Raw genomic sequence first — 52,523 nt, forward strand, 5'->3', positions numbered from 1 at the left:
TTAGTACTATTTCTACAGGAACAGTAGAAGATGCTAACAATGCCTTAGAAGCAGCACAAGCAGCACAACCAGCATGGGAGGCTTTACCGGCGATACAAAGAGCGGCATTTTTACATAAAATGGCTGACGTTATTAGAGAAAACCGTGTGTTTTTGGCAGAAACTTTATCTAAAGAACAAGCTAAAGTTATTGGTTTAGCACAAGTTGAAATTGATGTAACTGCAGATTATTTTGATTATAATGCAGGTTGGGCACGAAGAATTGAAGGAGAAATTATTCAAAGTGATCGTGAAAAAGAACATATTTATTTACACAAAGTGCCAATTGGAGTTGCTGTTGGTATTTGCCCTTGGAATTTCCCGTTTTTTGTTATGGCACGTAAAGTTGCAGCATCTTTAATTACTGGAAATACCTGCGTAATAAAGCCAAGTTCTGAAGCGCCAAATACCATTATGGAATTTGCAGATTTTATTCAAAAAATAAATTTACCAAATGGTGTTTTAAACTTTGTTTGCGGTAACGGCAGAACGGTTGGAAATGCACTTTCTAAAAGTCCTATTACTGGTATTATTAGTTTAACTGGTAGTGTTGGTGCGGGACAAAAAGTAATTAGTGCTGCTGCTGAAAATATAACAAAAGTATCTTTAGAATTAGGAGGTAAAGCTCCGGCAATAGTTTGTGCAGATGCTAATTTAGATTTAGCCATTAACTCTATCGTATCTTCAAAGGTTATTTTTAGCGGACAAGTTTGTAATTGTGCAGAACGCGTATATGTTGAGGATAGTATTTACGATGAATTTGTAGATAAGTTAACCAAGAAGATGAGCCAAGTAACTATTGAGGATGCCTTAACAGGAACTAATGCCGATATGAGTAGTTTGGTTTCCAAAGATCAATTAGATAAAATTACCGAAATGGTAGAGTTCGCTAAAAAAGAAGGGGCAGAAGTTTTAGTAGGAGGTAAGCGCCCTGAAAAATTTGATAGCGGTTATTATTACGAACCAACTTTATTAACTAATGTTTCTCAGGAAATGGAAATTATTCAGGAAGAAGTTTTTGGACCAGTACTTCCAGTTATGAAATTTGGTACATTAGATGAAGCCATAGCACTATCTAATGATTGCCAGTTCGGATTAACATCATCAATATTTTCAGAAAACTATAATAACATTATGCGTGCTACAAATGGTTTGCATTTTGGTGAAACTTATGTGAACAGAGAGCATTTTGAAGCTATTCAAGGATTTCATGCCGGATGGAAAAAATCTGGAGTAGGTGGAGCAGATGGTAAACATGGTATGGAAGAGTATTTACATACACGTGTTGTTTACGCCAAATACTATTAAAAAATAATTAGCAGATAGTACAGGATAGAATTGTTCTTATCTGTTTATATTTTTGAGAATAAGATTTTTTAAACTTAAAGCTGATCATTATTTTACCCAATAGTGTTCAACTAAAATATTTATAATACAACAACTAAATGAGCCAAGTAAGTATTGAACAAGAGGTAATTGAAGAAGTTGCAGGCGGAGAGTTCGAAAGAACACCTGTACCAAACTCTAAATTAAAAGGTTGGAAAAGTTTCATAGGAATGTATGCCGGCGAACATGCTGCGGGTACCGAGTTTATGATTGGGCCTCTTTTTTTAACTGCTGGTGTTAGTGCTTTCGATTTAATTATTGGTTTATTAATAGGTAATTTATTAGCGGTTTTAAGCTGGCGTTTTTTAACAGCAGAAATAGCAGTAAAAAATAGATTAACGCTATACTATCAATTAGAAAAAATTTGTGGAAAAAAATTAGTTACTGGCTATAATTTAGCAAACGGTATTTTGTTTTGCTTCTTAGCAGGCTCTATGATAACAGTGTCTGCAACTGCAGTAGGTATTCCATTTGATATGCCTATGCCAAAATTAGACGATACCTTACCAAATGGTATGACTTGGATAATTATTGTAATTGCAATAGGTGCAGTAATCTCATTGATTGCAGCACGTGGTTACGATATGGTTACCAAAGCAGCCAATTGGATGTCGCCTATTATTGTTCTGGCTTTTGTGGTTGCAGGAATTGTAGCATTAAGTCAGCTAGGTGTGGATAGCTTTACAAAGTTTTGGGATATTTGGGGCGAAGGAGGAGAGCCTTTTCCAGGGCAAACAAAATTTACCTTTTGGCATGTCGTTATTTGGTCTTGGTTTGCTAATGGGGCGATGCATATTGGTATGTCTGATTTATCGGTATTCCGATTTGCTAAACAAGCAAAAGCAGGATGGGCTACGGCAGCAGGAATGTATGTTGGTCATTACATGGCGTGGATAGCGGCGGCTTTATTATATGCTGTTTACTTGAAATCTCCAGAAGCACAAGCATTTTTAAGTGTGGGCGATGCACCTCCCGTAGCTCCAGGGCCTATGGCTTATAATGCTATTGGCGTTTTCGGTATTATTGCTGTAGTATTGGCTGGTTGGACAACCGCAAACCCAACAATTTATAGAGCAGGACTAGCTTTTCAGGCTATTTTACCTAAATTATCAACTGCCAAGGTTACTATATTAGCAGGCGCTGTGGCTACAATTGCTGGTTTATTTCCAGCTTTTGCAATGAAATTATTAGGTTTTGTGGCTTTATATGGTTTTATTTTAGCACCATTTGGAGCGGTAATTGTATTTGAGCATTTTTTCTATAAGAAAGCTGGCATCATAAAAAACTATGCAGAAATTGCAAATCTCTCGTTTAACAAATCCGTGTTTTGGGCGTGGGCTATTAGTTTCGGGGTATTTTACTTTATATCGGTTCAATTTGATGTGTTTTTATCCTTTGTAACACTTCCAGCTTGGTTATTATGCGGTATTTTGTTTTTGGTGTTTAGTAGATATTTTCAAAAGATAACTTAGTTTCTTTAAACTGATTCTATAAGTTTTATAAGGTATAATTTGAAGCAATATGTTGATACATATTGCTTTTTATATTTTAACCCTGTTTCCACACATTCGATTTGGAATATTCTATTCAAATTTTAGATGTTATATTTTATTGATCAGTTTTAAAAACTATGGGATATAATTACTTTATAAATAATTAAGGAATAACTTGTAATTTTAAAACAGAATATCTCTATCAATATCGGTACAAAGATAAACTCGCAAAATATTATCATCAAAAGACTACGGCATAAAGCCAACCCTTCGCCCACAACTCATTTATTCCCTTTCCTTTTGAGCAGAAATTTTGTCTTCCGTTTGGGTTCTGCAAAAATATTGTTTAATCTAAAATATAAGTATTATGACAACAAAAGCGAGTACTGGAATCAAAAACGGAGAGGCAACAGCCACCATGAAAAATGAAGTCAAGAAAAAATTGACTCAAAGCGCCATTGGACTTCAAGTTCAAGAACTAAGTATCGGAAGGATTATTCCTGACCCAATGCAACCAAGAAAAACCTTTAACGAGGAAGCACTCAAACAACTGTCTGAAAGCATCGAAGAACACGGTGTACTACAACCAATAACAGTTCGAAAATCTGGAAAAGATTATGTCATCGTAATGGGAGAGCGTAGGTATCGTGCAAGCAAATTGGCGAAAAAGAAAACAATTCCGAGTATCGTAAGAGCATTTGATAATAATGATGTTCTGGAAGTTCAAATTATCGAAAATCTGCAAAGACAAGATGTTGAGCCAACCGAAGAAGCTGAAGCAATTGCGTACCTAAGCGACAAATATGCACCATCAGAGATATCAAAGCGATTGGGAAGAACAGAGAACTTTGTAAGACAACGTTTGAAATTAGCAGGTCTAATAGAAGGATTTAAAGCCTTTGTTCGCAATGGAGAAATGACGATTTCGTTAGGAACAGCTGTTGCACTTTACGAGCCAGAGGAACAGCAAATGATGCTGGAAACAATGGGCGAAGAATTTAATGCCCTTTAAATTAATCAGATGATTAAAAACCAGACCTACGATTTGGCGAAAGCACCTTTTGATGTGGTCGATGAAAAATTGATTACTAAAGTAGGAGCATGTACAACATGTCCATTCAACGCAGCAAATCAAGGTAATTTGTTCGGCGATGGTAAAATGGTTTGAACAAAATCAGCCTGTTATGAAACGAAGAAAAGTAAGTCGTTTTTGAACTTGATTGATAAATCAAAGACAGAGAATGTGTTGTTGATTCCTGAAATTCGAAAGTATTGGGCTGATGATGAAAGTAACCAGCTGATTATATCGCAATTGGAAAAAAAAGGATTGAAAGTTTACCTTCTGGATGATGTTGAAATAATTGAAGAACCAATTAAACCTACAATGGAAATAATTAAGACAGAATATCAACACTACGACTATTCTGAAGATGAGCTAAAAACTGAATTTGAAGAAGCGGTTGATAATTACAAGGAAGAGTTGGAAACATATAATTCCGCAAAAGAAAATGGATTTGTAAATGGCGTTATGTTTCATCCAAAAACGTATGTTCACAAAAAAGTCTTTGTGAAAGTTATTGAAAATTCAAAAACTGAAACAACTTCATATTCTGAACCAATGGCCAATAGAAAAATGGCAGATTGTACACCAGAAGAACAAATCGTTAAAATTAACGAAAGGGAAATCCGTAAGAGACATATTGAGAATAACAAGCAATTTGAGTACATGGTTCAGATGATTCGAGAAACCGATTATATTCACAAAAAGAAAGCACTTTCGGTAGATGAAATGGTGGCTTTCTCATTAACCTTATTTGAAAACAATGTGGACTATGTAGGTCGACAAAAACACTTTTCAAAATTATTGGGCAACACATCTAAGATGACTGATGTAGAAGCTGTCGAGCATTTTAAAAAGAATTTCAAAAAGGAAATCTTCTATAAGTTGATTCGGTATATCCTTACCAAGCAAGTCCATTTTGGCGAAAGTAATCACGTTAATAACTTGACGAATATTTCATTTTACAATGCCATGCAAGGGTATTACAAAACCAAAATTGCCAATATTGAAAAGGAATATACAGAAGAGAGAAGCAAGCGTGAAACACGTTTAAAAGAGGGAATAGCAGTTCTTGAAAAACAAATTCAAGAACTCAACGATTAGCTTTTGTTGTTGGAAGTAAGGGTCAGCATTCGTGCTGGCTCTTATTTTTTTGTTCAAACTACTTTGAAAAATGGTGGTACTATGAGGGATAATATTCAATCAATAGTAGTGCAAAGATAAACTCGCAAAATATTCTCATCAAAAGACTACGACATAAAGCCAACGCTTCGCCAACACCTCATTTATTTCATTTCCTTTTGAGCAGAAATTATTGTCTTACGTTTTGGTACTGCTCAAATATTGTTTAACTAAAAATTTTAGAATCATGAAACAAGTACCTGAAAAACCAAACATTTCATTGCAAGAAGCAAAAGCACATTATCAATTAAGTAGTGAAAATCACAAAATTGAAGGAGGCGAGAGTCATCTGGCTTACTACAGAGATAAGCATCCGCAGAACTATCGGACATTATTAAATTATTATTCAAACTAAAATCTTATATCATGGAAAATTTAAATGTATTACAGCTCGATTTCGGTTTTGAAGTTAAGCCAGTATTAGCAAAAGAAAAAGTGGTAAAGCGAACTAAAAAACACAAGAGCGATTTCGTTTTCGATTTTATGGACTGTTTGGCAAGTCCAATCATCGTTTTTAAATCTGCATGGCAAGATAGCATACCAAAGGATATTCTTGGAAGAATTAAAATATCACGATTAATATGTTCGCTGACAAAAGAAAAAATGGCATCACTTACAGAAACATTAGCCTACATGATGCCAAGAACTTACGAAGCACCAATGCCAACAGAATGGGTAAATATCTACACATGGTTAGGACTTCAATATGCAATGCAGACTAAAAACAATGGACAATTGGAAGCTATGAAAGATATAGCAACAAAAGAACTTTCTGACTATGAAATGGTCTTTTGAAAAACCTACGAATTTGGATTTATGAAAAGCGAAGAAAAGCACTAAAAGATATTCTGAAAAAGAATAAAGTTTCAGAATCTGATGGAATTTTAGATGTTCAAGAGAAACTATTCTAATAATGAGCATTAAACTTACAAGGAAGATTTTTTTTACAAAGCCATTCAGCACATTTCCTTCCATTCCGTATAAACTACATTCCAGAAAAAGAGCTTCATTAACAAAGGTCTTGGACCTAATCCTCACTTTTGACTTTTCATTCCGTTAACCCTTTCCGCTCTGCTGGAAAGGAACACTTCATTCCAAATAAAAAGTGTGAATCAAGTCCGCTGGCCAAATAGGATAAAATGTATTTGTCATTGTGTTCCACTTCCTATGATTTTGTATTTCACAAAGAATTTAGAATCACTTCCGTAATCCAACACCGTCATACCTTTTTTTGACAGCAAAATAACAACATTCAGCTTTGAACGACAGCATAATCAGGCTCGTGCCTCGCACTTTTTATATGTCTAAACAAAGCTGAATATCGAAAGCACTAAGCAACAAAAAGAAGGTAACAGCGTCGGCTCTATGGGAAGTAAATCTAAAATGAATCTTATGAAATCTTACAAAATCAATAAAAAGGAAGCGGAACAAAAGTTAAAAAAACAAAAAAAAGAAAACGCTCTGGATATAATAAGTAAATCAATAACAAAGCCTTTCTGAATAGTTCTAAATGAGCTAATGCTTCAACCTTAAAGTTTTCTTTTTGAACAACCCATTTTAAAGGGATTACAGTACCATCTGTATTTATAGCAAAAGAACTATTAAGGGCTTTTTTATGTGTGTCATAAACTATCCATCCAGAGAACACACTTGAACTTAAGGCACAAATAGTGACTGCAAGCACAATGAATCGGTTAATTCTTAAAATGGTATATATGTTTTTGTACGATGTTTTCATAGTTGTAGAAAGCGTTATGAAGTGAATAATCTTAAAGTAAAGGTGACTGCACGTTTATATAGTTTAAACTTCAGAAATACTATGAAGCCTATAGATCCTAACTGAACTACTGGAGCAAAAAATCTATTCCCAGTATCCGTGCCGAAAAGGTTGGTCCAAAAATTGGTGTTGATCTCCGTATAAATTGCGTTAATAAATACATTTACTAGAAAAAAGGCAGGAACCAGCATGTAAACGGCGGCGTACAATTTGAAAAAAGAATAAGCCATAGATCGAAACTTCTCAAACACGGCGAGGCTTAATATTAAAGGAAAAAAGGCTTGCATAATACCTAATAGAAAATAGCGTTCAGATAAAAATAGCGGGTATATAAAAAGGTCTAAAATCCAAAGGCCTAAGCCGATAATAAATGAAACCATTTTCCAACCAAAAAGTGGAGTTACTAGCGCTTCGAATAATAGTGCCATTGCTTTTTTTGCTGCTTCCAATGCGCCAACGTCTTCTTCTATTGGAATGTCTTGCATTTGGAGGGGGAGAAGCGCAGGAGCAGTGTTTCTATATTGAGACTCTATAGCGACTAGAACTCCATCGAAAAAGCTTAATATTTGGGTTGAAAAAATAACTAAAAGCACTACAGCAAAATTTCTAGCAAGTTCTCCAGGACTTAATCCCCAAGTATAACCATCTTTATTAGCCACACCTTCGTTGTACTTTTTTAGAATGTTAACCAAGAAAAAAAGAACTGCAAGCGTTTTCATTCCAGCAATGGTGTATTGTGAAAAATCACTGCTTTTAATGGTTTGAAAAACAGTATCGATGTATTCTAACCCAATTCCTAAAAAGTACAATGCAGTCATAATTAATAGTTGGTTTCTCTATTGTTTACTTTGTCTTGCATTTTTCTAAATGAAATGATGTCTCGATAGCGTTCTGTTTTTTTTGTTATTTCTGCTACCATTTCGTTCGATTCCATTTCTTTTTGTTTTAAAATACCGGCACGCTCGGCGTCTGTCATTTTCAAGAAATTACTCGATAGTATTTGCTCAATAAAATTCATACTGTCTAGTGAACTTTCAATAATATCATTGAATGAATCTGAAATTCGAGTAACTTCATCAGGTTTGATATATGGTGAATTTAAAATTTCTCTTAAATCGTCTCGAACAACATTAAAAAGGATTTGGTTATTACTAGCCATTTCTTTAATAGCGTTGAGTTGGCGGATCACATTGTTCACTTTTTCAATGTTATCTTTTTGTGTTTTTAGAAACTCAACGGTTTTCAATAATTGAGAAGTTTGTTTAGCCGATTCTACCAGGGATTTAGCCAGACTTATAAAATTGGTATTGTCGTAAACAGGCATGCCTTGTGCTGTACTGCTACTAGGTAATATAAAAGTCAATACCATGGCAAGTACTAGTGTTTTCATTGTTGTTTTCATTTTTTTTGGTTTTAAGATGTATACTCAGTGATTGCTTTTTCCATATTTTGATGTTGCTCATAAAGCCTCATAATAGCTTCGTTTTCTGTGCCATCTGTGAGGTAAGCAGCATAAACCTCTTTAGGGACTTCTAACCGGAAGATGTTACTCTCTTTACCTATTTTGATAAACATTTCGGTATATTTTCGTGGGCCTGTAAGGTTGTTTTTAATGGACTTTAATTGATTAAGGTCATGACTAGAGAGATTTAATCGTTTCTGCAGTTCATCATATCCTTTTTCATTGTTTAAGCTATAGATAACTTGTGTATTCTCTAGAATGCTGGCAGATGTTGAATTATTCGGAAGCTGATTAATGGATTGCAGAATTATCCCAATGGCTCCATTTTGTTTTCTAATGGCTTGGTAATAGAATTCTACGCTTTCCAAAACATTTTCAAACTTGAGTTGTTTGGCAAACTCATCAAATAGGATGATGCCTTTTTCTGCTCTGTTTTTCCAAATGGTTCTTTGTATGGCAGATTTTATAAGCTTAAGCATTACAGACAAGATTTCTTTGTTGTCTTTCACTTCATCTAGTTCAAAAACAATTAGGCGTTTGTCTTCTATTTTGTAGGTTTGATCTTCGTTAATTTCAAATAAGAAACTGTAAATTCCATCGCCAACATATTCGGACATAATGTGCAGGAAATTTGTAATATTGAAATAATCCGTATGTATTTGTAAATGCGTTAAAAGGGTATCTTTTCTAGTTTCAATGAATTTATAAAAACTATGAAGTGAATGATCTTTTGAAACTTCAGAATAGTAAAAACGTAGTATCTTTTTAATAGATACCGATTGAGCTTTATTAACCTTAAAATCTGAGGCGAAGAGTTCAAATAAGAAAACTGATAAATCTTCAAGGCGCTCCGGTGTTAAATCATCTATACTCGTAATGTAAAAGGGATTAATACCAAGGTTTTTTCCGCTTTCATATCTTAATACAGTGTATTGATCTGGGTAGAGTTTAGCAAACTTGGTGTAAGAGCCACCCAAGTCTATTATCACTAACCGGACTCCGCTTTCAAAATATTGGCGTAGTATATTATTGGCTAAAAAGGATTTGCCTTCTCCTGTTGGAGCAAATATGGCAAAGTTTCTAGCTTTAATGCGTTTCTTTTTATCATCCCAAACATCCTTTAAAACGGGAATGTTATGCTCTCTATCATTAAAAATAATACCAGTTTTATCTGTTTTGTAATTACTGTTATTTATTAATAAGCATAAAGCATGTTTTAAATCGGTAACGTATAAATCTTCATTCGAAAAGTTAGATGAAAAACAGAAGTAGCTATTCAGTAAATAATTTTTACGGGCTTCACCTTTTGGGTAATAAGGAATAATATCTATTTCCTTAAATTCAGTTTTAATTTTAGAAGCTATTTGGTCTAACTCTTTGGCTTTACGAGCCCAGTATATAATGTTTAAATGGCCACGGATGACACGTGCTTTATCATCCGTATTAATTTGATCGAGTATATGTTCTATTTTTTTTAGAACCACTTTGTTTTGAGAGCCAAAATTTGAACTCTTGTTGAGTTCTTCAATTTTCTTATCCAAAAGCTTTCGCCATTTATGTTTATCATCTAAATAGATAATTTGATTAACAATATGGTTTTCATTCAAAGTAAGACCAAGACCATCTATAAAACCTTGATGAAACACAAAATCGTCTGATGTAAAACGCTCATTGGTTTTGCTAGTTTGTACACTTTCTCCAAAGCAGAGTTCGCTATTTATAGCTAAAGCATCAAAATAATGATCACCAATACTAGTGGTTGCCTTGTCGAGAATAATATCGGTATCCAGATCGTAACTAAATCCATTAAAATAGGTATTGGTTAACTCGTGTATCGCTTTGGCCTGCATAGGAAGGAATTCCATTTTACGACTATTATTTATAAATGAAACAGAATCACTAACCGAGCTAAGGAATGCATTAATATGATTGTCGATGTCTTGTGGGATCTTCTTCGATATCTTTTTAAAAGGGTTAACAAATTGACTATTGTTAAGAGCATTACTTTTTGTTAGTATGAAGAACAAATAGCAGTGATGTTCTATATATTCCCGCCCTTTAAAGTGTTTATGAGTAGCTTGTTCCAAAAAACTTTTATTAGGCAATTCTTCCGAGGTGTAAGTCTTTTTAAGGTAGATATCTTGCTTATGTATAACACAACCGGTTGGTAAAGATTTAATAGCCTGAAACCATGCGGCATGTATATCTTCAAAATCCTTTTCTGAAAGCGAGTATATTTCAGGAAGTGTGCCTTTATAGCATAAAATAACGTTACCATTGTTTGCAAAAACAACATTTTCATGAATATCAATAATGGGATAATAAGATTGTAGATTTATTTTATTCATAGTGTAATGTGCTATTTTTCTTGTTGCTTATTATTTTTGGAAAGACTTTTGAGAATTGTAATAATTGCGGATGATGCGCAAACTTTGTTAAGCCTACGTAAAGCGCTGAATTGATCACAAACACCATAATGATTATCATAAAACTGAAAGAGAAAATGATAATCAAAAGTGAGGCTATAACAACAATCATCATGAGTGCGAAAAGTGAAATAGGCAATCCGAAAATTATCGCTTGCTTACGGATGTTTTTATAGACTTCGTATTTCTTCATACCGTTATTTTATTAAAGCTCCTAATGAGGTGCATTACACTACAATGCTTATTAAGTAAGTAAAGATGCCTACTACGGCTCCAGCAATTAATACAAAGACAAGTACACGTGTAATTCCTTTTTTTAGGTCTGCGTTTTCTCCAAAAAAATGTCCTGCATTAAACAGAAAGCCCACTAAAAAGATAACCCCTAAAATTATGGGGAAGATGGATCTAATGGTGTCGGAAACATCATTTACGGAGTCTTCAATACCTCCAATTTGTGCAAAGCTTGAAATAGAGGCTAGCAGCATAGCGAGTAGCATAAAAATTGATTTTTTCATAATAGTTTTGATTTAGCTGTTTATGGTAACGGATGATTAATAGTTTGTGGAAATTATTATGAAATGGAAGTAAAGCGGGATATTCAATAAACTTTAACGCTTATTCCTGTTAAACTTTTGAAGATTACCAAGGAAGTTCTTGATTTATTGAATTTTGTGTAATCTAAAATGTTTACTATGCATGTAATAAATCGAATTCTGGTGTGCCTATGCTGTGTAGGTTTCTTTAGCTATGGTTTCGGGCAAAAAAGGGTAGAAGTAAAGCCTCTTGTTATAGTTATAGATCCAGGACATGGCGGTAAAGATGCTGGAGCAATATCTAGAACAGGAGTGAAGGAAAAGGATATCGTTTTGAGTATTGCTAATAAAATAGTAGAACTCAATTATAGATTGAACAAGCAATCTTTAGATGTTTTTCTTACCAGGTACGCAGATACGTTTGTTTCGCTTGCTGATAGAACTCGATTATCAAAAAAACTAAAAGCCGATGTGTTTATTTCTATCCATTGCAATGCATCAGCTAATCCAAAAGCATCCGGAACAGAAGTTTATATATATCCTAAAAGTGACATGCAAGCGGAAGAGTCTGCCTATTTAGGGTTTACAATTCAAAAAGGATTGGCAGGCCTATTGGGTGTTAAAAATCGAGGATTAAAATATGGTGATTTTCAGGTGTTACGTGATAGTCGTAAAGGAAGTGCAACGGTTTTATTAGAACTTGGGTTTTTGTCTCAAACAGATGAAGCTATATACTTGTCTAAGGAGAAATCTCATGAGGCTATTGCACTTGTGATATTGCAATGTACTTTAAAATATTTAGGGTTATGAGTGAGTTAATGATTGCTATAGTGAAAAGTCTGAAGGAAATAATTAAAGTTTTATTTAATTAAATATTTCAGAAATGTAAGATTTAAAAAAACTTATTTTAATTAGATTTAACCTTATAATACTGGTAAAATATCTTATTTTAATCAATTATTTAAAAGATTAAATGGGTAAAGAACATATTAAACAGGTACCAGATGCAGATTTGTCAAGTGCTGGAGATGATTTTCATATTCTTTGGACAATAAAGAAATCTTTAGAATTATTAAACTTTGATGATTCAGGAATAAGAGCAATCAACATTGAAGGAGTTGAATTGTCAGAATCAGAACAGTTGGATCCAACTGGGAAAAATTTACTAGGAGTTGATTTAAGTGAATATTATGGTGGGGATAATTATATAGAAGCCGAAAAGGTTGTTATCTCACAACTAAAATATAGCACACTTAGAAGTGGTAAAAATTACACAATTGGAGAATTATACAGAGGAAAAAAAAGTAAATCTACAGAAGGATCTTTAGTTCATAGATTAGCGGATATTTTTAAGCTTTATTTGGATGAATTCGGCAGAGATTCAGTTTTGAAGAAAGTACATATAAAGTTAGTGACTAATAGAAACTTTAACGCTAAGCATCTCAAGTCAATTAATGGTATTAAAACTTATCTACTTAAAAAGAAAGGAAAAGTAAGTTTTAATAAGGTACTTAAGGATAATCCCGAGAATAGCAATTCGTTAAAAAAATTATTTGCAGCTTCCAGATTAAAAGTAACAGAGTTTACTGATTTTATTCGATTACTTGACTTGGGTGATTGTGGTGTAGATTCTAGACTTAATCTGAAAATTCAGTTATATAAAGATATTCCTAGAACTACTTATAATTCAAAAATCCAATATAATCAATTAAGAGAGTTGGTTTTTGATAAAATGATGCCAGAAGCTAGAAGCAGACGAAAAATTACGATAATAGACGTAATCGCAAATTTAGGATTTAACGATGGTAGCATAGAAAATTTATTTCCTGTTTCTCAAAGTTTAGAGGATAATAAGAATAGTGTTTTAAGAGAGCAATTAGAATCAATAAATTCTGAGATTAATGCAAACACCGATTTTCTTCCAATATGTATTCATGGTGGTGCAGGAATTGGAAAATCTACTATAATCCAGCAAATACAGAAAAACTTACCAGATAATAACGAATGTCTAACCTTTGATTGCTATGGTTCTGGTTCGTACCAAAATGCTGAAGATAATAGACATTTACACAAAAATGCCTTAACACATATTTCGAACGATTTAGCAAAAAAAATAGGAACAGATTTTTTGATTACGCACTTTCCTTTACAGAGTGATGTTTATGTAAAAGAGTTCAAAAAAAGAATTGTACACGCTGTGGAAATTATAAAACAAAGAGATGTCAATGCTACTCTTACCATTATTATAGATGCAGCAGATAATAGTATAACAGCAGCTAACAATAATGGAGAAAAGAGCTTTGTGCAAGATATTTTAAATATGGATATACCTTCAGGTTGCAATTTAATTGTGACTACCAGGACGCATCGAAAAGAGTCACTTAAATTACCAGAAGATTACATTGATATTGAGTTAGAACCGTTTAGTTTAGAAGAAACGACTCAGTTTATAAAAAAATACTTTCCAGAAATCTCTGATACAGAAATTTCTGAATTTCGAAAATACACAAATGGGATTCCAAGAGCTCAATTTTACTCTATCGATTTGAAGAAGAAAGGCATAAAAGAAGTTATAAATTTTTTAAAGCCAAACGGAAAAACAGTAGAGTTACTTATTCTAGATAAAATTAAAGAAGCCAAAAAAAAGGTGTCCAATAAAGAGAAAATAATAATAGATGATTTTTTTAGTCTTTTAATTGGATTACCAAGACCTGTACCTATAAATTATTTAGCAGAAATATTAGATGTCAGTCAAAGTTTTCTATTAGATATATCATCTGAAATCTGGACTGGTCTTATCTTTGAAAATAATAGTTTTGAATTTCGTGATGAAGATTTTGAAAATTATATTAGAGATAATTATTCACTAAGTCAGGAAAGGTTAACTCAAATAACTGAAGTTTTTCTTAAAAATGCAGAGAATGATAGTTATGCTTCAGTTAATTTAGGCAACTTACTTTTTCAGTCAGAGCAAAATCAATTATTAAAGGATATAGTTCTAGAAAGAAAGTTCTTATTACTTCCAGAGGACCCAATAAAAAATAGAGCAACTTATATAAGTAGGACGAGATTAGCAATGAAGATGGCTAATAATTTTGATGATAACTTAACTTATTTTAAACTCATATTTATAGCAGCCGAAGAAGCTAAAAAGGATAAAGCCTTAACTGCTTTATTAATTGATTATCCTGATTTAGTCTCTGAATTTGGAGATGATACTTCGCTTAATAAGCTAAAACTCAATTCAGATGAAAAATCATGGGCTGGCTCATTTCATATGAAGTTAGCAGGTGTGTATTCAAGAGAGACAGAGAATCATAAAGCTGCTTTAAAACATTTAAGAACAGCTAAAGAATGGCTTAACTGGAGAAGTGACTCTGTCAAAAAAGATGATTTACATAAATACCCTATTTCAAGTAAGGACATAGCTTATTACACAGAAGCAATTTTGAGATTAGTTGGTGTTGACGAAGCCTTGAGTTCAATTAATAGGTGGACACCTAGAGAAGTTAGATTATCTGGAGGAAATTATTTAATTGAGAGTTTGTTTTTATTTAGTAATAAAACAGAAATTAATAAATGGTTTAAAATAGAGACTTTAAGAATTGATGCCAAGATATTTGTTATTACTAAATCCTGTAAACATAGGATGCATCAAGATTTTGAACTAAAAATGATTACTAGTGAAATTGAAAAAGTTCTATCCAGAAAAGTAATTAAGTTCAATATTAAATTCAGACACATATTGGTCGATTTCTGTGAGATATTAATATCTAATAATATTGATAAATCGTTAGTAAACAGTATTCTAAAACATATTAAATTTGAGTTACCAAAATACATTCCTAGCTTTTATCGAAGACATGGTAGCGATGATGATGCAGACAAAATAAATCTATTTTTAAAGATTAAATCTTTAAAAGCATTTCTTGATGATGAGTTATTGTCAGTCGAAAGTTTACTTCCAGATAAATTTAATGATATTGATAAGATTGAAGATTACGAAAAGAAAAACTCGTTAGAAAGAGAGAAAAAAGAGTTTACGAGTTTTTATAAACATATTTTACCCATCTTTCAATTAAATACAAATTTTGTTTCTAAAAAAATTACCGTTGAAGAGGCAGATATTACGTTTAAGAATATTTGTGAGTCTTTTTCTGGAGATTATAGTTTTAGGTACGAAAACGGACATAGTTATAAAGAGAAAGTAAATTATTTTGCTAGTCTTCTAGCAAACTTTGCAGTAAAAATTAACAATAATGATTTAATAGATATTCTTGTTAGATCCTTAGATAGTAACGCAAGTAAAATTGCGATGAGATTTTGGATTGTTGAAGAAACAATTCACGAAAAAGCTTTCTTGAATAAAAATCTCAAAATACTAAGTGAAATTGATGAATTGATTAAAACTGGTTCAAACCCTTCATCACAAAGAATAGAAAGTTATATAAAATGTGCTTTATTAAGCCGAAAAATAGACTTTAATTCTGGTAAGTATTACTTCAATGAAGCTATAAATGCAACAGAAGAAATTGATTTTGAAGCATTCTCTAAAATCAGTTGTTTGTCAGATTTAGCAAAGATAGGTTTTGAAAAAATAGATCCTAAACTTGCCCATGAGTATGCTAGGTTTGCAGAATATAGTGATTACATGTTAGAAGGTTATGATAAAAAGCATTTCCCTTATAAGAATGCTTTGTTTGGAATTGCAGATATTAATTTTAACTCAATGTTTACGACAGCGTCTAGATGGCATCATAGAGGTGTAATTAGTTTGTCTAAATATATTGTAGCTATTTTAAAATTTTCTCTTAAGAAAGGTAAGATTAATCATGTTGTAGCAGGTTCGTTAATTCCAATGTATCAGTATAAATATTTTACAGATGAATCGATTGAACTTTATGATATGATTTTAACTAAATACGATGAATCAAAAGACTTAATTGGTAAAACTAAATTTGTTGAAATAATTTATAGAGATTGCTTACTTCATAAAAATAAAAGTACGTTAAATCATATTTATAATGCAATTAAGTCAGGCGCGTTTGTTGAAATGCAAATAATCCAAAAAATTGAAGCGTACTTAAACTTTAGAGAAACAGTTGAAAAAGAAAAAGAAAGCACATATTCTAATGATTTTGATAAAGAAAAATTTGTCCATGAGATAGACCTTAATGGTATTGGTATAAGTTCAACAAGAGACCTGGAAAAAGCTATTAGCACTATAATTGAAAATAACGACAGTTATTCTAACAGATGGAAAATAGATAATTTTTTGACTGAGATAAAAAATATATGTCAGCCTAAGGATTATACAAATCAATTGGATGCTATTGTGGATATAGACTCGGAGCTTTTAAGTTTTTATTCATTTGAAGATGCTATCAGAGAGCGATTAGAGGAATGGAGTTTTTATCCCTCTTTAAAACAATGGAAAAAAGAGAAATTTAGGTATGTTATTTTAGCTTGGTTTGAAAATTTTGATTATGGTAATTCTCTTAGTATCGGTAAGTTGTTAGAATTTGCTAAAATGTTTGATTTTAACGAAACTCAATTAGGAGAAATTATTTTTGAAATTTTACCAGAAAAGATAGAAGTATTAACAGATGAATCTATATATAGCGTATTTTTCTTAATTAAAAATAGACTCACTATAAAAGATAATACCGAAATTTTCAATTGGGTTTTAAATAGATGGAATAAAAACATAAAGTTTGATTTTAGAGATGGCTTATGGACTGATAAGTTACTTCCACCATCAGATACTGATGAAGCTATTGCAAATATTTTACGATTGTATTTAGGACTTCCAGATAAAGAACTAAGATGGGAAGCAATTCATAGCATAAGGAATCTTGTTAACCTTGGTGATAAAAGTATTCTTAAATATCTAATTAAAGCTCAAAATGAAACCAATTGTAGTCCATTTCAGAATGAGGAATACATTTTTTATTGGATTTCTGCCAAATTATATCTTTGGATTGCAATAGATAGAATAAGTGCCGAAGTACCTGAAAAGCTTGTGGACTTAAAAGAACTTTTTATCAAAGAACTTCAAAATGAAGAATTACCACATGTGTTAATTAATTTTTTCATTAAAAGAGTCTGCCAGAACTTATTAAAATATAATGATAAGATTTACAATAAAGAAGAACAAGAAATAATTGAAAATGCCTTAGTAAGTAAATTTGATAAAGTAAAAGAAGAATCATATTCAAGAAAGCAAAGAAGATATAACTCAACTTCAGATAAAAGTTGGAGGTTTGATTTTGATGGTATGGATGTATTACCTTATTGGTATAGTAATCTTGGAGACATTTTTAATTTGTCTGAATATGATGTCGCAGACATAGCTGATAAATATATTGTAGAAAAATGGGGGTATACTGGCGATATAAATAAAGATGATTACACTCGAAATTACGATTGGGGATTAAGGGATAAGAGAAAAGGAAGCAATCCACAAGTTGAAAGTTTAGATACCTATTTTGAATACCATGCTATGTTTTGTGCTGCAAATGTGTTGTTGGAGAAAGAACCTCAATTAAAAAAATATGATGATGATGATTATAATGACTGGGGTTCTTGGGAATATTGGCTCAAATCAAAAGCCATTACTTGGAATGATTTTTGGGCTTCAGATTTGCGAGACCCATTACCTTTATTAAACAAATTTTGGGAAAATGAATATGATAAATTTGATAAAAAATGGAGAGATGTAATTCATGAAGAGAAATTTGATAACGAAATAGGTTTTTCAGAATTTTATAATGAAAGATTTATAATACCTCATGGTGGATTTACTCGCTATATTGGAGATAATAGTGAATCCGTTTATATTCGTTCAGCCTTGGTCTCGATTAAAGGGTCAGAAGCACTACTAAGAGCTTTTCAAACAGCAGAAAACCAACACGATTATGCAATCCCTATAGAAAGCGATGGAGAGCGTTTTGAAATTAATAATTGTGGTCTAATTTATAAAAGCTGGCTGAAAGTTAATGACACAGAATATGATGGATTAGATAAGCATGATTTTCTAGCAAAAAAAACAGGTAAAAGTATTATCACATTTGGAACTGGAATACAAGAATTTTTCAAAATCGAATTTAGTAATGATTTGAAGGCCGCTCAGCTAAATGATAATAAAGTGTCTTCATTCGAATTTTGGGATGAAACGAGTGATAGTAGATATAGAGATATTAAAAATGTAGAGAGTTCTGGCGAAATATTCAAAGTTGATATTGACTTCATATTAGAAATTTTGAAAACGGAGAATATGAATATGATTATAAAGTGCCAAATAACTAAACAACTCAAGGAAAGTCAATATTGGAGTGATAACAGTGAGCAGCCTTGGGAACATACTAAAATTTATTTATTAAAATCAGATGGAACAGTTAAAACACTCAGAGGAAGAAATTTTAAAGTTAGGTAAAAAACTAATAGCTGAATTAGAACTTGTCTATACAGTAAATACATTAGCTCGATGGATGGGGCACTATCTAGTTGAATTAATGAATAATATAGATAAATGTGAGTCAAAACAAGAAAAAAGTGAGCTTCAGAAGGAGTGTTGTAATGTAATATTAGAAATATGGGAAAAAAGAGAACGAATACCAATTGAGAAACCTACGGAAAAGTTAAAACCAATAATTGATGTTCTATCATTACTCAAAAAAAACGAGCATCCTTTTATTCGTCATAGATTTTTGGGAAATAATAATGGTTTAAGAAATAAAAATTCAAATTGGCTTAGCTTTCTGGAAATTGTGAAAAATAATTCAGAAAGAATCTATCGCAAATCAATAATTTCAATGATTAGTGAAGAGCTTTTGGAAAAAGATAAAGAATGGATTGAGAAACATGGTAGTTTTTTATCTGATGACGAAAAGAGCGTTGTAGAGTATTTAGATTCAATAAAGGAAATTACAATTTCTTTTAGCAATGATTCAGAAAAAGAGATTACTGAAAATGAAAAAATAGAAAATTTATTTATTGATTTAGAGGAGCAGCTAGATGAACAAAAAGAAGAATTGTTGAGATTAAAAAAGCAAGTACTTAATAATTTATAAAAAAAAGGATAATAGAATATATCCTTTTAAATAAAACATAAATTGAAACGATGCAAGAGATTACTTTCATTAATTTATCCAAAGAAAAATCAAAAGGTTTACATCTTCATATTTTTGAAAATGCAAAACAGTTAAAGTTTGATTCTTCAATATTAGCACATGTAAATAAATCATATAGTAGCGCAAGTTCATTACTTATTTTGAGTTCTGAAGAAATAATTAAAGCTATACTGGTATTTTTACATGCTAATGGGTATAGAGTTTATTTGCTTAAAGATGCTAAAGGCTTTTTTAAAAACCATGAAATAAGGCATTCGCTTCAAATGCTTATTGAAACTGGAATGTCTCTATTTGAAACAATTGATAAGTGGGAAAATAGAAAAATAAATAAGCAAATTCCGAACACCCAAAAGAAATGGCTTAATAATACATTACAATTTTTATCTGACTCAGCATTTGTGTTATCAAATGTTAGTACTGTAATGAATAGGATTGAAGTCATTAAAAAATGCAGGGTTTTATGTAGATTACAAGAATGAAATATTAATTCCGCAAAAAATTGTGGTAAAAGAAAACTACGACTCTATTTTGGAAACTTCCAATCGGCTGATTATATTTTATAAACAATTAAGAATTTTATTTCATCCCTCAATCACAAGGCATTTGTCAAATGATAAGATTGAGGAAATAAAAAATGGTTTGCATGTTTTTATAAATGATACATTAAAAGACTTTTCTTTTAAAGAGATAAATAAAATCAAGTAAATAAATTCCCCCAAACCAAAGGATGCTCGCTAGCTTCCACACTTTTATTAGTTACAGACTTATAAGTAGACCATTGCGGACGTTTATTAGGCCACATAGCTTTTCTGTTTAGTCCGCTATCGGTCATTTTATTAAATAGAGCAGGAGAGAGGAACATAAAATCTTTCTGTTTGATATTAACACCTTTTCTGTAAGCGCCTAGTCTAAAATAATTAGCATCGTCCTTTTTGTCCATATCTACTTCAAAAGATAAATGCTTGGTAATGTCTTTTAAGGCGGTATTCTTGCTTATAGGAGAAAGAGAATCGCAATAAGATGGCGCGTTGAATGTACCTGCGATAATAACGTTGGTTTTACCTTGGCTTATTAGGTTGTTGTAAACTTCTGTGATTTTGAAGATTTGATTTTTTCTAATACTATCAGACTCATCATGGTTTTTGGTACGTTTTTGTAAATAGGTATTTAGCAACCATAGTTTTTCTTTCGATGGAGTAGTGATTTCGTACTCTATAAGGCTTTTACCATCGTCATTAATTTCCGTATTTATGTTATGTGTTCTTACGGCCTCTAGAATGTAGTCTTTTCTTAGAAGTATTCCCATTTCTAAACTTGTCATATCATTACCTTGGATAACAAAGGAATATTCGAATGGTTTACAGTTAAATTGAGGTAGAATAAGTTGATTAAAATCTTCTAAAGATGCTCTGTCTTCAATTTCTTGTAATAGAAGAATGTCCGGGTTTACATCGGCAATAACTTGGGCTTTATGTTTTGTAGCATGGGGTTGAATTGGGATGGTTTGAAGTTCTATCCAACCGTTCCAATTTGTGAGATCACTAGCTTTATTTTCAATAGAATGACTGATTCCTTTCATATACAAAAAGCCTGCTTTTCTGCGTAAAACAGCATAGGGTCTAGCACTGGATTTTTCGAAACCAATTAAAAATGATAATTCTCTAATACGATCTTGTTGACTTGGTGTTTTTGAAGGTTGAAGCATGAGCATGTCTAGTTCTGTTATCCAATCTGTAAATACTTTGCCAACCGGTTTTTCTAAAAGGCTTTTATCTCTATGGAATAAGTTCTGGATGTTGAATGTTGCTATTTTCATTGTAGTTAAGTTTATTTTGTTTCCATGAAACTGGAAATCGGTTATTTTCGTTTATCGTTAGCATTTTTATCAAATGCTATAAGGTTGAATAGTTGTCGCATTCTACTTCTTACTCGGTTGCCGTATAAATCTTCTAATTCCTGGGCGTTTAAATTTGTAGTAGCATGTGTTTTTATGGCATGGTTTAAAAAAAACTCGTGACGTGATAGTAATATTTCGCCCATGGTATTACAATCTTTCCCAAAGTATCTGCCCATGGGTTCTACGCCCAAATCGTCAAAGCAAAAAAACTGAGTATTACCATAGTCTTCGATTATTTTATACCCAACATGATTAAAGCCAAATACAATATTCCGACAAGGAATAACAATGTATGGGCGTTGTAAGGGAACAATAAACTTTAAAAGCCTCATTAGACTTGTTTTTCCACAGCCTACAGGTCCAGAAAGTAAAATGCCTTTATTGGGATCTATACCATCGCGTTCACAGTTTTCGTAATCTTTAATGATATAATTACATAGTTTTAAAATGACTTCATGGTCTTCATCATAGATTTTAAAGTGTTTTCCAAATAGCAGCTTACCTTTGGCGTTGAGGTAAACAAGGATTTTTTTGAAATTATAATGTACAGACGTTCCGTTGAATGTCCCTATTGAGAATTCAACGCCACCTTCGTTTATTTTAGAGGGGTTGGTCATAATTCTTTATTTTACTGGTTTTAAGGTTGTCTTTGTTTTGAGACAGTTGGTTTATATGTTTTGGAGTTTTTAATATCCAATTACTAGCACTTGCTTGCCAATCCACTATTTTTATTTTACCACCAATTTTCCATCCAATGGATTGATAGTGGTTATAAAATTTTTCAGCTTCTAATTTTGGCCATTTTTTGTCTATAAAAAAATTAATAACTTCAATTTTGTTTTTTGGAAGCTCTTGTTTATTATAGTTTTCTATTTGTTTAGTACTGTTTGTATTAGAGACTAAGGCTTGTTCTACGCTAGTTTTAAACTCGTTTATTACCTGTTTACTAGTTGTACCTAAATTGAGCATCTTTATCTGGCTGCCTTTGTATGGATTATGGGAAGGCATGTATTTGATAAATTTCCAGTCATTTAAATGTGTTATGCACCTGTGGTAGGTGGCTTTAGAACCAATTTTAGAAAGTTTCATTACTTCTTGTCGATTTATATAAAAACTTTCAGGAAATTTATAAATATTCCAAAAATGGAAAAGTGCCATGTATAAACTTATATGAGTTGGGTTTAACCTAGAGTCGTCATGAAACTTTTGAAAACACGCATTAAGATGTTTTATGTAGTTCATACATTTTATTGGATTTTGTGAGGCATTCTATTTGCGTGCATTACTTTTTGTATTTCGTCTGCATCATAAAAGATAATTCCTCCCATTTTAGTAAAAGGTAATGTGCCATTGGTTCGAAGGTTTTGTAAGGTGCCGGGGCTAATTTTTAAGAGTTTCATAACTTCAGAAGATTTTAGGTATTTCTTTAGACTCCCATTGTTATGTTTAAGAAGTAGTTTTTTTATGTCTTCAATAAGTTCTGTTTTGAAATCTCGAAGATCGTCTGTTGTGATAATGCTTGTTGCCATAATAAATTGATTTAAGTGAATTTTTTGTTTAAGAAAGCGACATGCCTTTTAATTCACAATAGTATTGTTTGACTTTCATTTCACAAAATTGATGAGGTTTGCCTTGTTTTTATCACTATTTAATCGTAGTCCGGGGGAAATTTAACATCTTGAAGATTGATGCTATTTAAGTAGGTTTGAAGACGGGGTTTATGGATACTGCTGGAGAAATTGTTCAATAATTGGTATGATGATATAAAGCAGGAGGTTTACCGTACTACGGGATTATTCATCCATTTTATTCATGTGGGTTATAAGACCTGTAGAGAGATCATCTAAAAATTTAGTACGACTATTTTTTCGAGCTTTAATTTCTGAAAAGGTTTTGTAGAAATTACCCAATTCAAATTGGAAGAGGTTTTGTAAAGAGTCTGCTATTTCTTTTAAATCACTATTTCCGTTATTTATAACTCGGTTGCAATGCAAAGCGTAGATGAGCTCTGTTAAAGCTGTTTTGTTTGCTGTCCACTTTAAATCATTTTGATAATTATTGAAATTATTGAGTTTGTTCAATCTATTTTGAAGGTAATTAATCAATAATTTATAAGCTTTGTATTTACCCAAGAGCATATCGCGAGCAGTGCAAAAATCAGGATCTTGAAAATAGAATTTTGTTGATGTTATAGGTATGTTATCCAAATAAATTCTGGTATAATATTGTACATCAAAATGAGATTGTTGTGATTCTATATAATGCCCAAAATCTATATTATATAAAAAGAAGCGATTAAGCTTTTTAAGCTTATGTGTAATATATTTTTTTTGAGACTCTTTGTTGGCTTTAGGAAATTGAATTTCAAAAGAACGTATTTCTGTGTAATAAATAAGATGAGTGAGTGGTATTTGTTTTACTTGTTTAAAGAATTGAATTTCTTCATGTTCAGATTTAAAACCTCTCTTTATTATTTGCTTTTTAAAAGTGCATAGGAGGTTTCGACAAAGTATTATGGATTTATTTGAAACAGCGATAGGTTCATGGTAGTTATTTTTAATATCTCCAAGACTATTTAAGAAAGTATCAATTTTCAATTTAAAATCCATTGTTTCCTTTTATATGAAATAGGAGTAACAGACGTTTAGATTACTTAGTTGTAATCTTTAATCTAGAAAAGAAATAATGGTTTGGTTAGTAAAGTTCTACATAGAACTTTTATGGAGTTCCTATTTCCGTGATGACAAATATAATCTATGAATTTAATTTTCTCTTTTTTAACTGTGTATATTTTGCGTATTTGAAATGTGAATTTACTACGCACATATTGAAATAGGTGATGTTTAGTTTACTTTTTGAATTTTTTGATAAAATCCTTTCGGCTAGCGCAATTTGATTTTATGAAAATATTAGAAGCATGTTTTCTAACGGTTCCATAAGTTATAAACATATTTTGGGCTATTTGTTTATAGCTGTTCTTTTTAATTATTTGCAGAGCTATTTCATTTTCTCTATTTGTGAAATTGTATTGACGTCCAACATTTAATTTGAGTGTGTGGGTATTTTTTAAGCGGTAGATATAGCTGTTAATTTCCATTATAGTTACCAGAAAAAATGCAGCTGATACAACAGGTTGTGTAATGGGTTGAAAATCTCCAAAAAAAGTTAATAAAGGAAGAAGGACAATAGATAGAATAGAGGAAAGCCCTAAATAGGTCTGAATTTTAAAATACCGTTGGCGTTTTACTTCTTTCGTGATTATTTTGATGAAGTATATAAAAAATATAGAGGATAATAATATAGGTAGTATTAAAAATAAACTGCGAGATGAGTTTAACGAATAAGAAAAGAAATATGGAACTATAAATAAAAGTAAGAATGCGGTAGATAATATAATAGTTAGGTTTTTTACTTGAAAAAAATAGTTTGGTGTGATTATATTGAATTCTTGATATAAATACCATATTAGGTAAATGCACATAAATATAGAAATACCGTAAGTAATAATGTATTGTAGGATTAATGGCCCAGGTAAACTGGTGTTAGGTAGCAGGCCATTTAATACATTATATAAAAGAAAAAGTATGGCTAAATAAAGATATCGAAGTTTCTCTTTATTTGTTTTTTGTTTGCTACAATAGATATGTATTATTTGAAATATAATGATAAAACTTATTAAAATACACGTAAATAGAACAACCCAATGCATCGATGAAACATATTCATATTTCGGTGTATATTTGTATTTTTGAATAAGTAAGAACATCTAAATTGTTGAAAATTAAAATTTTACCCGTATTTTTAGATAAATTAAAGGTAATGATTATTAATGTGAATCAAAAATAAGAGAGTCATGCTAGCTAATAAATACCCTCTGGGCTTTTTTCCAACACCGTTGGAAAAAATGATTAATTTATCTAAAAAATACCAGGACTACCAATTATATATTAAAAGGGATGATAACTCTGGTTTAGCGTCAGGAGGGAATAAAGTAAGAAAGTTGCAATATTTTATATATGATGCTTTAAGCAAAGGATTTGATGCCATTATAACTGCAGGAGCTCAACAATCTAATCATTGTAGACAAACCGCTGCCTCCTGCGCTAAGGTTGGATTAGAATGCCATCTATTATTGGGAGGGGAAAAACCGAAAAGATATAATGGGAATTTATTATTGTCTCAGTTATTGGGAGCTAAAATTAATTTTAGCGGAGACAATAGGAAAGGGGAGGATATTAAGCTTCTTAAACAGAAGCTAGAACTTAAAGGAAAGAAGGTTTATGCTGTGCCTTATGGGGGATCAAATTTATTAGGAGCTTACGGTTTTGTTGATGCTGTTAAAGAATTGAAGGGACAACTTTTAGAAAAGAACTTGAAAATGGATTATATTTTTTTTGCTTCAAGCTCTGGAGGAACACAAGCTGGACTTAGGTTAGGGATTGATTTATTTGAAGTGGATACTAAATTAATGCCAATTAGCATTGATAAAATGGGGTACGAAGATAAAACTTTAGCTGAAGCAGTCTTGGAATTACTAAAAGAAGGACAAAAGAGTTTGAGAATAAAAAAAACATATTCTATTGATGATGCTAGATTGATTCATGGATATGATTCGGAAGGTTATGGAGTTGTAACGTCAAATGAAAAATCATCTATTAAAGAATTAGCAGAAAATGAAGGGATTTTATTAGATCCTGTTTATTCAGGAAGAGCTTTTTACGGTATGCTAGATCATATAAAAAGTCAGAAAATAGAAAAAGGGGCTAATATTTTATTTTGGCATACTGGCGGTTTACCCGCGAATTTTTATTATTCTAAGGAATTAATGTAATAGTTTTATCAATGTAATAAAATTTGAGGTAAATTGATGTTGATTGTATAGTGAGAAAGAAAGTATACCTAATGTTTTAGCTATGTTTTAGCAAAAAAAAAAGCCAAGAATAAAATTCTTGACTTTCCCTGGTTTTACTTGTAGCGAGAATGGGGCACGATCCCATGACCTCCGAGTTATGAATTTTCGCACAAGAAAATTTCATAAAACTAAATAATTGATTATCAATTATTTAAAAACTACTATATTTTAAATCGTGTTCCAAAACGTGTTCAGTTTTGTGTTCACTATTATTAGTAATAATTTTGAATTATAAAGTTATATTTTACGATTGAATTAGACAAGGTTTTTCGTGTTTTAATTCAATTTAAAATTTGCCAGATCTTTAAGGCAAGCTATTTCCTCTTGTTAATGTGACGAGCGGTTTTTTATCAAAATTTTCTAATTATTCCCTATTTTACGGTTTCCCGTAAAGTTTACTCCTATAAAAATAATAAGTTTGATAACTAAAGTGACTTATGTAATATAATTTCTCTTTACTTTATTAGATTTACATATCTATTTTTTTAATCTGAAAAATTTTATGGCAACTAATAAACATGCTCAAATTCGATATAATATTTTAGACAGGTGCTTTAGTAATTTTAATAGGGTATTTACTTATGAGGATTTATTAAATGAAATTAATAATTTTCTTTTTGAGATAGGAACAGAAGGTGTGCAGTTAAGGCAACTACAATATGATATTGCCTATATGAAATCAGAAGAAGGATATTCCATTATTTTAAATAACGATTTAAAATTAGGAAAGAAAAGAGTGTTTCGCTATTTAGATAAAAAATTTTCAATTTCAAACCATCCTTTAAACCTTAGTGATACAGAACAGTTAGAAACTACTCTAGCAATTTTATCAAGGTATAAGCATAGAGCAGAGTTTTCTTGGTTAGAAGAATTAATACCCAGGATGGAACAAGCATTCAAACTTGTAGAAAGTGGAGATAATGGTATTATTGGTTATCAAGAAAATATAGATTTAAAAGGACGAGAACATATCGGAACACTGTTTAATCTAATATTAAAACGTAAGCAAATTAAAATTAATTATGAGCCTTATGGAAAACCACAATTTAGTGTAATAATTTCACCATATCATGTAAAACAATATAATAACCGTTGGTTTTTGTTTTGTTTTAATGAAAAATATAAAGCAATTTCTAATTACCCTTTAGATCGAATAAATAGTATTGAAGAGTTGAATGCTAGTTTTGTACCTAGTGTAATAAATTGGTTAGATTATTTTGATGATATTATTGGCGTAACAAAACCAGAAGGAGGTAAAATAGAAAAGATTTATTTAAGGTTTTCTGAAAATCGTATTAATTATGTATTGACGAAACCTTTACATGGCTCACAAAAAATAGATAGTTTAGATTATTCAGGAAGAACAATAAGTATAGAAGTGATTCCTAATAATGAATTGTACCAGCTGTTGTTGTCTTATGGAGCAGATGTGGAGGTTATAAAACCAATAGAAATAAGAAAAGAAATTATAGAAAGAGTAAAAAATATGATTAATAATTATTAATATGCAGTTGTATTGCATGATTAGTTTTGATCTTTGTTTTAAAGATTAAAATTATTTAGTAGTTCAGTAACTAATTAAATATTATTAAAAAAGATAAATGCCTAACATACAAAAATACGATGCAAACTTTACGGCAGGTGGAATCTTCTTTAATGAATTTTCTAACCTGAAACCTTATTTGCTTGAAGAAGATTTTGAAGAAATAATAAAGAATGATATTGAAGAAAACAAGATTCTAGCAATAACTACTTTATCAGCCAGAAAAAGAATTGTTTCAGAAATTATAAGACGACATAAAGTAATGTCTCTTAATTTTTGGAGATTTTTTCAAGACTTAAATGAGTTAGAATCAAAACTAGCATTGTTATTTGTGTGTTTAAAAACCTATCCCATTGTATTTGATTTGCATTTTCAAGTAACTGTTCAAAAGCAAAAACTAGGATTGTTATTAACGGAATACGATGTACAAATGCGATTAGATGAATTGGCATCAACATCAGTAGATGTAGAGAGTTGGTCTGAAACAACTATTAAAAAGATAAATACACAATATAGAAAAGCCATAAAAGATGCAGGTTTATTTCATAAAGAAACATTACGTCAGCCTATAAATGTTAATCAAACCTTTTGGGTTTATTTTAAAGAGAATGATGATATGTGGTTTTTAGATGCCTGTTTTATATAAAAAGTAATACATGACGATAGCAGAATTATATACACATTTAGCAAATGATGACTTTAAAGATTATGAAACAGGAAATTTATTTTTCCCGGCATATATGTATATGTATAATGCAGAAAATGAATATCAAATAGATGCAGAAATATTAGATATTAAAAATCGGTTACATCGTCCAACAAATTATTTAGATGTTATTGTTTTAGATATTTACGAAGAATTTATCATGTATTTAAAACAAGAAAAATTTGCCAAATCTAATAAGTTCGATTTTTATAATGCACACGAAAACAAGAAGCCAGAAGCTGTCAATAAATCTTTATTTAAAGATGCGTATGATACTCGGTTTTTAGAGTTTTTAAATAATAAAATACAAGCACATTTAAAAATTGAAGATTCTTTTCAAAGATCTTATGTGTTTATAAAAGGTTTTGGAAATGCGTTTCCATACATAAGAGCGAGTCGCTTTTTTAACAATTTTGAAAAGTATGTAAAAGGATATAAACTCATTATGTTTTATCCTGGTGAAGCCAAAGAGTATTATTCCCTTTTTGGATTATTAAAAGATGAAAATTTATACAGAGCTATTAAACTAATCAACCAATAAATAGATGTTATTAAAAGATATTTACGCAAGACGTATTGAGAGAGATATTAATCCTGCAGTTGTAGTTAGCAATAAGGATAAAGAGACTATAAAAGCAGAAATAAAGGAGTATGTTTTTACTAAAGAGTTAATCGAAAAATTATATCTCATTGTAGATACGGTTTTAAATAAAAAATCGGGTAAATCTGGTATTTGGATCAATGGTTATTATGGTTCGGGTAAATCGCATTTTATTAAGTATGTCCATTATTTGTTAGATGTAAATACAACAGAAGTTGCTTTTGAGGCTTTCGAAAAAGCTGTAGAAAATGAATATGACGCCATGGATGCTGGCAATAATCAAGATATTACCGTTAGTAATTTAAGGTTGTTAAAGAAGAAAGCACAAGGTTCGAATTCAGACAACATTATGTTTAATGTGGAGGATGAAACCGATGACGGAAGCCAAGAACGTCTTACTCGCATCTTCTTGCACATGTTCAATAAATTTAGAGGGTATAATTCAAATGATATTCCTCTTGCCGTTTTATTAGAAAAGCAATTAGATAAAAAAGGTGTTTTTGAAGATTTCAAATTAAAAGTAGAAGAAGAAACTGGCTTCAATTGGGCAACAGACGCGGCAGATGCTGCAGCTTTTCAATTGGATGATATATTAGAGATTGCAAAACAGTTTATCCCAGAATTAGACAAAGTATCATTACATGCTAAATTATCTAATCCAGAAAATTTTAAAGTTGGTATAAGTGCTACATTGATCCCTGAGCTACAAGAATTTTTAAAAGGAAAAGATGCAAACTACCGTTTGCTGTTTTTAGTAGATGAGGTGTCTCAGTATGTAGGAACTAACAAAGAAATTCTATTAAATTTTCAAAATATTATAGAGCGTGTTAGTAGCGATTGTAACAACCAAGTTTGGATTGCTTGTACAGCACAACAAACCTTGGATGAAGTTTCTATAGGAGCCGATGGCGTAACAGATGTACAAGACGAATTTGGAAAAATTTTGGGTCGTTTTGATACGCGTATTTCATTACAAAGTAACGATGCCTCATACATTACGCAACGTAGAGTATTAGATAAGAATAGTGTAGGTACAGAGTATTTAACCAATTTGTACCATGACAATAAAGACTATATAGATAATCAGTTTAAAATAAATCATGATTTATATAAAGGTTATAAATCTGAGGATGAATTTATCATTGGGTATCCTTTTGTTCCGTATCAATTTAAATTGATTGCACATGTTTTTGAAGCCTTTCAACAATTACAATTTGTAATTAAACAAGTAAAAGACAACGAACGTTCTATTTTAGGAATTACACATTACACAGCCAAAGAACATGCTGATGATGCTGTAGGTGGGTTTATGCCTTTTGATGCGTTTTATAATAAATCATTAGAAACCAACTTGACACAGAGAGGATATAAAGCCATTCAGAATGCATTAGAATTATCTTATGTTAAAAACGATGCCTTTGCCCAACGTGTAGTGAAAGTATTGTTTATGATTTCTAATTTGTTGGAAAACCAACGCCAAACCTTTCCTTCTAATATAGAAAATCTAGGAGTGTTGTTAATGGATGCTTTAGATCAAAACAAAAAGGAGCTTCAAAAGAAAATTACTAAAGTACTAACGCGTTTGTCCGAGGAAAGTATTATTCGAGAAGAAAAAGGAAGCTACTTTTTCTTTAATGAAGATGAAATGGATGTGCAAAAACTAATAAGTAGTCGCGTTATTGGCATGGATATACGCTATACAACTTTTGACAGTCTATTAAGACCATTAATAAATGTAGCACCAAAAGTTTCTTTTGGTCAGAACGATTTTAGGGTAGGGTATTCTATAGAAGGAAAAGAAATTTTTAGAAACGGAGATTTTGATATTACCGTTTTACTTAGGGATAATACACCGCTAGAACAGAAAGCTTTAGATATTAATAAAAAAGAAATTGTTGTTGCAGTTAACGAGTGGTTTACTAAAGATGAAACACTTAAAAAGGAATTTGAATGGTATTGTAAAACCAATGATTATTTTCTAAATAGCCCTTCTGGAGGATCAGGTAGTAGGGCTAGAACCAATGACAACTTTAGAACACGAAATAATCAGCTTGGTAAGAAAATTATAGAAAGTTTAAAATCTAATTTAGCTGAAACACGATTTGTATCTCAAAACACTATTATAGAAAGCAGTGAAATAAACGGAAGTACACCTGCAGATCGTTTTGCTAATGTAATAGAAGCACACTTAAAAGGTATTTATAAATATCACGAGTTATCTAACGGCTATGCACGTAACCAACAAGAATTAAAGAAGTCTGTTGCAGACAATCAGATATTAATGGAAACATTAGAGCCTGCAGAGCAAATGGTTAACGATTTTATTTCGTTAAACAACGATCAAATTACGGTTTATGATTTAATTAAACACTTTGAAAAAGAACCTTTCGGATGGCGCTTTGAAGCTTTATTAGATGTGTTGGTACGTTTAGAAAAGAAGAAGAAACGAGAGTTCAAGTATAAAGGTAAAGAACGCTATAACCGAGTTGACTTTATAAATAAGGCAGTTTCTACTGCCGAAAGAACCTCTTGCGAAGTCGTTTCTAGTGAAGAAATAGATCAGGAAATACTAGATAATGTGCTATTAGCTTATAAGAATATATTTAATGAACCCTTAACTGGCGATCAAATAAAAACAGATCAGAATAAATTATTCGATACGCTTCAACATATCCTAACCAAAAGAGAGCAAAACTTTTCTAGTTTAGAATCTAATTATAGTAAATATGCTTTTGGTGCTTGCTTTACGAAAGTAAAAAAGGAATTGAATCAGTTCATTCACATTGCAGATCTTAAAAAACTATTTCGCAGCATTACTGAAGATCAAGAGCAGTTAAAAGAACTTGTTGATAATGCGAAAGCCATAGAAGATTTCGCAGCTAACAGATTAACCAAATACACAGAAATTAAATCTTTTGTAAGTGTTAATAATGATAATTTTAAACTCTTAGCCGAAGATGATTTAGAAAAAGTAAAGAAGATAAATCACTTTTTCACCTTAGAAGATCCGAGAACAGCCTTCAGGCATATCGTAAAAGCACATGAGGAATTAGAAAATGCCATCACTTCTAAAATTAAAGAGCTAAAGGATAAAACGGTAAAGGCTTATGAAGCAGTTTTTAAAGAATTAGAAGACGAAGCAGGTAAACGCAAAGTGGCTAAAAATGTGTATAGCGATAAAGAATACACTTTAGGAGGAATTAAAAACTTAACCTCATTGTCTGGCTTAAAAAACAAGTTTTTAGAAGTAACTAATTTTAAGGCTAGCGAGCTAGAAAAAATCATAAAAGCGACACCTGTTGCTAAAGGAGATAAAGCAGCAGAGTCTGCAACCTATTACGTAACAAAAGGCATTTCTACCATTACTACCGAACAGGAACTGGATGCCTACCTATTAAAATTACGTAGAGAAATGCTACAATTATTAAACGACAAGAAAAACATCATCATAAAATAACCTATGAATACAAAAACGTTTGCACAAGAAGCTCGTAAAATACTCATGCAAGGTGTTGCTAAAAAATTATTGTATTGGGGATTTAATGATAAAGGAGAAGTTTTAGAACAACCAGAAAAAGTATCTGGAGGTTACAGTTTTAGAGGCGAGGTTTTTGATGATCCTTCGGTACCTAATTTATGGAAATCATTACAAGTTGCTATTAAAAATAAAGGCATTGAAGTGGTTGTAGAAGAAGCTGCTTATACTTGGTTTAACCGCATTATGGCATTGCGTATTTTAGTGAAAAATGGTTACGAAGAACCACAATTAGAAGATGCACCAGGTTTAGAACACACACCAATCATTTTACAAAAAGCTAGACAAGGCAAAAGTGATTTTTTAACTGCGGAAGAAAAAAACAGACTACAAAAAATACTAGCAGACTACAGTAAAGATCAAGAGGCTTTTGCCATACTAATAAAAGGCTACTGTCATAGCCATAAAACTTTACAGCGTGTTTTTGGTAAAATAGACGATTATACAGAGTTGTTACTACCAGATAATATGTTGCAAACTGATGGTTTTCTACATTTATTAAATACCACAGATGCCATAAATGATGAAGACTATAAAAAAGTAGAATTAATTGGTTGGTTGTATCAATTTTACATTTCTGAAAAGAAAGATGAAGTTTTTAAGTCTTTTAACAAAGGGAAGAAAGCAGAGGCCAAAGACATACCAGCTGCTACACAGATTTTTACACCCAATTGGATTGTAAAATACATGGTAGAAAATACGGCAGGTAAAATTTGGTTAGACAAACACCCAAATTCTGCACTAAAAAACCAAATGAAGTATTTGGTTGAAAATGATAACGTCATTGCGAGCGACAGCGAAGCAATCTCTTCAAATGAAAACGATAGCATCATTGCGAATAAGAAGGAATCAAGTGAGAAGCAATCTCTAATAAACAACGTAGAAGAACTAACCCTTATAGACCCAGCAGCAGGATCAGGACACATTTTAGTAGAAGGTTTCGATTTGATCTACAAAATGTACTTAGAAGAGTATTACACCGCAGAAGAAGCGGTGCAATCTATTCTTAAAAATAATTTGTTTGGTTTAGACATAGACGATAGAGCTGCACAACTAGCAACCTTTGCTATTCTATTAAAAGCAGCACAAGTATATCCTGCAATATGGACTAAAGATTGGTTGCCAAATGTGTATGCCATGCCAGAAGCAGCAAATTTTAGTGTACTGGAACTAAAAGACTTTTTAGGTGAAGATGGAACAGATTATATAGAAGAATTAGACACAGCTTTAAGCTTAATGAAACAAGCGAAGAATTTAGGTTCCGTAATGAAACTAGATATTAGCGAAGAAACTAGAAATTATGTCGAAGAACGTTTTAACAAAATAAATAATACCGAGTTTAGAGATTTTAATATTGAAGTTATTTTTCCTAAACTTAATAATTACATTCCTGTTTTGTTATTACTGACTAAAAAATATACTTCAGTAGTAGCAAATCCACCATATATGCATAGGTCAAACATGAATAAGGTGTTAAAAGATTATGTCTTTAATTTTTATCCAAAATCTAAGACAGATTTATTTGCAGTATTCATAGAAACGTCAAACGAGTTATGTTTAAATTTTGGCTATGTATCGGCAATTAATCAACAAAGTTGGATGTTTATTTCATCATATGATGAATTGAGAATGGAATTACTTGATAATTTTAAAATTGAAAATCTTATTCATCTGGGGCTGCATGTGTTTAAAGAACTAAATTCGAAAATTGTTCAATCAGTTGCTTTTGTCTTAAAAAAAGAAAAAGTAGTTCATGATTTGGGTGTTTTTATTGATGTAAGGGATGCGTTTGGTCTTGAAGAAAAAGAGAAATGTTTTGCTAATAGATCATATATTTATAAAAAGAATCAGAGAAATTTTATGAAAATTCCTGGAGCAACAATTGCTTATTGGATTGGTTCATCAGGATATAAGATTTTTGATAATGATAATATTTCAGATATAGCCACAATTTTTCAAGGTATGATTACTGGAGATAATAAAAAATTTGTAAGATCTTGGTTTGAAGTTGATGTTCGGAAAATTAATCTAAAGACTGAAGTTTTTACGCCAGGAGATTATAAAGAAAAATATTGGGTAGGATATAGTAAAGGAGGAGAGAGTTCTAAGTGGTTTGGTAATCAGGAACATGTCGTTAATTTTAGTAAAGAAGGGAAAGATTATACAAGAAATAGGGCTCAATTTTCCGATTTTTATTTCAGAGAATATGTTACATGGTCTTACATAAGTTTGTCTCTCGTATCTAGATATTTTCCAAAAGGATATATTTGGGATGTAGCGGGTTCAGGATTATTTTTAGATGACAATGATAAAATTAAATTAGTTACTTCTTTACTTTCTTCTAAAGTTGGCAACTATATCTTAGGGATTCTAAATCCAACTTTAAATTATCAGGTTGAAAATATCGCTGCTGTTCCTGTAATTATTCCAAATACACGCACTTTAAATACAATCAATATTCTGGCAGATACATGTATTTCTTTGACAAAAGATGTTTATGATAATTATGAGATTTCACCGAATTTTATGAAATTAGATTTTGTAGGTAATGGTAATATATTAAAAAATGAACTAACAGCGAAGACTAAGTCAATGTTTGAAGTTTTCAAGGGGATTCATAGTAATGAAGAGGAGTTAAATAAGCTTTTTATTAATTTATATGAGTTAGAAAGTGAAGTTTCGCCAGATGTTCATGTTAAAGATATCACAGCCTTTGGAGATGATTTAAAAAAAGCTAACCTTTTAAATATAGATCAAATTTTGAGCGTTTCTGATTTGCCAGTTTCAGAATCAGAATTATTATCCCAGTTTATTAGTTATGCTATTGGTTTGTTTATGGGGCGTTATCGTTTAGATAAACCAGGTTTAAATATTGCACATCCAAACCCAACGGCAGCAGAGCTAGAAAGTTACAGTTATAACAATGGAGACATCATTATAGACGAAGATGCTATTCTACCATTGATGGGAACTGCTTGTAGTTTTCCAGATGATGCCTTGCAACAAGTCTATAATTTGCTAGATGTTATTTGGGGAGCAGAAACACGTACCGATAACATCAACTTTATACAAGAGTGTTTAAATAAAGATTTAGAGAAATTCTTAGTCGCAGATTTTTATAAATACCATTGCAAGAAGGGTATGTATAATAAAAAACCTATTTACTGGTTGTTTGCTTCTAAAAAAGGAGCGTTTCAAGTCTTAGTCTATATGCACAGAATGAATGCCTTTACTGTAGAAAAAATACGTGACAATTATTTATTAGAACATATAAAAAATATAGATTCAGAAATTACGCTATTGTCTGGTAACGAAGCTAATCTAAGCACACAAGAAGCAAAGAAATTAGAGCAATTACGCAAAGACTTACAGGAGTGTTACGAGTATGAAGCTGAGTTAAAAACGGTGGCAGACAATCAAATCACTTTCGATTTAGACGATGGTGTTACCGTAAATTATAAAAAGTTTGAAACCGTAGTGGCAAAGATTAAATAAAACAAATAGATGAGTTATCATAGTAAAAGCATAAGTGAAATTGTTGATGATATAGAGTTTGAAAGAGCTTTTCTACCTGCAATACAACGCAAGTTTGTTTGGCCAAGACATAAAATTGAATATTTATTTGATTCGCTAATGCGTAATTTTCCTATTGGGTCATTCCTTTTTTGGGAATTGAAAAAAGAGAAAGCAAAAGAGTATGTGTTTTATAGTTTTTTAAAGGATTATGATGCACGAAGTCCATATAATATTAGAAAGGAAGGTAGTTTTAGACACGAAGAAATAATAGGAGTCTTAGATGGGCAACAACGTTTAAGTTCATTGTTTTTAGGTTTCCAGGGAACACACAGAGAGCGTACTAAATATAAAAAAGGTTTGAGTGATGATGTGTTTCCGAAATCTAAAATGTATTTAAACCTATTGTCATTGCCTTATTTAGAAAATGATAAAGGAGAAATTGAGGAAGATAGTGATGTCGATTTCGAGTTTAGGTTTTTAACAGAAGTACAATCAAAGGAAAATGAAAGAAGTAATAATGGGCATAAAGAAGCTGTTTATTGGTTTCGTGTAGGTGAAGTACTTGATTTTAATAAAGAACCAGATATAGATCATGAATATGATAAATTATTAAAAAAAGAACTAACTGATAAGCAAAAGGATTCTATAAATGCTAATAAAAGATTTGTTAGAACCGCTCTTGCAAGGTTGCATAAAAGAACAGTAGATCCTATTATCAATTATTTTAAAGTAACAAAAGATGATTTAGATGATATTTTAAAGATATTTATACGTGTAAATAGTGGAGGTACTATTTTGTCTAAAACAGATTTATTATTTTCTACCATTATAGCAACTTGGGAAGATGGTCGAGATCAAATCGAGATTTTTTTGAAAGACCTAAATTTAAAAGGAGATGGTTTTTGGTTTAATAATGATTTTTTAATGCGCAGTTGTTTGGTGTTGTCAGACCTTCCTGTATTATTTAAAGTCAATTCGTTTAAATCTAAAAACGTCCAGCTTGTTAAAGATAATTGGGAGAAAATAAAAGATGCATTAACAAAAACAGTCGACTTATTAGTTTCTTTTGGTTTTAGTGGTTCACTATTAACATCGCAAAATTCAGTAATAATAATTGCCTATCATTTTATGAAAGGAGGAAACAGTAGTGAAGAAACAAAAGAAGGGATCAGAAAATATCTTTTATATGCCTTGCTAAAAAATGTATATGGCGGTCAAGGTGATCAGGTGATTACAAGTTTTAGAAATGGTTTAAGAAAAACCATAGTAGATGAAAAAACAAGGAAGAAAACATACCAATTAAAGCAAACTTCTTTTCCATTTACTCAATTATTAAATTTAAAATTACCTGCAAATAAAATTTTAAAAATTACATCTGAAGATGTTGAAGAATACATGAACTATAAAAAAGGAGCAAATTCCTTTTTCATATTGTCATTATTGTACCCGAATATTAAATTTACTCAAGTACATTTTCATCAAGATCATATACATCCCAATACAAGGTTTAGTGATGCAAAATTACGAGATGAAGGTATTGATGAAGCCAAATGGATGCATTGGCAAAGTTTGAAAGATACCATTCCTAATCTGCAATTAATGGAAGGAACCGAAAATGCATCTAAAAATGCGGCTCATTTTATAGAATGGTTTAATGGAACGGACGGAAAGGGAAAGAAAAATGTAAGTGATACTGATAAGTTTTGTGCAGATAATTTTATTCCAATAGTAGATTTCGAATTTTCGAATTTTGAGATATTCTATGAGAAACGAAAAGAGTTAATGACGTCCCAATTAAACAAAGTATTAAATTTAAAAGCAGAACTAGTAGAATAATAATATGATTCAAGATAAAGCTAAACAATACTTTACCGATTCACCAGCACTAAAAATCTTGTTTCTATTTGATGAAGCCCAAGAGTTTTTAGAAGAGGTGCAACGTATAGATACTTCAGATTTTAAAGTGGTGTATTGGGAGAATAATCCGTTTATATTAAAATACCAATTAACGCACGAGTTAAAAGACGAAAAAGTATTGTTGTACTTAAACTTACCACAGCCTAATTCTCAAGAGGCATATCACCAATTTCCTTTAATGGGGTTATTATTAGCAAATAAAGAATTACAGCTAGACAATGTTGGTGCTTTTATGGAAGAGTTTGGTTTACAACGACACCAAAAAGGCATGGTATCTAAATACATGGCAGAATTAAAATATGCAAGTGTAAAAGATGTCGTAAAGCCTGTTTTAATGTCTGGTAATTTTTTAGAAAAAGAATTACAGCAAGGGTTATTATCGGCTTTCTTAAAATTTAAAAATGTAGAAAATTGGGTAGTATTAATCACCAAGTTGTGCATATTGGCACAAGAAAAAAACGAAGCTGCTTTTAAACGTGTGCAACAAAAAATAAAAGGCACACATTTAGCCGATATTATTATGGCAAAAGTAGGACATCATCTGGGCTACAATTTAAAAGCAATTTCTGCCATAGAGTTTTTACAAGCAGCAAAAAGTGTATTGTACAATTACACCATGCAAAATAGTCGTTTAGCAAAAAACGATCCCTATGCCACATTAAAAATTAACGATACCAGTCATTTAACATCTATCAATCAGTTTTGGCAAGTTGTAGAAAGTAATCCTTTAGTTTCTAATGGTTTTCAAGAACTGTTAGTAAACATTCAAAACGATATTAAAGGAGAGCAACTGGTTAAGGCCTATGGCATAGAAGAAAATTATGCTTTTTACCCAAATAACTTAACCTGGGCAATTTTAGAACAATTGCAAACCAAGATCATTACAAATGATGCTGTTGGCTTAAAAGTATTAGAGAATTTAGCATTGCAACAAGAAATCCAAGGCGCAGCTAAAGAAACGGTTCGTTTTTTAAGACAAGTATTAAAAACAACCTTGGCAATAAATACTATTTCAACATACACTTTAAATACACCAGAAGAGTACATCGCCAATTACACCAACGAAGTATATAAAATTGATGCTAATTTTAGGCGAGCCATATTGTATTTCAATGAAATAGATAGTGTAGAAGTACCTGCAACTATAGATTTAGAAACACTAAAAAATCATTTAAATGAGACTTACAATAAGCATGTAGATCAATTAAACAGACAATGGTTACAATGTTTATCTAGAATAGATTTTGACTACAAAACCATTCAAACACCAAAACAATATGACTTCTATAATACAGAAGTAGCTGAGGTAGATCAAAAAATGGTAGTCATTATTTCTGATGCTTTGCGTTATGAGGTAGGAGAAGAGCTATTATCTAAAATGCATGGTGACACTAAAAATACTGCCGAAATAAGACACATGTTGGCTTCTATTCCTTCTAGAACCAGTGTTGGTATGGCGCAATTATTACCTGGAGAAAAAGTATTTAATTCAGGAAAGATTTTAAGCGATGGACTTTCAACAGAAAGCACCTATAGAAGTAATTTACTTCAAAAGTATAAACCAAATGCTGAAGCGGTACAATTTGATGCTATAAAAAACGAAAAGGAAGCAAAAAACAGAAACTTATTTAAAAAGGATTTGGTATATATTTATCATGATGTAATTGATGCTATTGGAGATAAAAGAGTTTCTGAACGTAGAACATTTGAAGCTGTAAGAACAGGAATTGCTGAAATTGCTAGGTTTGTTAAGTTATTGCATGGATCTTATGGTGTTACTAATGTATTAGTAACTGCAGATCATGGGTTTTTATACAACGACAAAAAAATTGTAGATAAAGAATTAGAAACCTTACCAAGCGATACATTTATTTCTCATAATAGATTCTTTATTACAAAAGAAAAGAAAGAACAAGAATTGGGATATACTTTTCCACTTAAACAAACCACAACTTTTAAGGAAGACTTTTATGTAAATATTCCGTTTTCAGTAAATAGGTATCGTAAATCTGGTGTAGGACATCAGTTTGTACATTGTGGAGCTAGTCTACAAGAATTAATAACACCATTAATTGTAAGTTCTAGAAAACGAATAGAAGTTGCTAAAAAGGTGAATCCAACATTATTAAACAAAGGTAAACTTCGTGTAGTGTCTAATGTGTTGAAATTTAATATTCTGCAGGAGAATGAGGTGTCTCGTTTAGAAAAAGAAAGAATAATTAATATCGCATTGTACAAAGAAACAACTTTGGTAAGTAATACTGTAGATGTCGTTTTAAATAGTACATCAGAAGCACCAAGCGATCGATTAACAAATATAGAGTTAATTGTAAATGCTGAGTTTTCTAACGAAAGTGTTTTTAAATTAAAAGTATTTGATATAGAAGATATACTTAATCCATTAATTGAAGAGTTAGTAATTAATAACACCTTATTGGCGCAAGATTTTTAGTTATGAGTTTAAAAGAAAAAATAATACAACATTTTGAAGGTAAAGTAGTCCGTAAAGATTTAACAGCAATAGTTAAAGGAAGTAATCCTGTTCCTGTTTATGTTTTAGAATATTTATTAGGACAATACTGTGCTATAGATGATGAAGAAATTATTGCAGCAGGTATTGAAAAGGTTAAAAATGTAATTAGAGATAATTATGTACACCGTTCGGATGCAGAAGTTGTAAAAGCTAAAATTAGAGATAGAGGAAGCTATAAAATTATTGATAAAATTAATGTATCGCTTAATGACAAGGCGAATATATACGAAGCAGAATTTGCTAGTTTAGGTTTAAAAGGAGTTCCTATTGCTGACAAAATGGTAATGGATAACCAAAAACTATTAAGTGGTGGTGGTGTTTGGTGTATTTTAAATATAGGCTATTCTCACGCAGACGATATTACCATGCGCTGGCTTATTATAGATTTGAAACCGATTCAAGTCTCTAATGTTAATTTGAAAGAATATGTTGATTTAAGGAAAGCATTTACCACAGAAGAATGGTTAGATTTATTGATGCATAGTATTGGGTTAAATCCAGAGTATTTTAATACGCGTGATAAGTTTATTCAATTATCTCGATTAATTCCGCACACAGAGAACAACTATAATTTTATTGAATTAGGCCCCAAAGGAACTGGTAAATCTCACATTTTTTCAGAGTTATCACCTCATGGTGTTTTGGTGTCTGGAGGTGATGTTTCTAAAGCGAGATTGTTTGTTAATAATACAGGTAATAAAATAGGATTAGTTGGCTATTGGGATGTTGTAGCTCTCGATGAATTTGAGCAGGAAAAAGGTGGGAAGCGTACGGATGGCGATTTGGTGAAGATCATGCAGAACTATATGGCTAATCAGAGTTTTAACAGAGGAAAGGATACCTACCAAGCCACAGCATCTATGGCTTTTGTAGGGAATACAAAGCACAATGTGCCTTATATGTTGAAGAACTCACATTTATTTGAATCGATTCCAGAAGGGTATTTAAAAGGCGCATTTTTAGATAGAATGCACATGTATATTCCTGGTTGGGAAGTTCGCATTTTAAAAACAGCAGTCTTCTCGTCAGAGTATGGTTTTATAGTAGACTATTTAGCAGAATTATTGAGAGAAATGCGTAAGTATGATTTTTCATCCATTATGGATAAATACGTAAAACTTGATGGTTCTTTAACCACAAGAGATAAAACAGCCATTAGAAAATCATTTTCTGGATTAGTAAAACTTATATATCCACATCAAGAAGTTTCAGAGAAAGAAGCATTAGAGCTTTTAAATTTTAGTATAGAAGGTCGTAAGCGTGTCAAAGATCAATTATATATTATTGATGAAACGTTTAAGAGTGAGCCTGTTGATTTTAAATATACTATACTTTCAAATGGTGTAGAAGTTTACCCAGAAACACTTGAGAATTTAAACTATAAAGCAGCGGTTGAAATAAAAGAAGAACTTGAAGAAGAAAACTTAGAAATAGCTGTCGCGAAACCTAAATTAGATTTAAAACCACATCAAGTTATTTTAGCTGATAATCAAACAGGAATATCTTATAAAAAACTCTTTGCTAACTATCTAAAAGGCGCTAAGAATATAACAATTCAAGATCCATATATACGAATGTATTACCAGTTTAAAAACTTATTGGAGTTCTGTATCATGTTAGGCAATAATAAAGATCCTGAAGACCAAATTAATCTAGAAGTGGTGACATGGAATAATGAAGAATATTTGGAAGAATCTAAGTTGTCATTGGAAGAATTAGCGCAAAATGTAGAAAGTATAGGAATCAACTTAACCTTTCGTTTTGAACAACATCACGATCGTTTTATTGCTGCCGATAATGGTTGGAAAATTACACTAGGCAGAGGCTTGGATATTTTTGAAAAAATTGAAGAACGCTTTAGTGTGGCCGATTTAGACCAAACTAAAAGAAAGTGTAAGTCCTGTGAGTTGACTTATTTGAAAATTTAAAGTTTTAAATTGGTCTATGCAGATAGGCTGCATATTTAGATTTGATATTTACAATTATTTAAATTTATTAAAATGTTTGAGTTACTAAAGAAAGATTTAAAAGTCGGAGATACTGTTAAGTTTTATTTAATTACAGGAAAAGAGCCAATGGGTTTAATTCTTGAAATTGGAGACAACTATGTATTGCTTCAAGAGAACAACTCAACTGGAACTAGAATTTTTGATAAATTAATAGGAGGATGGGATATTGTTAAAATTAAAGCAAATAATGATCATGTTTTAAAAGAATCGAAGACTGTCCAACAAAAATCAAATGTTGGAGTTCAAAAATCAGTGAATTTATGTGTTGATTTTATTAAAAGTTTAAATAAAACAGATTTAAGTGTAGATCTAAGACCTAATTCAACAATTTTTTATGTCAAAGAAGGTTCTTGTTATGCAATTTACGACAAAAACCCAAAGATTGATGAGGTTCAAATTGACTTGACTAGGATATATGATGAAAATCTAATTACAGAAATTAAAAAAATAAGAGGGAAAGCAAATATTCCAGTTTGGCTAAGTTATAAAAAGATAGGAGATAAATTCGTTGCAACAGTAGTTGTGGGATTAATCAGTTTTGAAAACCTTCTTAATCAAGTACAAGAGTATATTAAAATTGGGAATTTTCAGTTGGCGTATCAATTATTATGGGCATTACATCCAGTGTTCAGTAGAAATCAAAATTATATTAAATTAAAAAAAGATTTAAAACCCTTACCTAGTGATAGATCAATTAAGTCTATTGTACCTAAGAAAAGGGAGTTGGTTTCAGATTATAAAGAATTGGAGATAGAAATTGTCGATTTCATGAAGAATTCTGCTCTCGAAGAGGCTTTGAGTAAAATTGAAGATGGTCTTATGCAAGAATTGCCAGACAAATATAAAAGCAGTTTACTTTTGAAAAAAGCTCAAATTTATTCTTCTTTAAATCAACCTGAATATTCAGAAAAGGCCTATTTAGAATTAATTAAATTTAATGAATCTATCCATGCTGCGTCAAATACTTTAAGTCATTTATATACAGAGTTAGCAAGATTACAATCTCTTAGTACAGAAAAGCAAGATCAAGCAAAAAAAAGTATTATTAAAGCTCTTAGATTAAACTCTAAAAATGATTTAGCCAAAAAAATAGCGTTGAGAATTAAATCTACTACTACTACTACTACTAAAGACAATAGTAATTTCGAAGATTTAATAATAGATACTCATGATGGTGGGACTGAAATTAGTAAATTAATAGATATAGATATTGATGAGCATAAATTTACACATCCAGAAATTTTAAAGAATGCAAATAAACCGACTACTTATATCGCTAAAATTATATTAGATCAAGCGAATTTAAATGAGGATATAAATGATGCTTCTAGGTATCCAATTTATTTAGAAGCTGCGAAAGCCTACAGTGAATTAAATATTGGTAGTTATGATACAGCGGATTATTTGGAGGCTGTTTCTAATTACTCAAGACTTAAGGGTAATGCTCTATTCTACAATTTTCAGAGGTATGTAAAAGATAAAGATGAAGATGTACAAAAACTAATTCGACTCAAAGACAGCGCTTGTAGTTATTATTTGGAGACTTTAAACTTGCTTTCCAATATAGATCCGGATTTGTTGTTAAACATCTTAGCTAACTATTTAAAATTAAACATAATTGTTTATCACCTTGAGAACCAATTAAGTTTTAATAGAAATGTAATATTTGAAGGTCAATTTGGGGATGTTTTTAATTTTTGTTTGAAAAACAATAACCAAGAGATAGAAAAAATTGCATATCAAACAATCATAGAAATTGGATCTGCGAGTATTACGGCTTGGAATCAATTAGCACAATTACCGAAAGGTACAGGTAGTTTGTATATGCAATTTTACAAACAGAAAAATCGAGAAAGAATCTTTAAGAACATTAATGAAATTATAGGTTTCACTCAAGATATAAGTTTAAGTTCATCTGATTTTTTAAAATTAGCTTTTGCACAAAGAAATAAATTAAAAGATCAATTACATTCGATGCTTTCTAAAATAGAGAAGATAAAGGTTGAACCATGTAATTTTAATGAATTAAGCGCTAGATGGAATGAGCTTTTGAGTTTTGAAAACTTATTTAGCACTACTGATATTGAAATTAAAGAGGAAATTGATAAATTGATATTGGTATTACAACCTTACTTGAATAGGAGTGAAAGTGAAAGAACCACAATATTGTTTCAAGCAAGAAAAATTATTGAAAAGCAAATCGATTTTATAGAAAACAATACCACTTACTATGGTAGAACATTATTTTTTGGACTTCTTAAAAAGTGGAAAAAAGAAATTGATAATCTTTTAGAACATAAAATAGCTGAATCTCTTCCTTCATTGAATGTTCAAGTTGATCCATCTTATTATTGGAAAGATAAAGATGAATTCAAAACTTCAATAATTATATCTAATGAAGGTGATTCAACTTCAGAAGGTTTTTTTATGAGCGTTAAATTTGAGTCACCAGAATATGAGTATGAAGAAGAAGATATACTTGAGTTTGATTTAAATACTGAGATATCAGCAGGGAATAAGGTACAAGCGGATATTAAAATCCCTACTTATTTGATTGAAGATTTTGCTGCGGTAGAATTAGAATTCAAAGTCTATGCTATTTATCAAAATAAAAGGGTTAGGGAAAATAATTTTAGATACACTTTAGAAAAAGAACCTGAGTCTTATTTAAAATATGAGGATATACCTTGGAAAGATGGACCAGTTCCACCAGAATATTTGTTTAAAGGAAGAAAAGGTTTAATAAATAATTTAAAAAGTCATTATTTGTCAAGTGAAAGAACACAGGCTTATATTTTATATGGTTTAACTAGAACAGGTAAAAGTTCAATTCTAAAATATTTAAATAAAAGTATAGATAGAGAAGAATTGTTGTCTAATGGTAAGAAATATAAATTATTAACTTTTGAATGGGAATTTCAAGAACTTTCTAATAGCTCAAATGCAAGAGAGTTCTATCAAGCTCTGATCTATGAAAATATGTATCGTATTTTGGAAGATAAAATTAATGGTGAATTATCTTCTTTAAAAGTACCAGAAGAAAGGACCCAATTTAAACATTTAAGTATAGTAATTGAATTTTTAAATTCAAGAGGTTATTTTCCAATGTTTTTTATTGATGAATTGTCATATGTTAAGGATTTAATGGATAGAGGTACAATTAGCCCAGCTTTTCTAGCAGCACTAAGACAATATTCTTTGGATGGTAAAGCAAGTTTCATTTTTGCAGGAACATATGATATTAAGAAACTTTTATCAGATGAACATTATGGTATTACAGGTCAATTTGTTCACACTATTGAGGAGCAAATAGATAGTATTAAGGATGATTCCGCAAATGAATTAATTAATGTAATGGGTGAAAAGTTGATATTTACACCTGATGCAAGAGAACATATACGTCACCTCTCAGGAAATATACCTTATTTTATTCAGATATTGTGTAAAGGTTGTGGTGATTATGCAGTTGAAAATAATAGACGTTTTATTGGATATCCTGAATTAGAAAAAGTAGTTCGTATTTTAACAGGTGAAGACAGAAGTTCATCTTCACTAGTTAAACGATTACCTGCAGGAAAATTTCAAAATAATCAATACAGTCCTACTGATCCTAAGGAAGCATCTGTTCTTTTGTCAACCTTATCTCACATTAATAAAAATGCTGTAAGTTCACGAGGAGTTGGAGTTTATGAACTTGAAAGAATTTGGAGTGAAAATGGTTTAAATACTTTTAGAGCCAAATTAGCAAATTCCTTAGAAGATTTATTAGAGAAAAAAATATTATATCAACTTGATGACGAAGGAATCCCTGTTTATAAATTTTCTGTAGATCTATTTAGACGCTGGTGGTATTTTCAACATCAAGATATTAGTTTAGAATTATCAACCTTATCAGAAGAATAATGAAAGTAGCGTTTAATCCGAAAAATGAAATTACTAATCCAAATGAGTTGTTTGGATGTGATGTACTGTTTAATCAACTGGTTGCAATGGCAAATAGAAAAAGTAATACTCAGTTGATTGGAATGAGAAGATTTGGTAAAACTTCATTATTTAAATGTCTTGATGTTTATTTAAAAGATGATCCAAACTCTAAAGTGTATCCTTTATATCTTGATTATAAGGAGGTTGGTTCTCAAGTTAAAGGTAAAGCTAATGTATACAGATATGCAATAGCTCAATTTATATCAAAGATTACAAATGATAAGATTCTTACTGAATCGGAGATGTTTAGAGGTCAGAAAATAGAACCTTCTGAATTTTGGGAGGATGTTTATATAGATTTAGATAAGGTAAATGATATAAGAGTTCCTGGATTATTTGAAGATATTATTACATTTTTTTCAGATTTATTGGATAAAACGATTTTATTTTTATTCGATGAATATGAATACTTATTCAGGTTTTCATTTGATGATCCAACGGATTTTATGAGATTGAGAAATTTCACTTCAAAACAAACTGATAAAGGTTTAAATCCATTTACATTTTTTATTACAGGATGTGACTCTTGGGAACATTTATGCTCAATTACTGGCTCACCTGAATTGAATTGTATTGATCAAACACTTTACGTTTGTCCAATTAATTTTGAGTCATTTGAAAAAATGTGGTTTTATGAGATTAAACAATTAGAAACTTGTCCTGAAGATGTGAAATCTGCAGTAGATGAATTTTATAAATTGTCTGGTGGAGTACCGTTTTATGGGAAGGTGTTAGGAAGTCAGTGGATAACTAGTCAGAGTAGATCATATAATGGAAACCTAAAAGTTCATATACAAGAATTATACAATTCGCTTGAAAATAAGCAACAACATATTTTGCAAGAATTATTGAAAAAAAATCATAGTTTGAAATCATCTTCTTCTCTATTGGACTTAATTGATAGAGGATTAATTATTGAGAAAAAATCGAACAAATATGCTATATCAATTAAGTTATTAGAAGAATATATTAAATCAATAAATGTAATTCAAAAGCAAAATATTTTACCTGAAAGTCATAGAATTACTGAAAGTATTGAAAGTTTAATTCTTACAATAAATAAGAGCCATTTTAATAAGAAAAACGCATACATATTTACACCATTAAATGAGGATATTTCATTATATAGAGACCTCAAAACAGAATGTTTATCCTCAGAACAATTTACCTCATTCTCTGTTGCAGTCTATCATATTATTTTTGAACGAACTAAAGCAAATAAAAACGGAATAGATATTTCAAAAAATAATTTACCAAATAAATTTAAGAATAAAAACGAATTTATTGATATCATTGATATTCTAAGACATTCATTTGGTAAAGGACATTTGATGGAGAAATTCACCCTCAGACCTGGACAATTGAATAAAGTTCAGATGCTACATAAACTAACAGGATCTAGAAATGAGCCAAGTAATCAAGAAGAGTTTAGCTTTTTACAAGTGAAGGTTTTAACACTATTTGAAACGGAATTGAAAAGGTTAAAAGTCATTGTTAATCAAATGTGATTTTTTTTATGCAAGTCTACTGCATATAAAATATTCACTTTTGTACAAAATAAATGAATAATGAATATTAACCACCACTTTAAAAGTATAACTCTCACAATTGATCAACAAAAAGCGTTGACTGAAATTGAGTGTTTTTTTAACAAGGAAACTCAAATATTCATTCTTCAAGGTTACGCAGGTACAGGAAAAACAACATTAATCAAAGGAGTTGCTGATTATTTGAACTCAGAGCACAAATGTTTTGAGGTAATTGCACCTACAGGTAGAGCAGCTAAAGTGTTAAGAGATAAAACAGGTAGAGGAAGAACGATTCATAGTGCTATTTATAATTTAGAGGATATAAAAACTATTAATGCAGACGCTAAAGAAGAGGCGGAACATTCTATTAGGTATTCTTTTCCTATTGACTTAACCAATACCGATGAGCGCATTTTAATAGTAGATGAAGCTTCAATGATTTCTAGTCGCGAATCTAAAAATGAATTATTCGATTTTGGGACTAATATTCTGTTGGATGATTTACTAACCTTTACATTTCATACTAACAAGAACAATAAAATCATTTTTGTTGGTGACCCTGCACAATTACCACCAGTTGGAGATAATAATTCGCACGCTTTAAGCAGGTTATATTTTGAGGATTTAGGATATAAATGTGGTTTAAGCACTTTAAAAGAAGTAAAACGTCAATCGAATAATTTAATTCTTAAAAATGCGACAACTATTAGAACCTTATTGGAAGAGGAAAAAAGAAATGAATTAATATTTGATTTTGATGACGAGTCTTGTGTAAAATTAAGTGCAACAGAAATTATTGATACGTATCTAAATTTATTTCCCAATCCTGAAATTGGTGATGGTGTTATTATCTCATTTTCTAATTCGCAATGTTATCATTATAATCTTGGGATTAGAAGCACTCTTTTTCCTCAACAAAAAGATGTTTTAGCAGGCGATTTGCTTTTAATCAATAACAATAATTATCATACGTATGATACCGAATTATTTAATGGGGATATTTCAAAAGTAGTGAGAGCTTCCAACACGACAGTTTCTCAATCAGCGCCAATATTCGTTATTGAAAAAGGAAAACAAGTTAAGAAAATCATCACATTAGAATTTAGAAAAGTAACAATAAGAGTTCCAAATTATGAAGGAGAAATTGATTGTTATATAATTGATTCTTTATTAAATTCGATAGATAGGGACTTAAATGTAGATATGATGAAGGCTTTATACATAAATTTTGTCATACGTTTTCGAGAGTCTCAAGAAGAGAGGAAATCAAAGGGTTTATCTTTTTATAAAGTAGGATCAGAAGAGTTTAAATTAGCTTTAAAAAGCGATCCATTTTATAATGCATTACGCGTAAAATATGGTTATGCCATTACGTGTCATAAAGCGCAAGGTGGAGAATGGGATAAAGTAATTGTGGATTACTCTGGCAGAGTAGGTTTCTCAAACGATGCTCTTCGCTGGAGCTATACTGCAACAACGCGTGCTGTAGATACATTGTATACTTTGAATGCACCTTACTTTACTAGTTTTAGTAAGTTGAGATTTTCTACAACTACCGAGATTGGAAGAATTCCTAAAAATGCATTAAGTTTTGATACCGTGAAAACATCACCATTTCATAACGATAGTCAGCATAAGGGTAAAAGCTTAAAATATTGGAGTGTTTTAGAAAGACTAGAAAGTACTGATTTCAGGATTACGAATGTAGAATCTAAAGGTGATTATTTGGAACGATATTCTGTTGAGAATTCACAAAACTTAGTGATTACGTTACAAGCGAGTCATGTTGGTTCTGGTCATTTTTTAGATCAATTTATGGTGTTAAATAAGGCGGGGTTAAAAGAAGAAAAGGAATTGGAAACTATTTTTAATTCTAAAGAATCTTTGCATTATACATTAAGTTATTCGCCTTACAATAAGCCTTTAGAAAATTTATATTCTATAATGCAAGAGGAATGTAATCAGCTAGATATTTCAATAACCAATATTGAAGAGCATATTTCAAAAAATTATATAAATTATCATCTAATAACGGATTCAATTTACGCTTCGATTCAATTTTATTTTAAAAAGGAATTTAGGTTTTCAACGGCAATGGTGAAAAGTTACAATTGTGATAATGATATAAAATTGATAAAATTAATTGATAAACTCAGTAATTATGCCAGCTAAAGAAATAAAAGAATTAAGACAATCTGGAAGATTAGATGAAGCACTTGCAATGGCTCATGAAGAGTTAAATGCACAACCAGATAATATCTGGGGCAAGCGCAATATTAGCTGGGTGTATTATGCATTTTTAAAAAAACATGTTCAAGAATCCAATTTTGAGGGTTTTATTGAGAACCTTTTGAAAATCAAGGTGCTTAATTTACCTGAAGAAGAAGTAATGATTTTTGATACAACTGCATTTCAAATAGGTAGTATGCTTTTTAAAATTCAAAGTTTAGAGTCTGTAGACTATTCTAAGGTTAACCAGGTGTTTGATATAATTAAAGAATTTCATTTTACAAAGCCTTCAGATAGTTATAGTGTGTTAATGAAAGCTTTTCAAAAGGGAGCTCAAAATTGGTCTAGGTTTATTGAGTTTTCAGAATGGTGGGGCTTGGAAAACTTTAATGGTTCCGATTTTCAAACAGAGGAATACAATGGTAGACAATTATCTGCTTTGGTAGATAAAGTTTATGGTAGTTATAGTAAAAAGTTAATAGAAGGAGAGCATATAGACGCATTTGGCGCAATTAAAAAGGTTAATAAAGAGAAGGTTCAACAATTTTTACCTTATTTAGATCGCATTATAGATAAGCACCCCGATTATAATTACTTGCCTTATTATAAAGCACAAATGTTACTGAAATTAGGGAATAAGGATAATGTGCTCGCTGCATTTTTACCGTTCGCAAAACAAAAACAAAATGATTTTTGGGTTTGGGGATTAATGGCTGAGATTTTTAAAGATGATAAAGAACTAGAATTTGCTTGTTATTGTAAAGCTTTAAGTCTTAAAACTCCTAATGAGTTTTTAATTAAAACCAGGCAAGTTTTTGCAAAGCTTTTAGTAGATCGCAAATTATATGCAGAAGCTAAAACAGAAATTAAACTTATAATTGCCGTTCGAAAAGACAAGGGGTGGAAGATACCGAATGATATTGTGACTTGGACAGAATGTAGTTGGTATGTAGAAGCAAAAGAAACTCTTAATAATAAAGAGTTTTATGCTAAGCATGTAAAGAAAGCAGAGGAATTATTGTTTAAGGATTTGCCAGAGCATTTAGTTGCTGTGGAGTTTGTTAATTCTGATAGAAATATATTGAATTTCGTCAAGGATGAATTATTTCATGGGTTTTTTAATTATGAAGGCATGGTGAAGAACCTCAAAATAGGAGACGTATTAAAAGTGCGTTTGGAACCTATAGGGAATGAAGGTTTTCATAGAGCTTTAACAATTCAGGCTTTAGATATGAACTCTGATGTTACTGTGTCATCTCTCAAAGAGTTATCAGGTGCTATAAATATTCCAGAAGGCAAAAAATTTGGATTTATCGATGATGTTTTTGTACCACCACATGTTATTGAAGAAAATAACTTATCTAATAAAGATGAGGTTAAAATTAAAGCTATTTTATCTTTTAATAAATCAAAAGAAAAGTGGGGTTGGAAGGGGTATTCTGTTTAGTTTTTCGAAATACTAAGAGTAAAAAAATTATAAAGCAAAAAAAGAATAAACAACATTACCAGTATCCATATCAAAATAGGATAGAGCACCATCATGTCTAGGAGGTATATTATTAATTTTATGATAACGATTTACAATCTGTTTTTTTAGGTTTTCCAAATCACCTTTAGTAGCGGGTTTATTTTCTATAGGAGTCAGCATGGATTTTAAACCATCAGCTAACAAACTACCCGCAGCTGCATTTCCTGCTCCAGCTAAACTCATAGAATCCACTTTGTTTTTAACAAGAGGAGTTGGAACAGTTGCAATGTCAATTTTAGTTTCAGTATCAGGGATTGTAGTAAGTTTATTATCTGGTTTATTTCGTGCATGATGTGCTTTCGAACGACAAGAATTGCTACAATATTTTTGAACACGACGACGTTTGGGGTCAAATTCTTTATAACAATACTCACAAGTATAAAATTCCATTTTTATTAATTTAGCGTCAAACGAACGTTCGTTTGACGCTAAATTAATGTTTTTTGTGATTTTTAGACTAATTTTGTCGTCAAATATTTTATAAAGTTAAAGATCAACACTAAAAACCGAGCTTAATAAAAACCTGTCAATCTCATCATCATCAATTATTAGCTTTCGCTTTTTTGTAGGTTTAGTTTTTTGTCTAACAGGTAGA

At 31.0% G+C, this 52,523-nt stretch carries 36 protein-coding genes and 1 pseudogene (1 of these 37 only partly in view); 25 read left to right on the top strand and 12 right to left on the bottom strand.

Annotated elements, in window-relative coordinates; translation table 11 throughout:
* From aldA to ACJJV4_RS00340, 7 genes are all read left to right on the top strand, one after another.
* On the top strand, nucleotides 1–1,346 hold the 3' portion of the coding sequence (aldA, locus tag ACJJV4_RS00310) for an aldehyde dehydrogenase (RefSeq protein ID WP_405290957.1). The gene continues 94 nt to the left of window position 1, outside the view; 1,346 of the gene's 1,440 nt are visible here — the last part of the coding sequence; its start codon lies off the left edge, out of view; the stop codon is at nucleotides 1,344–1,346.
* A 137-nt stretch (nucleotides 1,347–1,483) separates the two neighbouring features.
* Nucleotides 1,484–2,896 carry a purine-cytosine permease family protein gene (locus ACJJV4_RS00315; RefSeq protein WP_405290959.1) on the top strand — a complete coding sequence of 471 codons (1,413 nt, stop codon included), beginning with the start codon at nucleotides 1,484–1,486 and terminating at the stop codon, nucleotides 2,894–2,896.
* Between the two features lie 388 nt (nucleotides 2,897–3,284).
* Nucleotides 3,285–3,929 (top strand): ParB/RepB/Spo0J family partition protein, encoded by a 645-nt coding sequence (locus tag ACJJV4_RS00320; protein ID WP_405290961.1) that lies wholly within the window; start codon nucleotides 3,285–3,287, stop codon nucleotides 3,927–3,929.
* A gap of 9 nt (nucleotides 3,930–3,938) precedes the next feature.
* Nucleotides 3,939–4,085 carry a hypothetical protein gene (locus ACJJV4_RS00325; RefSeq protein ID WP_405290963.1) on the top strand — a complete coding sequence of 49 codons (147 nt, stop codon included), beginning with the start codon at nucleotides 3,939–3,941 and terminating at the stop codon, nucleotides 4,083–4,085.
* Nucleotides 4,086–4,133: 48 nt separating this feature from the next.
* On the top strand, nucleotides 4,134–5,081 hold the full coding sequence (locus ACJJV4_RS00330) for a hypothetical protein (RefSeq protein WP_405290965.1): 948 nt from the start codon (nucleotides 4,134–4,136) through the stop codon (nucleotides 5,079–5,081).
* A gap of 265 nt (nucleotides 5,082–5,346) precedes the next feature.
* A complete protein-coding gene (locus tag ACJJV4_RS00335) occupies nucleotides 5,347–5,514 on the top strand; it encodes a hypothetical protein (RefSeq protein WP_405290967.1) in 168 nt (55 codons plus the stop codon).
* Between the two features lie 11 nt (nucleotides 5,515–5,525).
* Nucleotides 5,526–5,954 (top strand): hypothetical protein, encoded by a 429-nt coding sequence (locus ACJJV4_RS00340; protein WP_405290969.1) that lies wholly within the window; start codon nucleotides 5,526–5,528, stop codon nucleotides 5,952–5,954.
* Between the two features lie 703 nt (nucleotides 5,955–6,657).
* On the opposite strand, the pseudogene ACJJV4_RS00345 reads toward ACJJV4_RS00340, so the two are convergent.
* The 5 genes and pseudogenes from ACJJV4_RS00345 to ACJJV4_RS00365 all read right to left on the bottom strand — a co-directional run.
* Nucleotides 6,658–6,897, bottom strand: a pseudogene (locus tag ACJJV4_RS00345) (conjugal transfer protein TraK); the annotation flags it as partial.
* Between the two features lie 14 nt (nucleotides 6,898–6,911).
* The gene (locus tag ACJJV4_RS00350; RefSeq protein ID WP_405290971.1) at nucleotides 6,912–7,754 is read right to left on the bottom strand and encodes a hypothetical protein; all 843 of its coding nucleotides are present in this window, start codon (nucleotides 7,752–7,754) and stop codon (nucleotides 6,912–6,914) included.
* A 2-nt stretch (nucleotides 7,755–7,756) separates the two neighbouring features.
* The gene (locus ACJJV4_RS00355; RefSeq protein WP_405290973.1) at nucleotides 7,757–8,338 is read right to left on the bottom strand and encodes a conjugal transfer protein; all 582 of its coding nucleotides are present in this window, start codon (nucleotides 8,336–8,338) and stop codon (nucleotides 7,757–7,759) included.
* A gap of 11 nt (nucleotides 8,339–8,349) precedes the next feature.
* Nucleotides 8,350–10,746: a TraG family conjugative transposon ATPase gene (locus tag ACJJV4_RS00360; protein WP_405290975.1), complete on the bottom strand. Its 2,397-nt coding sequence runs from the start codon at nucleotides 10,744–10,746 to the stop codon at nucleotides 8,350–8,352.
* Nucleotides 10,747–11,051: 305 nt separating this feature from the next.
* Complete coding sequence (locus tag ACJJV4_RS00365) at nucleotides 11,052–11,339, bottom strand: hypothetical protein (RefSeq protein WP_304404433.1); 288 nt, start codon at nucleotides 11,337–11,339, stop codon at nucleotides 11,052–11,054.
* A gap of 177 nt (nucleotides 11,340–11,516) precedes the next feature.
* On the opposite strand from ACJJV4_RS00365, the gene ACJJV4_RS00370 reads away from it, so the two are divergent.
* The 5 genes from ACJJV4_RS00370 to ACJJV4_RS00390 all read left to right on the top strand — a co-directional run bounded on the left by ACJJV4_RS00370 (nucleotide 11,517) and on the right by ACJJV4_RS00390 (nucleotide 20,194).
* Nucleotides 11,517–12,167: an N-acetylmuramoyl-L-alanine amidase gene (locus tag ACJJV4_RS00370; protein ID WP_405290977.1), complete on the top strand. Its 651-nt coding sequence runs from the start codon at nucleotides 11,517–11,519 to the stop codon at nucleotides 12,165–12,167.
* Between the two features lie 163 nt (nucleotides 12,168–12,330).
* Nucleotides 12,331–18,792, top strand: coding sequence for an NACHT domain-containing protein (locus tag ACJJV4_RS00375; protein ID WP_405290979.1), 6,462 nt, complete (start codon nucleotides 12,331–12,333; stop codon nucleotides 18,790–18,792).
* Nucleotides 18,746–19,429 (top strand): hypothetical protein, encoded by a 684-nt coding sequence (locus ACJJV4_RS00380; RefSeq protein ID WP_405290981.1) that lies wholly within the window; start codon nucleotides 18,746–18,748, stop codon nucleotides 19,427–19,429. Before ACJJV4_RS00375 ends, ACJJV4_RS00380 begins: the two co-directional genes overlap by 47 nt.
* 50 nt (nucleotides 19,430–19,479) lie before the next feature.
* Nucleotides 19,480–19,968 carry an AbiV family abortive infection protein gene (locus ACJJV4_RS00385; protein WP_405290983.1) on the top strand — a complete coding sequence of 163 codons (489 nt, stop codon included), beginning with the start codon at nucleotides 19,480–19,482 and terminating at the stop codon, nucleotides 19,966–19,968.
* Entirely contained in the window at nucleotides 19,922–20,194 is a 273-nt protein-coding gene (locus tag ACJJV4_RS00390; protein WP_405290985.1) for a hypothetical protein, read from the top strand. Before ACJJV4_RS00385 ends, ACJJV4_RS00390 begins: the two co-directional genes overlap by 47 nt.
* On the opposite strand, the gene ACJJV4_RS00395 is transcribed toward ACJJV4_RS00390, so the two are convergent.
* From ACJJV4_RS00395 to ACJJV4_RS00420, 6 genes are all read right to left on the bottom strand, one after another.
* Nucleotides 20,187–21,305 carry a hypothetical protein gene (locus ACJJV4_RS00395; protein ID WP_405290987.1) on the bottom strand — a complete coding sequence of 373 codons (1,119 nt, stop codon included), beginning with the start codon at nucleotides 21,303–21,305 and terminating at the stop codon, nucleotides 20,187–20,189. The two genes, ACJJV4_RS00390 and ACJJV4_RS00395, sit on opposite strands and share 8 nt — an antisense overlap.
* Nucleotides 21,306–21,346: 41 nt before the next feature.
* Nucleotides 21,347–22,003 (bottom strand): ATPase, encoded by a 657-nt coding sequence (locus ACJJV4_RS00400; RefSeq protein WP_405290989.1) that lies wholly within the window; start codon nucleotides 22,001–22,003, stop codon nucleotides 21,347–21,349.
* A complete protein-coding gene (locus ACJJV4_RS00405; protein WP_405290991.1) occupies nucleotides 21,987–22,628 on the bottom strand; it encodes a hypothetical protein in 642 nt (213 codons plus the stop codon). Before ACJJV4_RS00405 ends, ACJJV4_RS00400 begins: the two co-directional genes overlap by 17 nt.
* Before the next feature lie 5 nt (nucleotides 22,629–22,633).
* Entirely contained in the window at nucleotides 22,634–22,915 is a 282-nt protein-coding gene (locus tag ACJJV4_RS00410) for a helix-turn-helix domain-containing protein (protein ID WP_405290993.1), read from the bottom strand.
* 264 nt (nucleotides 22,916–23,179) lie between these two features.
* Entirely contained in the window at nucleotides 23,180–23,995 is an 816-nt protein-coding gene (locus tag ACJJV4_RS00415; RefSeq protein WP_405290995.1) for an RteC domain-containing protein, read from the bottom strand.
* 239 nt (nucleotides 23,996–24,234) lie between these two features.
* The gene (locus ACJJV4_RS00420) at nucleotides 24,235–25,152 is read right to left on the bottom strand and encodes a helix-turn-helix transcriptional regulator (RefSeq protein WP_405290997.1); all 918 of its coding nucleotides are present in this window, start codon (nucleotides 25,150–25,152) and stop codon (nucleotides 24,235–24,237) included.
* A gap of 87 nt (nucleotides 25,153–25,239) precedes the next feature.
* Here ACJJV4_RS00420 and ACJJV4_RS00425 point away from each other — a divergent pair, with 87 nt between their 5' ends.
* The 13 genes from ACJJV4_RS00425 to ACJJV4_RS00485 all read left to right on the top strand — a co-directional run bounded on the left by ACJJV4_RS00425 (nucleotide 25,240) and on the right by ACJJV4_RS00485 (nucleotide 51,847).
* Complete coding sequence (locus ACJJV4_RS00425; protein ID WP_405290999.1) at nucleotides 25,240–26,217, top strand: 1-aminocyclopropane-1-carboxylate deaminase/D-cysteine desulfhydrase; 978 nt, start codon at nucleotides 25,240–25,242, stop codon at nucleotides 26,215–26,217.
* A gap of 583 nt (nucleotides 26,218–26,800) precedes the next feature.
* Nucleotides 26,801–27,802 carry a helix-turn-helix transcriptional regulator gene (locus tag ACJJV4_RS00430; RefSeq protein WP_405291001.1) on the top strand — a complete coding sequence of 334 codons (1,002 nt, stop codon included), beginning with the start codon at nucleotides 26,801–26,803 and terminating at the stop codon, nucleotides 27,800–27,802.
* 97 nt (nucleotides 27,803–27,899) lie between these two features.
* Nucleotides 27,900–28,487 carry a BrxA family protein gene (locus tag ACJJV4_RS00435; RefSeq protein ID WP_405291003.1) on the top strand — a complete coding sequence of 196 codons (588 nt, stop codon included), beginning with the start codon at nucleotides 27,900–27,902 and terminating at the stop codon, nucleotides 28,485–28,487.
* Nucleotides 28,488–28,497: 10 nt separating this feature from the next.
* The gene (locus ACJJV4_RS00440; protein ID WP_405291005.1) at nucleotides 28,498–29,088 is read left to right on the top strand and encodes a BREX protein BrxB domain-containing protein; all 591 of its coding nucleotides are present in this window, start codon (nucleotides 28,498–28,500) and stop codon (nucleotides 29,086–29,088) included.
* 4 nt (nucleotides 29,089–29,092) lie between these two features.
* Complete coding sequence (gene brxC, locus ACJJV4_RS00445; RefSeq protein ID WP_405291007.1) at nucleotides 29,093–32,605, top strand: BREX system P-loop protein BrxC; 3,513 nt, start codon at nucleotides 29,093–29,095, stop codon at nucleotides 32,603–32,605.
* Between the two features lie 3 nt (nucleotides 32,606–32,608).
* On the top strand, nucleotides 32,609–36,178 hold the full coding sequence (pglX, locus tag ACJJV4_RS00450) for a BREX-1 system adenine-specific DNA-methyltransferase PglX (RefSeq protein ID WP_405291009.1): 3,570 nt from the start codon (nucleotides 32,609–32,611) through the stop codon (nucleotides 36,176–36,178).
* Between the two features lie 9 nt (nucleotides 36,179–36,187).
* On the top strand, nucleotides 36,188–38,035 hold the full coding sequence (locus ACJJV4_RS00455) for a DUF262 domain-containing protein (protein WP_405291011.1): 1,848 nt from the start codon (nucleotides 36,188–36,190) through the stop codon (nucleotides 38,033–38,035).
* A 4-nt stretch (nucleotides 38,036–38,039) separates the two neighbouring features.
* The gene (pglZ, locus tag ACJJV4_RS00460) at nucleotides 38,040–40,568 is read left to right on the top strand and encodes a BREX-1 system phosphatase PglZ type A (protein ID WP_405291013.1); all 2,529 of its coding nucleotides are present in this window, start codon (nucleotides 38,040–38,042) and stop codon (nucleotides 40,566–40,568) included.
* Nucleotides 40,569–40,570: 2 nt separating this feature from the next.
* The gene (gene brxL / locus ACJJV4_RS00465; RefSeq protein WP_405291015.1) at nucleotides 40,571–42,577 is read left to right on the top strand and encodes a BREX system Lon protease-like protein BrxL; all 2,007 of its coding nucleotides are present in this window, start codon (nucleotides 40,571–40,573) and stop codon (nucleotides 42,575–42,577) included.
* A 72-nt stretch (nucleotides 42,578–42,649) separates the two neighbouring features.
* Nucleotides 42,650–46,561 carry a hypothetical protein gene (locus tag ACJJV4_RS00470; protein ID WP_405291017.1) on the top strand — a complete coding sequence of 1,304 codons (3,912 nt, stop codon included), beginning with the start codon at nucleotides 42,650–42,652 and terminating at the stop codon, nucleotides 46,559–46,561.
* Nucleotides 46,561–48,150, top strand: a complete 1,590-nt coding sequence (locus ACJJV4_RS00475) for a hypothetical protein (RefSeq protein WP_405291019.1) — start codon at nucleotides 46,561–46,563, stop codon at nucleotides 48,148–48,150. Before ACJJV4_RS00470 ends, ACJJV4_RS00475 begins: the two co-directional genes overlap by 1 nt.
* Before the next feature lie 60 nt (nucleotides 48,151–48,210).
* A complete protein-coding gene (locus ACJJV4_RS00480) occupies nucleotides 48,211–50,343 on the top strand; it encodes an ATP-dependent RecD-like DNA helicase (RefSeq protein WP_405291021.1) in 2,133 nt (710 codons plus the stop codon).
* The gene (locus ACJJV4_RS00485) at nucleotides 50,333–51,847 is read left to right on the top strand and encodes a DUF7017 domain-containing protein (protein ID WP_405291023.1); all 1,515 of its coding nucleotides are present in this window, start codon (nucleotides 50,333–50,335) and stop codon (nucleotides 51,845–51,847) included. Before ACJJV4_RS00480 ends, ACJJV4_RS00485 begins: the two co-directional genes overlap by 11 nt.
* A gap of 27 nt (nucleotides 51,848–51,874) precedes the next feature.
* On the opposite strand, the gene ACJJV4_RS00490 is transcribed toward ACJJV4_RS00485, so the two are convergent.
* Nucleotides 51,875–52,318 carry a hypothetical protein gene (locus ACJJV4_RS00490; protein WP_405291025.1) on the bottom strand — a complete coding sequence of 148 codons (444 nt, stop codon included), beginning with the start codon at nucleotides 52,316–52,318 and terminating at the stop codon, nucleotides 51,875–51,877.
* Nucleotides 52,319–52,523 lie beyond the last annotated feature (205 nt).

Source organism: Algibacter sp. Ld11 (assembly GCF_045066735.1).
Classification (GTDB): Bacteria; Bacteroidota; Bacteroidia; order Flavobacteriales; family Flavobacteriaceae; genus Algibacter.

Excerpts from the sequence above, each read along its gene's own strand:
- ACJJV4_RS00425 (WP_405290999.1), top strand. The coding sequence starts at position 25,240 with ATGCTAGCTAATAAATACCCTCTGGGCTTTTTTCCAACACCGTTGGAA.
- ACJJV4_RS00455 (WP_405291011.1), top strand. The coding sequence starts at position 36,188 with ATGAGTTATCATAGTAAAAGCATAAGTGAAATTGTTGATGATATAGAG.
- ACJJV4_RS00360 (WP_405290975.1), bottom strand. The coding sequence starts at position 10,746 with ATGAATAAAATAAATCTACAATCTTATTATCCCATTATTGATATTCAT.
- ACJJV4_RS00415 (WP_405290995.1), bottom strand. The coding sequence starts at position 23,995 with ATGGATTTTAAATTGAAAATTGATACTTTCTTAAATAGTCTTGGAGAT.
- ACJJV4_RS00430 (WP_405291001.1), top strand. The coding sequence starts at position 26,801 with ATGGCAACTAATAAACATGCTCAAATTCGATATAATATTTTAGACAGG.
- ACJJV4_RS00355 (WP_405290973.1), bottom strand. The coding sequence starts at position 8,338 with ATGAAAACAACAATGAAAACACTAGTACTTGCCATGGTATTGACTTTT.
- ACJJV4_RS00325 (WP_405290963.1), top strand. The coding sequence starts at position 3,939 with ATGATTAAAAACCAGACCTACGATTTGGCGAAAGCACCTTTTGATGTG.
- pglZ (WP_405291013.1), top strand. The coding sequence starts at position 38,040 with ATGATTCAAGATAAAGCTAAACAATACTTTACCGATTCACCAGCACTA.
- ACJJV4_RS00350 (WP_405290971.1), bottom strand. The coding sequence starts at position 7,754 with ATGACTGCATTGTACTTTTTAGGAATTGGGTTAGAATACATCGATACT.
- ACJJV4_RS00395 (WP_405290987.1), bottom strand. The coding sequence starts at position 21,305 with ATGAAAATAGCAACATTCAACATCCAGAACTTATTCCATAGAGATAAA.
- ACJJV4_RS00400 (WP_405290989.1), bottom strand. The coding sequence starts at position 22,003 with ATGACCAACCCCTCTAAAATAAACGAAGGTGGCGTTGAATTCTCAATA.
- ACJJV4_RS00435 (WP_405291003.1), top strand. The coding sequence starts at position 27,900 with ATGCCTAACATACAAAAATACGATGCAAACTTTACGGCAGGTGGAATC.
- ACJJV4_RS00420 (WP_405290997.1), bottom strand. The coding sequence starts at position 25,152 with ATGTTCTTACTTATTCAAAAATACAAATATACACCGAAATATGAATAT.
- brxC (WP_405291007.1), top strand. The coding sequence starts at position 29,093 with ATGTTATTAAAAGATATTTACGCAAGACGTATTGAGAGAGATATTAAT.
- ACJJV4_RS00475 (WP_405291019.1), top strand. The coding sequence starts at position 46,561 with ATGAAAGTAGCGTTTAATCCGAAAAATGAAATTACTAATCCAAATGAG.
- ACJJV4_RS00370 (WP_405290977.1), top strand. The coding sequence starts at position 11,517 with ATGCATGTAATAAATCGAATTCTGGTGTGCCTATGCTGTGTAGGTTTC.
- brxL (WP_405291015.1), top strand. The coding sequence starts at position 40,571 with ATGAGTTTAAAAGAAAAAATAATACAACATTTTGAAGGTAAAGTAGTC.
- ACJJV4_RS00410 (WP_405290993.1), bottom strand. The coding sequence starts at position 22,915 with ATGGCAACAAGCATTATCACAACAGACGATCTTCGAGATTTCAAAACA.
- ACJJV4_RS00380 (WP_405290981.1), top strand. The coding sequence starts at position 18,746 with ATGGAACAGTTAAAACACTCAGAGGAAGAAATTTTAAAGTTAGGTAAA.
- ACJJV4_RS00385 (WP_405290983.1), top strand. The coding sequence starts at position 19,480 with ATGCAAGAGATTACTTTCATTAATTTATCCAAAGAAAAATCAAAAGGT.
- ACJJV4_RS00315 (WP_405290959.1), top strand. The coding sequence starts at position 1,484 with ATGAGCCAAGTAAGTATTGAACAAGAGGTAATTGAAGAAGTTGCAGGC.
- ACJJV4_RS00490 (WP_405291025.1), bottom strand. The coding sequence starts at position 52,318 with ATGGAATTTTATACTTGTGAGTATTGTTATAAAGAATTTGACCCCAAA.
- ACJJV4_RS00440 (WP_405291005.1), top strand. The coding sequence starts at position 28,498 with ATGACGATAGCAGAATTATATACACATTTAGCAAATGATGACTTTAAA.
- ACJJV4_RS00480 (WP_405291021.1), top strand. The coding sequence starts at position 48,211 with ATGAATATTAACCACCACTTTAAAAGTATAACTCTCACAATTGATCAA.
- ACJJV4_RS00365 (WP_304404433.1), bottom strand. The coding sequence starts at position 11,339 with ATGAAAAAATCAATTTTTATGCTACTCGCTATGCTGCTAGCCTCTATT.
- ACJJV4_RS00485 (WP_405291023.1), top strand. The coding sequence starts at position 50,333 with ATGCCAGCTAAAGAAATAAAAGAATTAAGACAATCTGGAAGATTAGAT.
- ACJJV4_RS00470 (WP_405291017.1), top strand. The coding sequence starts at position 42,650 with ATGTTTGAGTTACTAAAGAAAGATTTAAAAGTCGGAGATACTGTTAAG.
- ACJJV4_RS00320 (WP_405290961.1), top strand. The coding sequence starts at position 3,285 with ATGACAACAAAAGCGAGTACTGGAATCAAAAACGGAGAGGCAACAGCC.
- ACJJV4_RS00340 (WP_405290969.1), top strand. The coding sequence starts at position 5,526 with ATGGAAAATTTAAATGTATTACAGCTCGATTTCGGTTTTGAAGTTAAG.
- ACJJV4_RS00335 (WP_405290967.1), top strand. The coding sequence starts at position 5,347 with ATGAAACAAGTACCTGAAAAACCAAACATTTCATTGCAAGAAGCAAAA.
- ACJJV4_RS00405 (WP_405290991.1), bottom strand. The coding sequence starts at position 22,628 with ATGAACTACATAAAACATCTTAATGCGTGTTTTCAAAAGTTTCATGAC.
- ACJJV4_RS00375 (WP_405290979.1), top strand. The coding sequence starts at position 12,331 with ATGGGTAAAGAACATATTAAACAGGTACCAGATGCAGATTTGTCAAGT.
- pglX (WP_405291009.1), top strand. The coding sequence starts at position 32,609 with ATGAATACAAAAACGTTTGCACAAGAAGCTCGTAAAATACTCATGCAA.